Origin of the sequence: Streptomyces sp. NPDC042638 (assembly GCF_040647235.1) — a bacterium.
GTDB classification, from domain to species: Bacteria; Actinomycetota; Actinomycetes; order Streptomycetales; family Streptomycetaceae; genus Streptomyces; species Streptomyces rameus.
The window spans coordinates 56577-102939 of the sequence record NZ_JBEZBT010000026.1 but is presented as its reverse complement, the minus strand read 5'-3'; the positions used below and the strand labels follow the sequence as shown (position 1 = coordinate 102939).

Genomic DNA, 46363 nt, shown 5'->3' with positions numbered 1-46363 from the left:
CGGGTGTTACCAACTTTCGTGACGTGACGGGCGGTGTGTACAAGGCCCGGGAACGGCCGCGTGCGCCGCGGCGGCCACGCGCGCGTGCAACCGTACGGAGGCCTCGCGGCGTTCGGTGACGGGCGGGGGTTCGTCGAGGGCGTAGCCGGCGACCGCGGCGACCGGGGTGCCGATCCGTGCGCCGAGGGGGGTGAGGATGTCGAGCACGCGCGCGTGGAGGTGCCGTCCGCCGGCGGTGGCCGGGAAGCGGGCGACGGCGGCGGGCCAGCCGGGGGGCAGCAGGGCACCGGCCAGGTCGGTGACGACGGTGACCTGGTCGGGCCGCATCTCGGCGGGGCTGAGCAGGACGGTCCCGTGCGGGTCGTGCACGGTGTCCCGCCAGGTCTCGTCGCTGACCAGGTGCAGGCCCTCGGCGGTGGCGGCCTCGACGGTCTCCAGCAGCAGTTCGGGCGGGGCGACGCAGGCCGTGGGGTCGTCGGCGACGGACAGCACCAGCAGCCGTGGGTCGCCGCCCTCGGCGCGGACCCGCCGGACGGTCTCCAGCAGGGCGTACGGGTCGGGGACGCCGCCGCTCTCCAGGGGAGTGGGCACCTGGAAGACGGACCGGCCGAGGAGCCGGGCGTACGGCGCCCACCAGGCGGCGCAGGGCCGCGGGACGAGGACGTCGGCACCGTCCCCGGCGAGCGCCGCGGTCAGGGCGAGCAGCAGGGCGGGGGCGCCGGGGCTCGCGGCCACCTGGTCGGGGCCGCAGGGCAGTCCACGGCGGGTCCAGTAGCCGCAGGCCGCCTCCAGCAGGGCGGGGGCGCCCCCGACGGGCTGGGCGTCGGCACGGCCCGCGGCGGCGGCGACCACGGCGGAGAGTTCGGGAAGCACGGGCAGGCCGTCGCCCGGGAACGCGGGGCCGTAGCGGACGGGGCCGTGGTCCTCCCCCCGTTCGTCCCCGGGGCCCGTCCGCCGCATGTCCGCCTCCGCGCAGTCCGTGGTGCCGTTCGTGCCGCCCGGTCCGGGCCGGTCTCCTCGCCGTGTTCCTTCCGGACCGTGGGCCGTGGTCCGTGGTCCGTGGTCCGCTGTCCGCGGTCCCTGGTGCGTGTCGTGCGGTTGCCTCGTGGCGTGTGCGCGGCGACCGGTGCCGGGGAAGATCCCCGGCGGTGCCCTCGGGAGGGTGTGTACCCGCCGGGCGGCGCTCCATGGCGCCACCCGGGGCCAGGTCACCCCTCGGTGGACCGGTCCGCCGCGGGCCGCACGCGGCCGTACACGCGGTATCCGGCGCCCGCGCAGGCGGCGGCGATCAGGGCGCCGCCGGCGGCGAGTGCCGGAACCGAGTCGTCGAAGGTGCCTCCCTGTCCCGCCGCCACACCGTGCTGGACCGCGGCGTGGCCGTCCGGGCAGGACGCGCCGCCGGACTCCGCGCACCCGTGGTCGTCGTGCCCGCCACCGACCTGGCCGCCACTCTCCTGACCACCGCCGTCGTGACCGTCCCCGTCGCGCCCTGAGCCGTCGTGCCCGGAACCGTCCTGGCCGGAACCCTCCTGGCCGGCACCGTCCCACCCGGAACCGTCGCGCCCGCCACTGTCCTGACCGGTCCCCTCCGGAGCGGCTCCGTCCGGGCCGCCACCCACCTGGCCGTCCTGACCGGCACCGTCGCGCCCGGCACCGTCGCGACCGGCCGCGTCCCTCCCGGCTCTGTCGCCTCCCGGGGCGTCCAGCCCGCTCATCCCGCCCTCCTCACAGGGCTCGCCCTGCCCGCACCGGCCGCTCTGGGCGCACAGGGTGCCGTCCGCGCAGCCCTCCGCCGCGGAGGTCTCGTCGCACTGTGCCCGCGCGGGGCCGGTCGCGGCCTGGTCGACGGCGGCTATGCGGGCGGCCGGGCCCGGCCGGGCGGCCCCGGTCGCACGGCCGGCGCTGACCCGGCTCGGGTGCGCGGGGCCGTCCGCGAGGGCCGGCGGGGTGGCGCCGAGGGGGCCCGGCACCGCTCCGGTGTAGGGCTCGCAGGACGCGGAGACCGTCGCGGTGCCGAGGCCCGGCCGGGCCCCCGCCCCGCCCCGGTCGGCGGCGGAGGCGGCGGGCTCGGGTGGCGCGGCGGCAGCGGCGTACGCGGCGGGCCCGGTGAGGGCGAGCACGGCACCGGCGGCGAAGACGGCGGGCAGGGCGCGGGCGGTGCGGCGCATGGGAGGGGCTCCTCGGCGGGCTGCGGCGGGAACGGCAGGGACGGTCGGGGGCGCCGTACGCCGGCACACCGGTACGACGGCAACGCCGCTCGGCGCCGGGTACGGAAGAGCACGGGTCGTGCCCTCGCTGTCATGACAGCCCGCGCCCGGCCGTACCGCGCGCGGCCGGAGCCCATTCGCGGGACACACGGGGCCGCCCGGGTGACAGCGGGACGAGGGACACCCGCGGGACACCGCCGGTCGGCGCCGCACGCCCGCCCGGGAGGTTTTCCGTCCCACTCGCAGGTCACTCGGTAATCCGCTGACCGGACCGTCCGCTTCGCACTGCACCGGGGAGGTCTCTCCATGAGCACCAAGGTCTCGGACCACATCCTTGAGCGTCTGCGCGCTTGGGGCGTGGAACAGGTTTTCGGCTATCCGGGCGACGGCATCAACGGGCTGCTCGCCGCCTGGGGCCGCGCCGAGGACCAGCCGCGCTTCATCCAGTCACGGCACGAGGAGATGTCCGCCTTCGAAGCGGTCGGGTACGCGAAGTTCAGCGGCCGTCTCGGGGTGTGCGTGGCGACGTCCGGACCCGGTGCCATCCACCTGCTGAACGGCCTGTACGACGCCAAACTGGACCACGTGCCGGTGCTGGCGATCGTCGGTCAGACCGACCGGACCGCGATGGGCGGCTCCTACCAGCAGGAGGTCGACCTCCACACGCTGTACAAGGACGTCGCCTCGGAGTTCGTGGAGACGGTGACGGTGCCGGAGCAGCTGCCGAACGTGCTGGACCGGGCGATCCGCACCGCGTACGCCCGGCGCTGCCCGACCGCGCTGATCATCCCCGGTGATGTGCAGGAGCTGGACTACTCGCCGCCGACGCACGAGTTCAAGATGGTGCCGTCCAGCCTGGGCATGAGCGACTACACGGCGACGCCGACGGACGACGCGCTGCGCCGGGCGGCGGACGTGCTGAACGCGGGCGACAAGGTGGCCGTCCTGGTCGGGCAGGGCGCCGCGGGCGCGGTCGCGGAGGTGCGGGAGATCGCCGAGATGCTCGGCGCGGGAGTGGCGAAGGCGCTGCTCGGCAAGGACGTGCTCAGCGACGAGCTGCCCTATGTGACCGGGCCGATCGGACTGCTGGGCAGCCGGCCGTCGTACGAGCTGATGCGGGACTGCGACACCCTGCTGACGATCGGTTCGTCGTTCCCCTACACGCAGTTCATGCCGGACTTCGGCAAGGCGCGGGGCGTGCAGATCGACATCGACCCGCACATGATCGGCATGCGCTACCCCTACGAGGTGAACCTGGTCGGCGACGCGCAGGCGACGCTGCGGCGGCTGATCCCGCTGCTGAAGGCCGACCGGGGCGGGCGCGAGTGGTACGACACGGTGTGCGCCAACGTGAAGCGCTGGCACGAGACGATGGACCGGCGGGCCGGGCTGGCGGCCGATCCCATCAACCCGGAGTACGTGGCCCGGGCGCTGGACCGGCTGCTGCCGGACGACGCGATCCTCACCTCCGACTCGGGTTCCGTCGCCAACTGGTACGCGCGGCACATCACGATGCGGCCGGGCATGCGCGGCTCGCTGTCCGGGACGCTGGCGACGATGGGTCCCGGCGTGCCGTACGCGATCGGCGCGAAGTTCGCGCACCCGGACCGGCCGGTGTTCGCGCTCGTCGGGGACGGGGCGATGCAGATGAACGGCCTGGCGGAGATGATCACGGCGGCGAAGTACCGCGACCGCTGGTCGGACCCGCGGCTGGTGGTGGCCGTGTGGAACAACCAGGACCTGAACCAGGTGACGTGGGAGATGCGGGCGATGGAGGGCGCTCCGTCGTTCCTGCCGTCGCAGTCGCTCCCGGACGTGCGGTACGCGGAGTTCGCCCGCTCGCTCGGGCTGACCGGCATCCGGGTGGAGAAACCCGAGGACGTGGAAGCGGGCTGGCGGGCCGCCCTGCAGGCGGACGGGCCGTGTGTGATCGAGTTCCTCACCGACCCCGCCGTACCTCCGATCCCGCCGCACGCCTCCTGGGAGCAGATGGAGGCGACGGCCGCGTCGATCCTGAAGGGCGACGCCGACCGTGGCTCGATGATCAAACAGGGGCTGAAGGCGAAGGTGCAGGAGTTCCTGCCGGGCCGGGACAAGCATTAGCCGCAGGCGGAACCGGTGTCGGACTGGCGGCACCGGGTACGCGGCGGACCTTCGACCCTTGGAGGGAGACATGCAGCGAGGCAGCGACCGGCTGAACGTCCATCGGGACGACGAGATGAAGCACGAACTGCAGGGCCTGCTGCGGTCCGGGCACCCGACGCGCGTGGAGGAGTGGCACGACCCGGAGCCGGCGGCGGACGACGACCCGGAGGTCTGGAGCGGACCGGTCGGCGGGCTGGGTGCCCCGGCGTCGCTGGAGCGGACCCGGCTGGAGCTGGCCCGGCACCTGAGCCGGCACACCTTCCCCGCGAAGGCGGACGAACTGGCCCGTGCACTGCGCCGGAGCAACGCGCCCGGCGGGCTGGTCGACGCGGTGGCCGGGCTGCGGCACGGGCACCGCTACGAGAACGTGCAGCAGCTCGCCGAGGCGCTGGTGGGCGGCGCATGAGGCGGGACCAGGCGGCCGAGATCGCGCAGGGCGCCACGGTCGACGTGGGTGACGCCTCCACGCGGTGACGCCTGGCGTCCGGTGCCGCGCCCGGGCCCGGAAGCGGTGCGCCCGGGCGCACCGGGCGGTGCTGAGGAAAGAGAAAGGGAGCTGAAAAACATGCGTATCGCGTTTCTGGTGGCGCCGGAGGGCGTCGAGCAGGTCGAGCTGACCGAGCCGTGGAAGGCGGCCTCGGACGCCGGGCACGAACCGGTGCTGGTGTCGACGGAGCCGGGGAAGATCCAGGCGTTCAACCATCTGGACAAGGCGGACACGTTCCCCGTGGACGAGGTGGTGGGTGAGGCGTCGGCCGAGTCGTTCGGCGGCCTGGTGCTGCCGGGCGGGGTCGCCAACCCGGACGTCCTGCGGATGGACGAGAAGGCCGTCGCCTTCGTGAAGGGCTTCTTCGAGCGGGGCCGTCCGGTGGCCGCGATCTGCCACGCGCCGTGGACGCTGGTGGAGGCGGACGTCGTACGCGGCCGGGTGCTGACGTCCTGGCCGAGCCTGCGCACGGACATCCGCAACGCCGGAGGCACCTGGGTGGACGAGCAGGTCAAGATCTGCGACCACGGTTCCAACCAGCTGGTCACCAGCCGCAAGCCGGACGATCTGAAGGCGTTCTGCGAGGCGTACCTGCACGTGTTCGCCGGTGAGGCCGGCTGACCGGACCGTGATGTGAAGGGCCGGCCCGTCATGGGCCGGCCCTTTTCGGTGTGCTGCCGGGTGCGGTGCCGGTGCTGCCGCCGCCGGTGCCGGCCGGTGCGCCGGCGGTCAGGTGCCGGACGTGTCCGGGGTCGCCGCCTCGCCGCAGCTGCGCTCGCGGGCGCCCTCGCGGGTGCGGGCCGCGCTCACCAGGCGGCGCGGGTTGCGGCGCAGATACTCGCCCTCCAGCTGCGCCATGCGCTCGTTGTGGGCCCGCAGTGCGTCGTTCGAGCCGTACAGGAGTGTGTCGTGGCGCGTGCGGTGGATCGTCTCCAGCTCCTTCATGAGCTGCTGGTCGTCCAGCCGGCTGGGGTCGACTCCGGTCATGGTCATGCCCCGCTCGTCGTGTTCGGTCATGGGCTTCGGGTACCCGCCCGGCCTGCACTGCCCCCGAGCGATTTCCGGGAGGAATCCATGGAACTCGCATTTCTGAATCCACTGTACGAACATCCCGGGTCCTGGGCCTCCGCATACGTGGACCTGTCCCTGCACGACGAGGACATGGCCCACCGGCGTCACCTGACGGCGGAGGCGGTCGCCCGGCAGCTGCGTGAGCAGGGCGCCGACGCGGCCACCTGCCGGGCCGTGTACGACGCGGTGGAGGCGCTGCGGCACGCCACGGAGCCGTACGGGCGGGCACTGTTCGCCCGGGAGGGCGAGGTGGCCCTCCAGGTGCCGCTGACCAAGGCCCCGCCGGACGGCCTGGTGCACTGGGGCCCGCTGCCGCACGTCACTCCGCTGCTGGACCTGGCCGGCGAGGACCCGGTGTCCCTGGTGGCGTACATCGACCGCACCGGAGCCGACTTCGAGCTGCGCAGCGCGGTCCTCCAGGAGGAGGCCGGGCACGTCACGGGCAGCCGGCAGTGGCCGATGCACCGGGCGAAGGCCTCCGACTGGTCCGAGCGGCACTTCCAGGTCAAGGTGGAACGCGCTGGTCCGGGCGGCCGTGGTGACGGACGCGCCGGTGCTCTCGCTGACGCCGGTGCTGGAGGACACCGGCGACGAGGTCGCCGCGGGCGGCATGGGCGCACTGCTGCGCTGGACGTGACCGGCGGGGGCGGGGCCGGGGGCCCGGCCCCGCTGCCGGGTACGGCGCTACCGGGCCCGCTCGACCCGTCGCTCGTCCCAGACCGGCTCCGGGGTCTCGCGGACCCGGCCGTCGCTGCCGAAGACCAGGAAGCGGTCGAAGGAGCGGGCGAACCAGCGGTCGTGGGTGACCGCGAGGACCGTGCCCTCGAACGACTCGAGCCCTTCCTGGAGGGCCTCGGCGGACTCCAGGTCGAGGTTGTCGGTGGGCTCGTCCAGGAGCAGCGCGGTGGCGCCTGCCAGTTCCAGCAGCAGGATCTGGAAGCGGGCCTGCTGCCCGCCGGAGAGCCGGTCGAAGCTCTGCTCGGCCTGCTGGGTGAGTTCGTAGCGGCGCAGCCGGGACATCGCCGCGCCCCGGTCCTGGGCGTGCTCCTTCCACAGGATGTCGAGGAGGGTGCGGCCCTGGAGTTCGGGGTGGGCGTGGGTCTGCGCGAAGTGGCCGGGGACGACCCGGGCGCCCAGCTTCCACTCCCCCGTGTGCCCGACGTCCTCTCCGGCGAGGAGCCGCAGGAAGTGGGACTTGCCGGAGCCGTTGGAGCCGAGGACGGCGACCCGTTCGCCGTAGAAGACCTCCAGGTCGAACGGCTGCATCAGACCGGTCAGTTCCAGACCCCGGCAGGTGACGGCCCGTACGCCGGTACGGCCGCCCTTCAGGCGCATGGTGATGTCCTGCTCGCGGGGCGGCTCCGGCGGCGGGCCGGCCTCCTCGAACTTGCGCAGGCGGGACTGCGCGGCCTGGTAGCGGGAGGACATCTCGTGGCTGACGGCGGCGGCCTGGCGGAGGTTCAGGACGAGCTTGCGCAGCTGGGCGTGCTTCTCGTCCCAGCGGCGGCGCAGCTCCTCGAAGCGGGCGAAGCGTTCCCGGCGGGCCTCGTGGTAGGTGGCGAAGCCGCCGCCGTGCACCCAGGCGTCCGCGCCGGCCGGGCCCGGCTCGACGGAAACGATCTTCTCGGCGGCGCGGGCGAGGAGTTCGCGGTCGTGGGAGACGAACAGGACGGTCTTCCGGGTCTCCCGGAGCTGCTCCTCCAGCCATCGCTTGCCGGGCACGTCGAGATAGTTGTCCGGCTCGTCCAGCAACAGCACCTCGTCGGTGCCGCGCAGCAGCGCCTCCAGCACCAGCCGCTTCTGCTCGCCGCCGGAGAGGGTGCGCACCTGCCGCCACTGGGCCCGCTCGTAGGGCACGCCGAGGGCGGCGGTGGTGCACATGTCCCACAGGGTCTCGGCCTCGTAGCCGCGCGCCTCCGCCCAGTCGGCGAGGGCCTGCGCGTACCGCAGCTGGGCCGCCTCGTCGTCGACGGTCATGAGGGCGTGCTCGGCCTCGTCGACGGCCTCGGCCGCCTGGCGGATGCGGGGCGGGGCGACGGAGACGAGCAGGTCCCGTACGGTCGTCTCGTCCCGCACGGAGCCGACGAACTGGCGCATCACGCCGAGACCGCCGCCGACGGTGACGGTGCCGCCGTGCGGTTTCAGCTCGCCGGAGATCAGCCGCAGCAAGGTGGTCTTGCCGGCGCCGTTCGGGCCGACCAGGGCGACGGTGGCGCCTTCGCCGACCCGGAAGGACACGTCGCCGAGGAGCGTCCTCCCGTCGGGGAGGTGGTACTCGAGGTGCGCGGCTTCCAGATGTCCCATGGTCAGGCATTCTCCGGGGCGCCCGGTGCCGCGGGCAAACCCATATCGGGCCCGTGCCCCGCCCCGCGCGGTGCGTCCGTCCCTCCCACCCCGGCCGGACGAGCGGGGGCACAAGAAACGGGCACTTCAGGGTAACCGCACTCCATGAGCCCAGACCTGGACCTGACCCCTCTCCAGACCGGCCGCAACGCCGTGCGCCGGCTGCTCGACCTCGACAGCAGGGTGTTCGAGACCGCCGCCGCCTGGAACTGGCCCGGAGCCGAGCGGGTGCTGCCCCGCCTGAGCCGCAGCGCGAACCACGGCGTGCTGTGGTTCGCCACGGCCGCCGCGATGTCCGCGAGCCGCACGCCCCGTGGCCGCCGAGCCGCCGTGCGGGGCCTCGCCTCCCTCGGCCTGGCCTCCCTGACGATCAACACCATCGGCAAGCGCTCCGTGCGCCGGGCACGGCCGGCGCTGGACCCGGTGCCCCTGGTGCGGCGGCTGAAGCGGCAGCCGATCACCACCTCCTTCCCGTCCGGGCACGCCGCGTCGGCGGCGGCCTTCGCGACCGGGGTGGCGCTGGAGTCCCCGGCATGGGGCGCGGCGGTGGCGCCGGTGGCGGCCTCGGTGGCGGCCTCCCGGGTGTACACCGGAGTGCACTTCCCGAGCGACGTGCTGGCCGGGGCGGCGCTCGGCGCGGGCGCCGCCTTCCTGGTACGGCGCCTGGTGCCCACCCGGGCGCAGCTGCGGGGGGCCGTGCGGCCACGCGCGGAGGTGCCGGCGCTGCCCGAGGGCGAGGGCCTGGTGATGGTCGCCAACCGGGCCTCGGGCACCGCGGACCGGGTGCGCGCCCTGCAGGCGGCGCTGCCGCAGGCGGAGATCGTCGAGTGCGCGCCGGAGGAGGTCGCGGAAGCGCTGGACAAGGCGGCGGCCCGGGCACGGGTGCTCGGGGTGTGCGGCGGTGACGGCACGGTGAACACGGCGGCCGGTGTCGCCCTGCGCCACGGTCTGCCGCTCGCGGTGCTGCCCGGCGGCACCCTCAACCACTTCGCCTACGACCTGGGCGTGGAGGACGAACGCGATCTGGCGCGGGCGGTACGGCACGGTGAGGCGGTCCGGGTGGACGCGGGCCGCTTCGTCACCGAGGACGGCGAGGGGCTGTTCCTGAACACGCTGAGCCTGGGTGTCTACCCGGAGCTGGTGCGGGAGCGGGAGCGCTGGTCGCACCGGATCGGCGGCTGGCCGGCCGGAGTGCTCGGCGCGCTGCGCGTGCTGCGCGCCGACCGGCATCCGCTGGAGGTGCAGGTCGGCGGCGAACGCCGACCGCTGTGGCTGCTGTTCGTCGGCAGCGGCGTCTACCACCGCATGGGGCTGTCCCCCGGCCGCCGCACCGATCTGGCGGACGGGCTGCTGGACGTACGGGTGGTGCACGGCAGCCGCCGGCCGGCGCTCAGGCTGCTGGCGGCGGCGGTGGCCGGCCCGCTGACCCGCTCCCCCGCGCACGCGGCGGTCCAGGTGAACCGGCTGCGGCTGACGGGCCTCGCGCCCGGCACCCCGCTGGCCTACGACGGCGAGGTCAGGTCGGTGTCGGGCGAGGTGGCCCTGGAGAAGCTGCCCGAGGCCCTGACGGTCTACCGCCCGCAGAACACCAGCGGATGACACTCCGTCAGTCCGGATGCCGAAACGCGTATCTCATCATTCGGCACGCGCGCGTACCGTGACGCGTACCGCCGGGGCGCCACCGGGCACCCGGCCGGTACGACGAGAAGGGGGCACAGCCATGCCGAAGGCGCAGGAGACCGCCGTCTACACACACGGACACCACGAGTCGGTGCTGCGGTCGCACACCTGGCGCACCGCCGCCAACTCCGCCGCCTACCTGCTCGGTTCGCTGCGGCCCCACATGAGGATCCTGGACATCGGCTGCGGTCCGGGGACCATCACCGCCGATCTGGCCGAGCTGGTCCCGGACGGCCATGTCACCGGCGTCGACCGGGCACCGGGGGTCCTGGAGCAGGCCCGGGCCGCCGCCGCCGGCCGGGGCCTGGCCAACGTCGACTTCGCGGTCGCCGACGTCCACGCCCTGGACTACCCGGACGACACCTTCTGCGTGGTCCACGCCCACCAGGTGCTCCAGCACGTGGGCGACCCGGTGCGGGCACTGCGCGAGATGCGCCGGGTCACGAAGCCGGGCGGGTTCATCGCCGTACGCGACGCGGACTACGCGGCGATGACCTGGTATCCGGCCGTGCCGGGGCTGGAGGAATGGCTGGAGCTGTACGAGCGGGTGGCCCGTGCCAACGGCGGCGAGCCCGACGCCGGGCGTCGGCTGACGGCGTGGGCGCGGGCCGCCGGTCTGCGGGACATCACGGCCACCTCCAGCACCTGGACGTTCGCCACACCCGCGGAACGGGCCTGGTGGAGCGGCCTGTGGGCGGACCGCACGGTCGCCTCCGACTACGCGGACCGCGCCACTCGGGGCGGTGAGGCGACGCCGGAGCGGCTGCGGGCGATCGCGGAGGCCTGGCGGGAGTGGGGACGGCGGGAGGACGGCTGGTTCGCGGTCCTGCACGGCGAGATCCTGTGCCGCGAGGACGCCTGACCCGGCAGGCGCCGGCGAGGTCACTCGCGGGGAAGCAGCGGCCCGAGCGGCCCGAGGTCCAGATTCAGGTCCTCGGGCCGCAGGCCGTACCGGTCGCGCAGCTCGGCCATGCGGTCCTCCAGCAGCATCAGGGTGAGCCCGATGCGCTCCTCCTGCTCCTCGGTGAGTTCACCGGTGTCGAACCGGCGCACCGCCTGCCGCTCCATGAGCTGACGCAGCAGTTCGACCACCGTGAGCACCAGCTTCACCAGGTCCCGCTCGACGGTGTCGGGTTCGAGGTCGAGCCGCTTGCGCGGACCGGACGAGCTCATCACAGCTCCTCGAAGGGTGAGGGGACCTGCTCGTTCACGGAGCTGATCAGGGCGTTCAGGTCGATGCGCACGAGATCGACGTCCGCGATCCGCAGCGTGAGGTCGCCGGTGATGACGACGCCGCCCGCCAGCAGCCGGTCGAGCAGATCGACGAGCGCGATCTCACGGCGTTCCACGACGGTCACCGCTGCGTCCCCCTCATGATTCCTCTCCTGATTCCTCTCCGGTGAAGGAGTAGGCGGCCCACGGTCCGGTGAGTTCCACGCGGATCCCCGGCTCCTCGTCCTTCGTGCGGTCCACCAGCTCCACGAACTCCTCGGAGCGCCGCCGGGGCACCAGGTAGGCCGCGTTGAGAACGTTCTGGCCGGGTGCGGCGGAGAGCGCGGAATTCTGCGGGGCGTGGATCCGGGCGTCCTCGGCCTGCCCGACGAGTTGTTCGTGCAGGGACTGCGCGAAGCGCTCCGCCCGCTGCCACTTGTCCTCCTGCGCGTGGCTGCGCTCGCGCCGCCGGCGCAGGTAGTCCCGCCCGCTGGCCGGCTTCGCCGTGGCGGGGGCGTCCTCGGCCGGCTCCGCCTCCGGCTCCAGGTAGACCTTCACGCCCCACTCCACCCGGCCCGCGAGCCGGTCCAGGATGCGCCGGAAGTCGGCCTCACGGGCCTCGATCATCGACCGTACGGCGCTGTCGTCGTGGAAGACGGTCGCGAGCCGCAGCGGCAGCGGGGTGGTGACCGTGCTGAGCGCGTCGACCACGCCCTGGTGGGCGCGGGCGGTCGCGGCCAGCCAGTCCAGGTCCTCCAGGTGCGCCTTCAGCGCCTCCTCGGAGAAGTCCGCCTCCGGGACCGAGCTGACCACCGCCACGAGCCCGTGGTGGTGCAGCATCCCCGGCGGGGCGCCCCCGATGCCGGTGAGCTGGGACTGCAGTGGCAGCTCGAAGGGGCGGCAGACGGCGTAGACGTACCGCAGTCCGGTCATGATGCCTCCTTCGGGACGCGGCGGCCCGGCTCCAGCTCCTCCAGTCGGGCGAGCCGTTCTCTCAGCTCGGCGTTCTCCCGGGCCAGTTCGTCCCGGCGGGCCCGGGAGGAGAGGGCCGGGTCGGTCTCCCACCAGTCGATGCCCATCTCCTTGGCCTTGTCGACCGAGGCGACGATGAGGCGCAGTTTGACGGTGAGCAGTTCGATGTCGAGCAGATTGATCCTGATGTCACCCGCGATGACGACACCCTTGTCCAGCACGCGTTCGAGGATGTCGGCGAGGTTCGCCCCCGATCCCTGTCCGTAGGGTTCGGGAAAGCGGCTGGGTGTCGTCATCGACGACTCCCGCGCTCAGCGTACTCGGGCTCCTCTTCCTCGTACTCGTAGGCGCCCTCCTCGTCCTCGGCGGGCTCCTCCTCTTCGGCGGGCTCCTCCTCTTCGGCGGGCTCCTCCTCGTCCTCGGCGTCCTCCTCGTACGGGGCCTCCTCCTCGTCCTCGTACGTGTCCGCCTCGTCCTCGTAGGGCTCCTCTTCGGCCTCTTCGGACTCCTCGTCGCCCTCTTCGGGCTCCTCGGTCTCCTCGGTTTCCTCGGCCTCGTCCTCGGGTGCCTGTCCCTCGGACTCCCGCTCCTCTTCCTCCACCGCGTCCTCGTGGCTGCGGACCACCTCGCCGTCGCGGATCTCGCCGCGCCAGCCGTCCTCGGCCTCGCCCTTCAGCGTGATGAAGCGGGCGAAGTTCTTCAGGTCCAGCCTGGTACGGCGGCCCTGGGCGCGCCAGATGTTGCCGGTCTTCTCGAACAGGCCCGTCGGGTAGTACTCGATGACCAGAAGGACCCGGGTGAGGTTCTCCTCCAGCTCGTGGAAGGAGACCACGCCCTTGGTGGTGCCCTTGGCGCCCTCCGACGTCCACTGGATGCGGTAGTCGGGGATCTGCTCGGTCGTCTGCGCCTTCCAGCTGCGGCTGGACCACCAGATCTTCGCCTGCCAGTCGGAGTGGGTGTCGTCGGCGCGGCTCGCGCTCTTGACGCCCTTGGCGAAGCTGCTGAAGCTCTGGTACTGGGTCCACTGGTCGTAGGCGGTGCGCAGCGGCACGCCCACGTCGATGGACTCCATGATGACGGTGGGCTTCTTGCCCGCGCCGCCCTTCTTGCCCTTGCCGCCCCCCAGGTTTCTGACCGCGTCCATCACGTTCTCCTTGGCGCGGGAGGCGCCCAGCTCCAGGGCGGAGCGCAGCGGGCCCTTGCCCTCGGCGATCTTGCGGCCACCGTCGAGCGCGAGCTTGGCGAAGCCGGGGCTGTTGCCCTCGGCTATGTCGTTGAGCTTGTTGGTGGTCTCGCCGAGTTTGCGGCCGAGACCGGTGAGCATCTTGGTGGCCTGCGCGCTCAGGAACTCCTGCGCCTCCGCCTTCAGCCGGTCGGCGGCCTCGCTGTGGGCGAGGTCGGCCAGCGGGCTGCCCTTGGCCGCGTCCGTCGCCTTGCCCGCCGCCGAGGTGGCGGATCCGGGGGACTCGCTCATCGGTCATCACCGCCCTTCGACTGCCGGCCGGTGGCGCGCCTGGCGGCGCCGTCGGCCCCGGCCGTCTTCTTCGCGGCCGACTTGCGGGCCGCGGTGGTCTTCTTGGCCGCCGTCTTCTTCGCGGGAGCCGTCTTCTTGGCCGCCGCCTTCTTGGCCGGGGGCTGCTGCGCCGCCTTCTTGGCCGGCTCCTTGCCGCGCGGCTCCTGTCCGTCCTCGCGGTCCTCGTCCTCGCGGTCGTCGCCGCGGTCCTCGTCCTCGCGGCCGGCGGACTCCTCGTAGTCGTCCTCGTCGCCCTGCTCCTCGTCGGAGCCGTCCGGAACCGCGCCGGACAGCTGATCGCGCACCTGTGCGGTGCGGCCGTGCAGCCGGTCGGCGAGGGTGTTCATCTGCCGCTCGACCATCGCGCCGCCGGCGGCCTTGCCGACGCCTCGCAGGTCCTGGCGCAGCTGGTCCCCGATCTCCTTGAACTGGGGGTTGTTCTTGAGCTGCTGGTTCACCACGTCCGCGATCATCTTCGGACTGAGGTTGAGCTTCTTGCCGGCCACCAGCGAGCCGACCGCGAGCGCCATCTTCAGTTTCTTCGTACGTCCGAGCAGATATCCGGCCCCTATGGCGAGGCCCATTGCCGTTCGGTTCATCGTCCCGTCCCGTTGCCTGTGGTGTCGCCGGAGCGCAGGGCGATCTCCAGCCGGTCGAGCAGTTCGTCCTCGCGCCGGTCGAACTCCTCCTCGGTGATCTCGCCCGCTTCCAGCTGTTCTTCGAGGCGGGCGAGATCGGCCCGTACGGTGGCGGGGTCGTAGTAGATCCGTTCCGCCTCGCGGAGCACCTGCCTGACGGCCCACGCGCTGCCGCGCACCGGCGCGAACGGCAGCATCAGCACTTCGCCGATCAGTCCCACGGTGGTCTCCTTCCGTTCGGGCCCGGCTGCGCTACTGCGCGCCGGCGTCCGCGCCGGCCGTACGGCCCGCGGGCTGCGCCGGGCCGGGCTCGACGAAGCTGTACGGCGGCAGCGGGCCGTTGACCCGCAGTTCGAGGTGGGGGTGGCTCTTGCGCACCTGCTCGACGACGGCCAGGAAGCTGTCGGCCGAGTCCCGCGGGACCAGGAGCGACACGTTCACCAGCCAGCCGGTGGACTCGGGGCCCACGCTGACCGCCGCGGCGGCCGGTGCCAGCAGGTTCTCCACCTCGCCGGCGTCCTCGGTCTCCTTGGCCTTGACGGCGGCGGCGACCATCTCGCCGAGGCGGATCTTGTCGTCGTAGCTGCCTCCGCCCGAGCGGCGGTTGGCCTCGGCGAGGGCCCGCACGTCCGCGTTCTCGGCCATCACCAGGTGCAGGACGGCCTCTTCGACGTGGGTGGCCTTGACGTTGTACTCCACCTTGCCGTCCAGCTCGCGCAGCCGCTCCGCGTAGTGCTCCGCCCGCTCGGTGAGCACCTGGGTGACGGCGTCGTCGTCGTGGGCGACGCTGCCGAAGCTCATGGGCAGCACACAGCCGCCGGCGCCGGCCTCGGCGAGCACGTTCTGGTGGGCGAGCAGGTCCCTGCGCTTGGGCCGCAGGTCCTCCGGGGCGTCACTGACCACGGCGGTCAGCTCACCGGCCGTGAGGAGGCGCACCTCGCGGGCGGGCTCGCCCACGCCGGTCATGCCCTCGGGCAGCGCGGGATGTGACCGGGCCGTGATCCCGTAGACGTACGTGCTCACTCCTGCTCCTCCTTCCGGCGCGCCGGAGCCTTGCGGGCGCGCGGCCGGGACTCGGTCTCCCCGTCCTCACGGGCCTGGTTGAAGGCGTCGGATATGGTCTGCGCGGCGCCGGACAGCGCGCCCTTGGACTTGCCGCGGGCGCCGGACTCGGTGACCTCGCCGACGATCTCGGGCAGGCCGGGGTCCTTGTGCGGGCCGGACTCCAGGTCGAGGCGGTTGCACGCCTCGGCGAAGCGCAGGTAGGTGTCGACGCTGGCCACGACGACACGGACGTCGATCTTCAGGATCTCGATGCCGACCAGGGAGACGCGGACGAACGCGTCGATCACGAGCCCTCGGTCCAGGACCAGCTCAAGTACGTCGTAGAGGCCGCTGCTGCCGCCTCCGCCTCCGGTCTGCTGTGCCGGAACAACAGTCATGCCGGTGATTCCTCCTCGTGCGTAGTCGGTGCGCTGTCTGCGGTCGGGGTCGCGGACGGTGACTCAGCGGCCACCGCGCGGATCCGCCCTGCCGCGTTCGTAGCGGCGGACACGGCGGTAACCGCTCAGCTGGCCCTGCTGGTCCAGTTCGACCTGGTAGCTCGCCATCAGGCTCATGGTGTCGGGCACCCTCGCCATTTCGAGGACCTCCACCTCCAGCGCCCATCCGTCCTCCGTCTGCTCGAACGAGGACACCGACTCCGGTGAGAGGCCGGTGAGTTCGGCGAGCTGGGCGCGCGCCTGGCGCAGCACCTCCATGGGGGCCGGACGGTGGTCCTCCGCCGCGTGCCTTTCCCTCTTGCTGTGTGTCTCTTGGTTGCTGTGCTTCTCTTGTGGCTCCTGGGAATCCTGTGATTCACGTGATTCCCGTGAACCCTGTGACTGCGATGTGTTGTTTGTGTTCGACATGGCCACCTCTCCCCTGCGTGTGGCCGCCACATCCTTGGCCAAACCTCGGGAGCGGACCGCGTGTGCCGGAAGCGCCGTCGTACCTGGTCGGAGGGGTAGGTGCGTCAACCACGCAGCGCCGCGAGGCGGCTTTGCGGGCGCCTGAGGGAGCGGCCACGGCCCAGCGCACCGGCCCAGGGGTCGGTGCGCGCCTGGTCCACGGCGTCGGCGAGGGTCCAGCGACGGGCGTCGACGCCCGGATCGTCCACCTGCTCCCAGGTTAGGGGCACCGCCACGGGCGCGCCCGGGCGGGCACGGACGCTGTAAGGGGCGACGGCGGTCTGGGCGTAGGCGTTGCGCTGCACATCGAGGTACAGGCGGTCGCCGCGGTCCCGTTTGCGGGCGGCCGTGGTGAGCCGGTCCGGGTGGCGTGCCGCGGCGAACTCGGCCACGTCGTGGGCGAACGCGCGCACCTCGTCGAAGTCGTGGCGGCCGTCGAGCGCGACGACGAGGTGCAGTCCGCGTGAGCCCGTGGTCATCGGGACGGCGGGCAGCCCGAGTTCGTCGAGCAGCTCGCGCAGCCGGCCGGCGGCCTCCCGGGCGGCCGTGAAGTCGTCGCCCGGGGCCCCTCCGGGCCGTTCGGGCCCGGAGGGAGGGTCGAGGTCGAGGACCAGCCGGTCGGGGTGGTGCAGGCCGCCGGCCCGGTCGGTGCGCGAGAGCCAGCGGTGCAGGGTGAGACAGGCCTGGTCGGCGAGGTGGAGCAGGGTGGCGGTGTCGTCGCAGACGACGTGCGTGACGGTGCCGCCCTCCTTGGCGACCTCGGTCCGGGCGATCCACTCCGGGTAGTGGCCGGGGATGTTCTTCTGCATGAACCGCCGGCCGTCCAGGCCGTCCGGGTACCGCTCCAGCATCAGCGGACGGCCCCGCAGGTGCGGCAGCAGGTACGGCGCGACGGACCGGTAGTAGTCGGCGAGGTCGCCCTTGGTGTACTCCTTCGCACCCCCGCGGCCGGGGAAGAGCACCTTCTCCGGCCGCTGGATCTCCACCGTGCGACGGCCCGCCCGTACGGCCCGGACGCCGCCGTGGCTCATCGCACGACCGCCTCCTCGACGAGCAGGCGGGCCGCCGCCGCGATGCCCGCGGCGTCGATGCCGGCCGCGTGCAGCTGCTCGTCGGGAGCGGCCGAACCCGGCATGGTGCGCACCGCGAGCCGGACCAGGCGCGGCACCGGCCGGCCGTCGCCGAACGCCTCCGCCACGGCGTCCCCGAGGCCGCCCTCCGGGTGGTGGTCCTCCACCGTGAGCAGGCAGCCGGTCTCCTCGGCGGCCTGGCGCAGCGTCTCGGCGTCGACGGGCTTGACCGAGTACAGGTCGATCACCCGCACCTGGATGCCGTCCTCGGCGAGCCGGTCGGCGGCGGCGAGCGCCTCCGGCACGGTCACCCCGGCCGCCACGACGGTCAGCCGGTCGTTTTCCCCGGCGCGCAGCGTCTTGCTGCCGCCGACCGGGAACTCCTCGTCGGGGCCGTAGATCACCGGTGTCTTGCCGCGGGAGGTGCGCAGATAGCGGATGCCGTCCAGGCCGGCCATGGCCGCCACCAGCCGGGCGGTCTGGTTGGCGTCGCACGGGTACAGCACCGTCGAGCCGTACACGGAACGGAACATCGCCAGGTCCTCCAGGCCCATCTGCGAGGGGCCGTCCTGCCCGATCGCGACGCCGGCGTGCGAGCCGACCAGGTTGATCCCGGAACCGCTGACGGAGGCCATGCGCACGAAGTCGTGGGCGCGGGTGAAGAACGCGGCGAAGGTGGAGGCGTACGGCATCCAGCCGCGCGCTGCCATGCCGACGGAGGTGGCGACGAGCTGCTGCTCGGCGATGTAGCACTCGAAGAACCGGTCGGGGTGGGCCTTGGCGAACTCCTCGGTGCGGGTGGAGTCGCCGACCTCGCCGTCCAGGGCGACGACGTCGCCGCGGGCGGTACCGAGTGCGGCGAGCGCCTTGCCGAAGGCGTCCCTGGTCGCGGCCTCCTCGCCCTGGTCGTAGCGCGGGAGCTGGACGGGCTCGGTGGTGAGCGAACGCAGCGCGGCGGCGGCCTGCGGCTCGGCGACGCGCACCCGCAGGTCGCGCTGTCCGCCGAGTTCGGCGATGGCCTCCTCGGCCTCGGGCAGCGGCTTGCCGTGCAGCCCCTCGCGGTCCTCGACGGAGGCGACGCCCTTGCCCTTCAGGGTGCGGGCGAGGATCACGGTGGGCTGCCCGGTGGTGGACAGCGCCTCCCCGTAGGCGCGGTCGATCTTGTCGACGTCGTGGCCGTCGATCTCGATGGTGTGCCAGCCGAAGGCCTGGAAGCGGCGGGCGTAGGCGTCCAGGTCGTGGCCGTGCCGCGTGGGGCCGCGCTGGCCGAGCCGGTTGACGTCCACGATGGCGGTCAGGTTGTCGAGGTTCTCGTATCCGGCGTGTTCGGCGGCCTCCCACACCGAGCCCTCGGCCAGCTCGCTGTCGCCGCACAGCACCCACACCCGGTAGCCGGTGCGGTCCAGCCGCTTGCCCGCGAGGGCGATGCCGACACCGACCGGCAGGCCCTGGCCGAGCGAGCCGGTGGCCGTCTCCACCCAGGGCAGCCGCCGGGGCGTCGGATGGCCCTCCAGCCGGCTGCCGAGCTTGCGGAAGGTGACCAGCTCGCCGTCCTCGATCGCGCCGGCCGCCTTGTAGGCGGCGTACAGCAGGGGGGAGGCGTGTCCCTTGGACAGCACGAAACGGTCGTTGGCGGGGTGGTCGGGGCGCTCGAAGTCGTACCGCAGATGGTTCGCGAGCAGGACGGCCAGCAGATCGGCGGCGGACATCGAGGACGTCGGGTGCCCGGATCCCGCGGCGGCGGACGCCCGGACGCTGTCCACGCGCAACTGCTGTCCCAGTTCGGCGAGTTCTTCGGTGTTCATGAGTCTCCTAGATCTCCTGGCGCTCGTTCGCGCTCATTCGGGTGCGTCCGCGGGGTCGGGGGAATCGGTGCGCTTGACGGGGCCGGGGGCCGGATGGTCCGGTCCGCGCTTCGCGGATTCACCGCCGGGCTGCCTCTTGCCGGGTTCACCGCCCGGCTGGTTCCTCGCGGGCTCACCGCCCGGCTGGTTCCTCGCGGGCTCACCGCCCGGCTGGTTCTTCGCGGGTTCACCGCCCGGCTGGTTCCTCGCGGGCTCACCGCCCGGCTGGTTCTCGGGGTGCGTCTCGTGCGTCATGGGTTCTTCTCCTGCGTGTGCGTACGGCTGCTCGGGGCCGCCCGGTACCCGCGCCAGTTCCGGTGACGCCGTGTCCAGCGGGACCGACCAGGCCCGGACGAGGCCGAGCTGGACGCCCTGGCGCGGGAGCACGGCGTCCAGCAGCCAGTCGGCGGTGACCCGCACCCGGTTGCCGGGCAGCGCGGCCAGGTGGTAGCCGCGGGTGACCGCGCCCGCCGCCGGGCCGGACAGCGGCACGCCGAACGGGTTGGCGGCGGCCCGGACACCGCCCAGGTCGACGGCGAAGCCGAGGTCGCGGTGGCGGTACGGACGCCGGCGCCGGCCGAGGCCGAGCGAGGCGGCCACGTTCTCCGCGGCCACCTTGCCCTGCCTCCAGGCGTGCTGGGCCGTCATGGGCGTGAACTGCCCCGGGCGCCCGAGGTCGGGTACGGCGGCCGCGTCCCCGCAGGCGAACACCTCCGGCCGGCCCGGCAGTCGCAGGTAGGGGTCGACGACCAGCCGCCCGCGTGCCAACGGCTGCCCGACGTACTCCACCAGCGGATCGGGCCGTACGCCCACACACCACACCAGGGTCCGGGACGCGACGAACTCCCCGTCGGTGAGCAGTACCCCGTCCCCGGTGGCCTCCTTCACGGACGTGCCCGTCCGCACCTCCACGCCACGGGCGCGCAGCACCCGGTCGGCCGTGCGGGACAGCCGCTCGTCCAGCTCCGGCAGGACCCGCTCGGCCACGTCCAGCAGGAGCCAGCGGGGGCGCGGAACGGCGGGCGGCGGAGTCCTCCGGGCCAGCCGGTCGGTGAGGATCTGCAGTTGTGCGGCCACCTCGGTGCCGGTGTAACCGGCGCCCACCACCACGAAGGTGCACCGGGCGGCGCGGCTTGCCGGGCCCTCGTCGGCGGCGGCGAGTTCCACCTGCCGGGTCACGTGGTCACGCAGGTACAGCGCCTCGGGCAGCCCGCGGAAGCCGTGCGCGTGCTCGGCGACGCCGGGGATCGGCAGCAGCTTGTTGACACTGCCGACGGCGAGCACCAGCCGCTCGTAGCCGAGGCTGCCGACGCCGCCCTCGGGGTCGCTGTAGTGGACGGTCCGTCCGTCCAGGTCGACCCGGTCCGCCTGGCCGAGCACCAGCCGGACCCCGCGCACCGTGCCGGGCACCGACACGGTGACCCGGCGGGGCTCCAGGACCCCGGCGGCGACCTGGGGCAGCAGCGGAAGGTACAGGAAGTAGTCGGTCGGGTTGAGCAGCGTGACGTCGGCGCGGTCGCGGGTGAGCCGGGCCAGGGTGCGGGCAGCCCGGTACCCGGCGAAACCGGCGCCGACGATCACGACGCGGGGTCGGCTCACGGTGCGCCTCCGGCTGTGTGGCTCGTCCGAGGTCTTCCGCGTAACCGGGGCAGGGGCACCCAAACGCCGGGGCGGTCACCCGTACGCCGTTCCGGGCGCCCGGCGCGGCGGCCCCGCCCGGCGTCCTCGGCCGGCGCCCCCCGGGCGGCGTTTCGCCCGGTCGCGGCCGGTTACCCGGCCCGGGTCCGGAGCACGACCACGACCGGTTTCGCCCGCGCGGAGGTTCACCCATGCCCGAGTACGGCTATTTCCTGGCAGCCGAGGAGCACGATCCCGCGGCCCTCGTCGAACAGGCCCGGATGGCCGAGCAGGCCGGCTTCCAGGCGCTGTGGATCTCCGACCACTACCACCCGTGGAACGACGCGCAGGGCCAGAGCGCGTTCGTGTGGTCGGTGATCGGCGCGCTGTCGCAGGCCGTCTCGCTGCCCATCGAGACGGCCGTGACCTGCCCGACCGTGCGGATGCACCCGGCGGTCGTGGCGCAGGCCGCGGCGACCAGCGCGGTGATGACGGAGGGCCGCTTCCGGCTCGGCGTCGGCACCGGCGAGGCGCTGAACGAGCACATCCTCGGCGACCGCTGGCCGCCGGCGCACGTGCGTCTGGAGATGCTGGAGGAGGCGATCCAGGTGATGCGCCGGCTGTTCACCGGCGAGGAGGTCAACCATCAGGGCACCCACTACACCGTGGAGAACGCCCGCCTCTACACCGTCCCCGAGGAGCCCGTCCCGATCGACATCTCCGGCTTCGGCCCGAAGGCGACCTCGCTGGCCGCCCGGGTGGGCGACGGCTACATCACGATGATGCCGGAGGAGGAGATGGTCACCCGGTTCCGCAAGGGCGGCGGCGGGGCCAAGCTGGTCAGCGGCGGTACGAAGGTCTGTTACGGGACGGACCGCGAGGAGTGCGTCCGTACGGTGCACAGGCTCTGGTACAACGAGCTGCTGCCCGGCGAGATGGGCCAGGTGCTGCCCTCGCCACGCCACTTCGAGCAGCTGCACGAGCTGGTCACCGAGGACATGGTGCGGGACGAGATCGTGTGCGGGGACGACGCCGACCAGCATGTCCGTGCGCTGCGTGCCTTCGCCGACGCCGGGTTCGACCGGGTGTACGTGAACCAGATCGGTCCGGACCAGCGGGGATTCTTCGACTTCTACCGGACGAAGGTGCTGCCGCAGCTCGGCGGCTGAGCGCTGAGCGAGGACGGCCCGGGTGTCCTCTCCGCGCGCGGGGCGCGGCGAGGACACCCGGGCCGTCGCTGTCCGCCGTCGGGTGCGGTCAGGCCCTGTGGTGCGGGCTGTCCGGGTCGACGGGGGGCGGGGGCGGTGTCACGGGCATCGGCGGGTAGGGCGCGCCGAGGCCGCTCGGCGGGGCGGTCGGGGCGGTGCCGCCGATCACCCGGTGCGGCCCGTGCCGGCGGTGCCCGGAGTGGGCCGCGCCGCGCAGCAGGTAGGCCACCACCCCGAGGGCGGCCGCGGTGATCAGCGCCGCGGCCCAGCCCGGCAGGCCGATCGCCAGGGCCAGACCGACGGCGAGGGCCACCGCGCCGCCGGCGTACAGGGCGACGGCGCCGGACGCGGCGTAGAGCATGGCGGTGCGGCGCTGCTTGCGGGACTGCTCGCGCAGTTCGTCGCGTACCGTCTCACGTGCCACCTGTGCCAGCTCTTCGACCAGGTGCTTGTCCAGGTGCTCCAGGTGATCAAAACGGTCCATACCGTGCGGGTACCCGCCCGCCACAGCGGGTAACGCGGGGGCCTGCGCGCTCCGGGCGGCCCCAACTAGGCTCGCGGGCATGGAGATTCTGGGCGCCTCGCTGCGCATCTGCGTCGACGACCTCGACACCGCGATCCCCTTCTACGAGCGCCTGACGGGCGGCCGGGCGCTGCGCTTCGCACGTGGTGACGTGGAGGTCGCCGCGGTCGGCTCCTTCCTCCTGATGAGCGGCCCGGAGTCGGAGCTGGAGATCCTGCGCAAGGTGGCGGCGACGATCGCCGTCAAGGACGTGGACGAGGCCCACCGGCTGCTGACCGAGCTGGGCGCCCGGGTCGTCGCGGGCCCGGTGCCGTCGCCGGCGGGCCGCAACCTGCTGGCGGTCCACCCGGACGGCTCGGTGTTCGAGTACGTGGACCAGCGCGGCGCCTGAGCCGGTCAGCCGGTGTCCGGCCGCATCCGGAAGTCGTAGCGGCCGGGCAGCGGCTCGTCGGTGAGGCGGGCCCAGGCCCGGCCGATGTCGTCGGAGCCCTCCCGCAGGTCGGCGACCTCGAACCCGGCGTCGAAGACCGCCCGCGCCTCGGTGCGCCGGCCCTCCGCGAGCAGCAGTTCGGCGAGCAGCAGCCGGAACCGGCCCCGGCGGCGGACGGCGGCGGGCAGCCGTTGCCACACCGAGCGCGCGTCCGCGGCCCGCCGCACCCGGAGCAGCGCTTCGAGGGCCTCCCGGCCGAGCGCGGCCAGGGCCGGCGTCCAGGCCCCGCCGTCGTCGTGCCCCTCCCGGCACAGGGCGCCGAAGGCGTCCGCGTACCGGTCGGCGGCCCGCTCGTGGTGGCCGGCCTCCTGGTCGGCGACGGCCAGACAGCGCAGCGCCGGCCAGGGCACGGGAGCACGGCGCAGTGCGCGTTCCCAGCTGCGGACGGCCTGGGCGCGGTCGCCGGCGTGCCACTGGGCGATACCCAGGTGGTACTCGGTGTGCGCGGTGGCGGGGGCGGTTTCCAGCAGGTCCCGCCAGGGTGGCGCGACCAGCGTCGGTCCGGGCGGCCGGCCCGGGTCCGGCTCGGGCAGCGCTCCGGTGCGCAGCAGCTGCCGCCACGGCTCCTGGGCGTCACCGAGGGTGGACTCGGGGAACGGCGTACCGGGCAGGTCGAGGCCGGCGCGGAGCACTTCGAGCGCGCCCCAGCCGGAGCCGGTGGCGAGCGTCGTCCCGGGTTCGGTGTCGGCGTACGGCCGCCAGGCCGCGTACGCCTCGTCGACGCGGGCGCGTGGCAGGACGGCCGCGAGCCGCCGCTCCGCCGCCCCGACGACGTCCGCCCACTCCCCCACGGACGGGGTGTCGAGCGGCCCGTACGCCTCCAGCCAGGACACGTCGCCCTGTGCCGCCAGCGGGACGTGTTCGAGCTGGGTGCGGGCGAGCCCGGCCTGGATCTCGCAGTAGCCGCCGGTGCCGGGGGCGGTCAGCCACTCCTGCCAGCGCCGGCCGCCGGGGCCGCTGCCCCAGACGAAGAGCTTGCGGCCGCGCAGTCCGTCGGTGGAGGTCTGCACCAGCCCGTGCCCGTCGGCGTCGACAGCGGCGATCCAGCGGCGGCGGCCGTCGGGGACCTCGTAGAACCAGTCGGCGGCGTATGGGCTGTTGCGGGGGTGAGTGCGGTCGATGCCGTCGTACGAGGGGACGGGTACCCGGCGCAGCCTGCTGTCGTAGCCGAAGTACCAGGCTTCCTCGGCGGGCGCCAGGACGCGGCGGTCCTCGGGCACGGCGGTGTTGGACCACCAGTAGGCGGGCACGGGCCGGTCGTGCGGATTGCGGATCCGTACGCCGGCGTAGAGGAAGTCGGAGCCCTGCGGCAGCCACAGGTCGACCTGGAAGGGCAGGTCGCGCAGTCTCTCCCACTCCCACAGCCGCAGCATCTCGCCACCGTCCGGGGCGGGGACGCGCGCTGCGTGCAGGGGGGCGCAGGAGAGGGTGGTGTGGCCGGTGGCGCCGATGTTCCATTCGATGCCCCCGGAGAACCAGGCGCCGTTGAGGGCGAAGTCGGCGGGCTGGAACACCGGGTTGCGGTAGAGGAGTTCGCGCCCCGTGGGCAGGTGGACCAGGGAGGCGATCCGGCCGCCGAGTCCGGGCAGGACGGTGACGCGCAGCCGGTCGTTCTCGATCACCAGCGCGTCGAGGCCGCGAGGTCGCCGGCTTCTGCCGTACCCGTCCCGGACCGGCACCGGCAGCAGGCTGTGCAGCGGCGCGTGGCCGAGCTGCCGGGCCATGTCGTCGGGCATGCCCGCCCGGTCCCGGTCGTCGACGCGGTGGACGTCGTCGCGCGGGCGCAGTGCGGGCAGCGGGTTGTCGGGCCCCAACTCCGCGGCGGGCAGGGACAGCACCTCACGTCGGATCCTCGTCACGATGACCATGGAACCCGGCGACGCGGCACTCGGCCAGGGGAGCTGCCGGTCAGGATTGCGCAAAGGCGCGTGACGGGATCAGCGGCCGGACCGCATCTCCACGGTGAGCGCCCAGCGTTCGTGGTCGCGCCAGGCGCCGTCCACGTAGATCATCTTCGGGGAGAGGCCCTCCAGCCGGAACCCGGCGCTGCGGGCGAGGGCGATGGAAGCGGTGTTCCCCGGCTGTGCGTTGATCTCCAGCCGGTGCAGGCCGAGCGGCCCGAACGCGTAGGCGATGACCAGTTCCATGCCCTCGCGCATCAGGCCCCGCTGGGCCGCGTGCGCGAAGACGCCGTAGCCGAGGGCGCCGCTCTGGAAGCCGCCCCGCACGATGTTGTTGATGTTGATGAAGCCGGCGATGTCCCCGCTGTCCTTCTCGCACACCAGGAAACCGGCGCGGGCCGGGTCCTCGAGCAGCCGGCCGGCGTAGTCGGCGTAGGCCTTGTCGGTGTCCGGCGGGAACAGCCACGGCCGGTGCAGGTCCTTGCTCTGCCCGGCCCGCGCGGTGAACTCGGGGCCGTCCTCGAGCCGGAAGGGCCGGATGGCCACGCGGGGGCCGGCGGCGAGGTACCGGGACGGAGGGTGCGGCATCTGTCCAGCCTACGCCGTCACGGCGACCGGCGCCGCACGCCTCACGTTCCCCCCGAGGGCCGCGGGTCAGCTCAGGGCCGGCTCGTCCAGCGTCACGGTGCCCGCGTCCGCGTCGAGTTCGGCCGCCACCCCGAACGGGATCGTCAACGCCCCCTCGCAGTGCCCGAATCCGACCTCCTCCGCGACCGGCACGCCGAGTCCGCCGAGCCGGTCGGCCAGCATGGGCCGCAGCTCGCCGTAGTCCGCGCAGCCCTCCCACGAGCCGAGGAGCAGCCCGCGCACCCCGTCCAGCCAGCCGGACCGCCGCAGTTGGGTGAGGTACCGGTCCAGCCGGTAGGTGTCCTCGCCCACGTCCTCCAGACAGAGCAGTCCGCCGCGTGCCGAGGACCGGGCGTGCGGGGTGCCGCGTTCCGCGGCGAGCAGGCACAGACAGCCGCCGAGGGTGACGCCCCGGGCCCGGCCGGGCACCAGGGCCCGGCCGCCGGTGGCGATGGTGCGGACCGTCTCCGGGGCGAAGAGCGTGGCCCGCAGGTGCTCCTGGGCCCGCGCGTTCTTGACGAAGTCGATGCCGGCCGCCATCGGCCCGTACAGCGTGGCCAGCCCCAGGCGGGTGGCGATGGCCTCGTGCAGGACGGTGAGGTCGCTGAACCCGACGAAGAGCCTGGGTCCGGCCGCCCTCAGGGCGTCCCAGTCGAGCAGGTCGATCATGCGCTGCACGCCGTACCCGCCGCGTGCGCACAGCACCGCGTCCACGGCCGGGTCGCACCAGGCGCGCTGGAAGTCGGCGGCGCGGTCCGCGTCCGTGCCGGCCAGGTAGCCGAACTCGGTGTGGCGGTCCAGGACATGGGCTCCGGCCACCGGGTCGAGGTCCCAGCCGCGCAGTACGTCGAGGCCCGCCTGCAGCCGTTCCTCGGGCACCGGCCCGCTGGTGGCGACGACGGCCACCCGGGCGCCGGGGGCCAGCCGGCGTGGCCGTACGAGTTCCTTCACGGGGTCAGTTCCACCTTCGGTGTGCGGGGCGCCGGGTCCAGCCCGAACACCTGGGCGTACAGGGAGAGTTCGGCCTCCAGGGCGCGCACCAGGGTCTCGGCCCGCCGGAAGCCGTGCCCCTCGCCCTCGAAGGTGAGGTAGGCGTGCGGCACGCCCCGCCCCGCGATCCGGGCGAGGAAGCGCTCGCACTGCGCGGGCGGGCAGATGACGTCGTCCAGGCCCTGGAGCAGCAGGAAGGGCACGGTGAGCCGGTCGGCATGCGCGGTCGGGGAGCGTTCGGCGTACCGGGCCGGCACCTCGGCGAGCGGGCCGATCAGCGACTCCAGGTACCGGGACTCGAAGTCGTGGGTGTCCCCGGGGCCCCACGAGGCCAGGTCGAGCACCGGGTAGACGATGGTGCCGCAGGCGTAGACGTCGGTCGTGGTCAGGGAGGCGGCGGCGGTCCAGCCGCCCGCGCTGCCGCCCCGGACGGCCAGCCGGGCGGGGTCGGCGGTGCCCTCGTCGGCGAGAGCGCGGGCGACGGCCGCGCAGTCCTCGACGTCGACCACGCCCCACTGCTCGCGCAGCCGGTCGCGGTAGGCCCGGCCGTATCCGGTGGAGCCGCCGTAGTTCACCTCGGCGACGCCGATGCCCCGCGAGGTGAAGTAGGCGATCGCCAGGTCCAGCACGAGCGGCACCCGGCTGGTGGGCCCGCCGTGCGCCCAGATCACGTAGGGCGGCAGCTCGCCGTCGGGCGCGGTGCGGGCGGGGTGGTGCGGCGGATAGACATGGGCGTGCACCTCACGGCCGTCCGGGCCGGCGAAGGTGCGGATCTGCGGCTCCGGGTAGTGGGCCGGGTCCACGGCGTCCCGGTGCCGGGCGCCGACCACGCGGGCGCGGCCGGTGACGGTGTCCAGCTCGACCACCTCGTGCCCGGTGCGCGGGCTGGCGCCGACCGCGACGACGCGCGCGCCGTGGGCGGCGAGGGAGGCGGTGAACTCGGTCCACGGTCCGGCGGCGTCGACGATCTCGCCGGACTCCGGGTCGAGTATCCCGAGCAGGGCCGGGCCGCGGCCGTGGACGACCGCCAGCAGACCGCTGTCCAGGGGCGCGAACCAGCGCAGCCCGAGCTGCCAGAGGGGGCCGGCGAACTCCTCGTCCCGCGGGCACAGCGGGGTGCCGTCGCGGTAGAGGTTCCACCAGCCGCTGCGGTCGCTCGCGTACAGCAGGCTGCCGTCCGCAGCCCACTCGACCTGGGCGACGGACTCCTCGGGTCCCCCGGCGACCGTACGCGCCCGCGCCGGCCGGCCGTCGTCGCCGATCTCGGCGACCAGCAGCTCCGTCCCGTCCCACGGCATCCGCGGATGGTCCCAGGCCAGCCAGGCGGCCCGCCGGCCGTCGGGCGACAGTCGGGCGCCGGTGACGAACCGGTGCCGGGGCTCGGTGAGTTCACGGACGGCATCCCGCTCCTCGGCGGCCGAACCGTCCAGCGGCACCGCGGCCAGGACCCGCCGTACGTCGTCGGGGCCGTCCCCGGTGAACTCCTCCAGTACGCACCACACCTCACCGCGGGCGAGGTCCAGCCGGGGCTCCGCCCAGCGCAGGCCGCCGCCCACCGGGGACACCGGGGTGAGCGGCCGGGGCTCGCCGCCGGGCTCGTACCGGTAGAGCCGCTGGTCGGCGAAGTTCACGAAGACGACGAGGGGCCGGCCGTCGTGGCTCACCCCGGTCCAGGGGCGGCCGCCGTACTCGATGACCCGGCTGCGCACGTTCCAGGGCGCGGGCAGCACCGACTCCTCGCCGCCGTCGGTCCGCCGCCGCACCAGGGCCCGCCGGCCGCCCTCGGCGGGCCGGGGCTCGGTCCACCAGATCTCGTCGCCGACGAAGCCCACCCATTCCGGCCGTCCGTCGTGCGCGGCGGCGAGCGCCGCGTCGATGGGCGACGGCCACGTTCCGTACGGTGCTCGGCGCATCCCGTCCCCCACTGTCTAGGCCGTCCGCAGGAAGCGGTCCAGGACACGGACCCCGAAGTGCAGCCCCGCCACGGGCACGCGCTCGTCCACGCCGTGGAACAGTGCCTGGTAGTCGAGGTCGGCGGGCAGCTTCAGCGGTGAGAACCCGTAGCCGGTGATACCGAGGCGGGAGAACTGCTTGGCGTCCGTGCCGCCCGGCATGCAGTACGGCACCACGTGCCCGTCGGGTGCGAACGCCTCCACCGCCGCCCGCATCCGGGCGAACAGCGGCGCGTCCACCGGTGCCTGGAGGGCCACCTCGCGGTGCGCGAACTCCCAGCGCACGTCCGGCCCCGTCAGCTGGTCCAGGGTGGCGGTGAACTCCTCCTCGGTGCCGGCCAGGAAGCGCCCGTCCACGTGGGCGACCGCCTCACCGGGGATGACGTTGACCTTGTAACCGGCTTCCAGCATGGTCGGGTTGGCGCTGTTGCGGACGGTGGCCTCGACCAGCCGGGCGGCCGGGCCGAGCTTCTCCAGCAGCGTGTCCACGTCGGCGGAGCCGGGCTCGATGCCGTACAGGGCGGCGAGGGCGTCGAGGGCGGCCCGGACGGTCGGGGTCGCACGGAGCGGCCACCGGTGCTCGCCGATGCGGGTGACGGCGGAGGCGAGCCGGGTCACCGCGTTCTCCCGGTTCACCCTGGAGCCGTGCCCGGCCCGGCCGCGCGCGCTGAGCTTCAGCCAGGCGGTGCCCCGCTCCCCCGCCGCGATCGGGTAGATCTCGCGGCCGGAGCCGTCGTGGAAGGTGAAGGCGCCGGACTCGCTGATGCCCTCCGTGCAGCCCTCGAAGAGTTCGGGGTGCCGGTCGACGAGGAAGCCGGAACCGTCCTCGGCGCTGGCCTCCTCGTCCGCGGTGAACGCCACGACGAGGTCGCGGCGGGGCCGTACGCCCTGCCGGGCCCAGGACCGGACCACCGCGAGGATCATCGCGTCCATGTTCTTCATGTCGACTGCGCCGCGGCCCCACACGACGCCGTCCCGGACCTCTCCGGAGAACGGGTGCACGCGCCAGTCGGCGGCCTCGGCCGGCACCACGTCGAGGTGACCGTGGACCAGCAGCGCGTCGGCGGACGGGTCGGTGCCCGCGACCCGGGCCACCACGTTGGTGCGGCCCCGGGTGCGCTCCAGCAGCAGGGGTTCCAGACCCGCCCCGGCCAGCTGCTCGGCCGCGTACTCGGCGGCGGGCCGCTCCCGGCAGTCGCCGCCGCCCCGGTTGGTGGTGTCGATGCGGATCAGGCCGGAGGTGAACTCCACCACCTCGTCCAGGGCCAGCTGGTCAGCCATACTGCTCCTCCACGGCGGCAGAGACGATCGTGGTGACCGCCTTGAACGTCCTGATCCCCTCGTACATGGCGGCGCTCGTGTACGCCACCTTCCGCTCGCCGGTCCGGACCACGCCGGGGACGACGGTGGCGGCCTGCGCCAGATGCTCGGCGTCGAACTCGACGGCGACGGTGAACGGTCCGGCGTGCGACGGTTCGTGACGGACCGCCAGCTGCGCCGCCTCCTTGGCCGCCGCGCGGATGTCGGCGGCGGTCCGGGCCGGCGTCCGGCACACCGCCGCGTACCGCGACACATGGTCCTTGACGGCGACCTTCAGCGCCTCGGGGGCGTAGCCGAGGGCGTCCTCGCAGGCCACGTCGTCACCGGTGACGAGGACGACGGGGACGCCGTACTCGGCGACGACATGCGCGTTGAGCAGCCCCTCGCTGGCGCGGACGTCGTTCAGCCACACCCCGGTGATCTGGTTGGCGAGGTAGGTGTGGGCGAGGACGCCCTCCATGCCGGCGCCCGCGTGGTAGCCGACGAACGCGATGCCGTCGACGTCACCGTGCTGGACGCCCTCCACCATGGACAGCGTCTTGTGCCGGCCGGTGAGCATCTCCACCCGCTCGTCGAGCCGCTCCAGGAGCAGGTTGCGCATGGTCCAGTGGGCCTCGTTGACGAGCACCTGATCGGCGCCGCCGTCGAAGAAGCCCTCGACGGCGGCGTTCACGTCCGAGGTGAACATCGACCGGCACCGCTCCCACTGCGGCGTCCCCGGCAGCACGTCGGCGGGCCAGGTGACGCCCGTGGCACCCTCCATGTCGGCACTGATGAGGATCTTCATGCGGGCCCGTTCCCCCGCAGGTCAGAGGCTTGTCGTCCGGCTGGTGACAGCACGTCGCGACAGCATGCGGTGAGCCCTGCGGCGGTGACGGAGATCCTCATGGTGCCTCACGTTACGCGCCGACGGGGGAACTTCCTACGAGGCGGAAAGGTCGCCCGGGGCGGCCTCTGGTGTCACCACGCCTTGAGGGGGCGTCCGCCGACGCCGGTGGATGCCCCCTCTAGATCCCTGCAGCGGCCTGCGTCCCCGCGGACGCCCGCGGGCGACGGGGTCAGCGGGTGGGCGGGGCGAACTCGGGCTGGTCGAGCAGGCGCAGCCAGCTTCCGTCGGCCTGGCGCCTGACGACCTGGGCCCGTGCGCCCGCCCCGTCCTTCGGCGGGGTCGAGGTGAGGGCGATGTCGCCGCTGACCAGCGTCGGCAGCGGCTGTTCCAGCTCGAAGCGGGGACCGCCCGCCAGCACCTTCTCCCACAGCACGCGGATCGCCTCCCGCCCCACCGTTCGCTCGCCGGGCGGGTAGGCCAGCACGGCGTCCTCCTCGTAGAGCGCGGCGACCCCGGCCGCGTCACCGGCGTTGGACCGCTCGACGAACAAGCGGGTGATGTCCTCGGGCCGCATGGCCTTCTCGTACTCCGGCATGGGTTCCTCCTCGCGTCGGGCTCCGGCGCTTCTCAGCGTGCTGGCCCCTGGGCCAGAAGTCCAACAGATGGATCTTCTGCGAACTAGAATCCATGGTTATGGAACTGAGGCAGCTGGAATACTTCGTGGCAGTCGCCGAGGAGCAGAGCTTCACCCGTGCGGCCGAGCGGGTGCACATCAGCCAGTCCGGCGTCAGCGCACAGATCCGCCAGCTGGAACGGGAACTCGGTGCCGAGCTGTTCGACCGGTCGGCCCGCACCGTCACCCTCACCGTGGCGGGGAAGGCCGCGCTCGAACACGCCCGCGCCGCACTCGCCGCAGCGGGAGCGGTCGGCCAGGCGGTGGGCGAGGTGACCGACCTGATCCGGGGGCGCCTCACCGTGGGGATGGTCATCGGCTGCACCCTCACCCCGCTGTTCGACGCCCTCGCCGCGTTCCACCAGGCCCATCCCCGTGTGGAGATCACACTGCTGGAGGACAACTCCGACCGGCTGGTCGAGGGGGTGCGTACCGGCGCCGTCGACCTGGCGCTCATCGGGGCCGCGACCGCCACCCCCGACGGGCTGGACGCGCTGACCATCATCAGCGAGCGGCTCACCGCGGCGGTCCCGGCCGGACACCCCTTGGCGGAACGGAGGCGGGTCACCCTGCGCGATCTGATCGCCTACCCGATCGTGTGCATGCCGCCCGGCACGGGCATCCGCACGGTATTCGACCGGGCTTGCGCCGCACAGGGCCTCCAACCCGCGATCGCCCTGCAGGCCAGCGCCGCGGACGCCATCGCCGACCTCGCCGCCCGCGGACTCGGCGTCGCCGTCCTCAGCGAGTCGATGGCCCGGAGCCACCGCGACCGGCTCACCGTCCGCACCATCGATGACGTCGCGACACCGGCGGTGCTCGCCCTGATCTGGAAGAACACGCACAACCCCTCGGTGCGGGAGTTGCTCGTGCACAGCCGACGGGCATTCACCGGCTCCGGCCCTGATCAGCGCTAGGGCCTGTCCGCGTGCGGCGGCGGGAAGCGGGTCGTGAGTTTGTGCGGCCGAGCCCGGGATCCCACACTGGTGGTGCTCGGGGTGAGCGCGGAAGGTGTGCCATGCCCCGAACGATCTGGTCAGGTGCCATCTCATTCGGCCTGGTCACGGTACCGATCAATGTGGTCGGAGCGACCGAGGACCATTCGATCCACTTCCACCAGTACCACCTGGAGGACGGCGGCCGGGTCCGCTACCGCAAGGTGTGCGAGCTGGAGGACCGTGAGGTCGCGCAGGAGGAGATCGGCAAGGGCTATGAGCTGACCGCCACGCAGGTCATCCCGATCACGGACGAGGACCTCAGCAATCTGCCGCTGCCGACGGCGAAGGCGATCGAGATCGACGCGTTCGTGCCGCTGGAGTCCATCGACCCGATCCGGATCGCCGAGGGCTACTACCTCCAGCCCGCCGGCCAGGTCGCCGCGAAACCGTACCGGCTGCTCGTCGAGGCACTCGGCCGCTCGGCGAAGGTGGCTGTCGCGAAGTACGCCTGGTCCGGCCGCGAACGCCTCGGCCTGCTGCGCGTCCGCGATGACGTCCTGGTCCTGCACGCCATGCGCTGGCCCGACGAGATCCGCGACCCCACCGAGCTGCTCCCGGCCCCGACCGAGGTGTCGGACGAGGAGATCGAGGGGGCGCTGGCCCTGATGGACACGATGACCACCGACCGGCTCGAAGGAGAGGAGTTCCGCGACCGGTACACCGAGGCCATCGCGCAGATCATCGAGGCGAAGCGGGAGCGGAAGCCGCTTCCGGAGGCACCCGAGCCCGAGAAGCCGGCCCCGGTGCTCGACCTGATGGCCGCACTGAACGAGTCGGTGCAGAAGGCCAGGGCGTCCCGCACCGAGGACGCGGGCCCGGCCGAGGTGCACGAACTGCCCCGGCCGAAGAAGACGACCGCGAAGAAGCAGCCGGCGAAGAAGGCCGCGGCCAAGAAGACGACCGCGAAGAAGACATCGGGCCGCCGACCGCGCAGCGCGTAGAGCGAGCCGACCGGAGAGAAGGTTCCCTTGCCGCCTCATGGGCTCCATGAACTGGCGCGGCGCTCCGCCTGTCGAAACGGCCCCGCCCATCCGACCATGCCCCGGACACCCTCCGGCCGAACCGGGGGGTGTCCGAGGCGTGCGGAGAGGGAGTCCGATGTGGGCGACGGCGGCTCCGGCAGCCGACCGGCAGCCGACTTCAGTGGCCTTGAGTAACCTTCAGTGGCCTTCAGCGGCCCGTCGAACTGCCGCGTGCGAGGACGAACCAGCGGGCCGGCAGCTCGATGCGGGTGCCGTCCGCGAGGTACTCGGTCTGCGGCAGGGCCGTCTCACCGTCGGCCAGGACGGTGAGGCCGGCCCCGGAGAGCAGGCGCGGGATCTCGTCGTCGCCGGCGTCGGCGGGCGTGAGCCCGTGGTGGAAGACGCGCTGGAGCTTGGGTCCCGGGCCGCCCGGTGCGGACGCGGCGCGCTGCAGGACGTCCCGGGAGCCGGAGGTGAGTTCCACCACGAAGGCCCGGCCCTTGTCGCCTATGATCTCGGCTACGGCGGCGGCCACCGCGGGGCGCGCGTGGGGTTCGCTCTGGTGGATGACGGCCCGCATGTAGACATGGGCGTCGCCGAGCCGCTCGTGCAGGGCGCGTACGGCGTCGGTGTCGGTGAGGTCGAGTTGCTGGAACTCGACGGAATCGCCGTTCGCGGCCCGGCGGGCGTGCTCGACGGCCGCGTGCGAGAGGTCGACGCCGACGGCGCGGGCGAACCGGGTGGCCAGGTAACGGGTCTGGGTGCCGTTGCCGCAGCCGAGGTCGACGATGGTGCGGTCCCGGTCGGCGTAGGGCAGGAGCAGTTCGCTGTGCGGTCCGGCGCTGAGGGAGGGCTCGGCGTCCCAGATCGCCTCGCCGTGGCCGTCGGGAGTCTCCCCCCAGTAACTCTCCCAGTTGCTGCGGTACTTGTCCGAGACGTTCATGTGATCTCCCCACGAGTCGCTTCCGTGATCGGAATATCGCGGGGACCTACGGCGGGGCAAGAGTCGCGCGGCCACCTTCACCGGATATGGATGATCTGTTCGAACCAGACGGTCTTGCGGTGTCCGGTGGCGCTGGCACCCCACTCCCGCGCCAGTCGGCTGACCACGCGCAGGCCGCGGCCCGACTCGTCGTCGGGGCCGGCGGCGATCATGGCGGGCAGGGCGGGTTCGTCGTCGGTGACCTCGAACAGCAGCGCGTCGGTCCGGACGACCCGCAGGCCGATCCGATCGCCCCGGGTGTGCCGGACGGCATTGGTGACGACCTCGCTGACCAGCAGTTCGGCTGTCTCCACCGTCTGCGGCAGGCCCCAGTCCAGGAGCCGTTCGCGGACCAGGCGGCGGGCGCGGCCCACCTCGCGCGGGTCGGCGTCCAGCTGCCACTCCGCGACGTGTTCGTCGGGGATGCCGTTGAGGCGGGCCATGAGCAGGGCGACGTCGTCCTTGCGTCCGCCGTGGGTGTTCAGCGCGCGGATGATGGTGTCGCAGGCGTCGTCCATCGAGGCCGCGGGATGTGCGGCGGACTCGCAGAGTGCGGCCAGGCCCTCTCCGATGTCGGAGCCGCGCACCTCCACCAGGCCGTCGGTGCACAGCACCAGCCGGTCGCCGGGGGCGACCTTGACCCGGATGGCCTCGAAGGGGACACCGCCGACCCCTATCGGGGCGCCGGTGGGCAGGTCGAGGAGTTCGCTGCGGCCGTCCTCGGCGCGGACCAGCACGGGCGGGATGTGGCCGGCGTTGGCGAGGGTCAGTTCGCCGCGGATCGGGTCGTAGACCGCGTACAGGCAGGTGGCGAGGTAGTTGTCGCCGAGCCGGCGGGCCAGGTCGTCCAGGCTGCGCAGCAGTTGGGCGGGCGGGGTCTCCATGGTCGCCATGGTCTGTACGGCGGTGCGCAACTGGCCCATCATCGCGGCCGAGTTCAGGCCGTGGCCCATGACGTCACCGACCACCAGGGCGGTGCGGGAGCCGGGGAGTTTGATGGTGTCGAACCAGTCGCCGCCGATCCGGCCCAGCCGGGTGCCGGGCAGGTACCGGGTGGCGATGTCGCAGCCGGCCATCCGCGGGCTGACCTGCGGCAGCATGCTGTCCTGGAGGGTGTCGGCGACGTTCTCCTGGTAGGTGTACATGCGGGCGTTGTCGAGCACGAGGCCCGCGCGGGCGGCGAGTTCGGCGCCGGTGGTGCGGTCCATGTCGTCGAACTGCGCGCGGTCGGGGCGGCGCATCAGCACCATGAAGCCGCAGGACGACGTTGCGTGCCTTGAGCGGGACGATCAGCAGGGAGCGGCCGCGGATGAGCGGGCGGAGGTCGCGCTTCTCGAACTCGCCGGAGATGCGCTCGGACAGCTCCTCGGTGACCCGCGGGACGAGGACCGGCTCACCGGTGACCATGCACTGGTAGAACGGGGTGTGCTCGGGAAAGGCGAAGGACTCGCCGACCGGCGTGGTGTCGTCCCAGCGGCCGGGTTCGTCGTTGTGCTCGACCCACACGCGGAACATCACGGTGTGGGCGTCCGGCGGGCCGTCCGGGAAGCCCTCGCCCGCCAGCACCGCGGCGCGCAGATGGGTGCCGGCGAAGTCCGCGAACCGGGGCACGGCGGCGCTGGTGACCTCACGGATGGTCTCGCCGAGATCCAGGGAGGAGCCGATGCGGGAGCTGACCTCGTTGAGGAACTCCAGCCGTTCACGGACGGCGGCGTACTCCAGGTCCAGTTCGCCGCCGGCCGGGAGCAGCACGGCGGCCGCCGGCTCCCGTGCGACGACGGTCTCGGCGCGGACGCGGCCGGGGCGGCGCGGCACGCCCCAGTACGGCGTGACGGGGACCCGCTCGAACTGACTGAACTCCAGGACGGGATAGCCGAGTTCGAGGACCTGCGCGACGATGCGGGCGCTGAGGCCCGGCCCCATGTTGGGCAGGATGTCGGGCAGCCGCCGTTCGAGATCCTCGGAGGCGGGGAGTTCGGTGTGGCGGGCGAAGCCGGGCGAGATGCGCTCGGCGGTCTCGTCGTCGTAGCCGCGTTCGTCGCGCAGCCGGGTGGCGTCGGCGGCGAGCACGAGCAGCCGGGAGGGGTCCGGGCCGACCAGCGGGTAGGCCCACCACAGGACGTCGATCCGCTCGGCGTCGGACGCCTGCCGGGGCGGGCGGAGGCGGGCGCGGCCGGCCGTCGGGTAGCCGGAGTGTCCGCCGAGCGAGGACTCCAGGTCGGGGCCCGGTCCGTCGTACCCGAAGTGGGCGTCGGCTGCGGTCCGGTCCCGCGGCTCGTGCGGGTCCTCGGGAAGCGCACCGGAGACCGGCAGCAGGTCCGCCGCGGGATGACCGACGGCGTCCTCCCTGTCCACGCCGAACAGCCGGCGCGCGCCGCTGCTCCAGTGGGACACCAGACCGGCGCGGTCGACGACGACCACGGCCAGCGGAATCCGGCCCGCGGCGGTTTCGCCGATGCCGCGCCCGGGAGGTGTGTCCCGCTCGCTGCCACGGTCCATGGCCCAGGCCCTCTCTCCCCACGGCTGTCCGCAAACGATCTGTGCCGCCCGCCACTACGGTACGGCGGCGCCCGGTCGCGATGTGCGGCAATCCTGGAATTGGTGTCACCGGATGCCACCGGCGCACTGCCCGGCGCGCCGCGTGCGCCCCGTCAGTCCTCGTGCCCCAGCTGGAGGTCCCGCTCGGTGCGGCCACCGCCCGCGACCTGCAGCACCGTGGCGACCGGCGGGTAACCGGCGGCGATGACGGTGTACTCCCCGGAGGAGAGATCGACGAACCGGAACGTTCCGTCGGCTCCGGTGGTGAGGGTGTCGACGACGTTGCCGGCGGCGTCGAGCAGGGTCACCCGGGCGTCCTCCACGGCGCGTCCCCCGCTGGCCCGGACAGTCCCCCTGAGCACCGCGCCGCCCGCGAGTTCGACGTCCTGCCGGGTCTCCCGGGAGGCCTGCACGCTGACCGGGAGCGCGGCGGGCCGGAAGGCGGGGGCGCTGGCGGCGAGGGTGTACTCACCGGCGACCAGCTCCGTGATGACGTAGCCGCCCTCACGTCCGCTGCGGGTGGCGGAGACGACCTCGCCGTGCACGTTGGTGAGGGTGACGATGGCGTCCCGGACGGGGCTGCCGTCGGCGGTGAGCACACTGCCGGCGAGGCGCCCGGCGCCGCCGAGGACGACGTCGAGCTCGACGGGGCGTTCGCCGACGGTGACGGAGACGGCCTGCGGCTGGTGTCCGCCGGCGGCGGCGATCAGCACGTACGCCCCGGAGCCGGGCGTGCTGAGCGCGTACCGCCCGTCCTCGCCGCTGGCGCCCCGGCCGATCTGCTGCCCGGCGACGTCGATGAGGGTGAGCGCCGCGCGGGGCACCACGGTGCCGTCGGGGTGCTGCACCGTGCCGCAGACGGGGATGCCGGCGGCGTACGACGAGCGGGGCGGGACGGCGCCGCCCCCGGCCGAGGGCTGGATGCGGGCCTGCGGGATGGGGGCGTTCACCGGTGCGGTCTCCTGGTCGGTGGCGGGGGCGTTGTGGGACACCAGTGGTTTCTCCTTGAGGAAGAAGGCGACGAGCATGCCGAGGGCGAGCACCGGGACGAGGTACAGGAAGATCCGCGGCATCGCGTCCGCGTAGGCGCGGATGTAGGCGTCGCGCAGGGCCGGGGGCAGCGCGTGCACGAGCTGCGGGGTGAGGGAGTCGGCGTCGGGCAGCCCGGTGCCGGCGCGCGCGGGCAGTTCCTCGCGCAGGGCGCCGGCGAGCCGGTCGGCGAAGAGGGTGCCGAAGACGGCGGCGCCGACGCTGCCGCCGATCTGCCGGAAGTAGTTGTTGGCGCTGGTGGCGCTGCCGAGGTCGGCGGGGCGCACGGAGTTCTGCACGGCGAGGACGAGGACGGGCATCACCAGGCCGATGCCGGCGCCGAGGACGGCCATCCAGATGCTGTACTGCCACCGGGGCGTGTCGGTCTGGAGCCGGGACAGCAGCCACATGCCGACGGTGGAGACGGCGCCGCCGAGCACGGGGTAGATCCGGTAGCGGCCGGTGTGGCTGATGAGCTGCCCGCCGATGATCGAGGCGCCGACGATCCCGGCCATCATGGGCAGCATCAGCAGCCCGGACTCGGTGGCGCTGGCCCCGTCGACCATCTGCAGGAAGGTGGGCAGATAGCTGGCGGCGCCGAACAGGGCGACGCCGATCACCAGGCCGACCAGTCCGCTGACGTTGAACACGGAGTCGCGGAACAGCCGCAGGGGGATGAGGGGTTCGGCGGCGAAGCGCTCGGCGGCCAGGAAGAGGACGGTGGCGAGCAGGGCTCCGGCGCCGAGGCCGAGGATCTCCCGGGAGTCCCAGGCGTATTCGGTGCCGCCCCAGCTGGTGAGCAGGACCAGGCAGGTGGAGGCGGCGGCGAGCAGCAGCGCGCCGAGGACGTCGAGCCGGGCGCGCGCACGCGGCCGGGGGAGCTTCAGCACGACGCTGATGACGGCGAGGGTGACCAGGCCGAAGGGGACGTTGATGTAGAAGCACCAGCGCCAGGAGAGGTGGTCGGTGAAGTAGCCGCCGAGCAGCGGGCCGGCGACGGAGGCGAGGCCGAACGCGGCGCCGATGAGGCCCATGTACCGGCCGCGCTCCCGGGGCGGCACGATGTCGGCGATGATCGCCTGCACGCCGATCATGAGCCCGCCCGCGCCGACGCCCTGGACGGCGCGGTAGACGATCAGCTGGTCCATGGTCCCGGCCCGGCCGGCGAGCGCGGAGCCGACGACGAAGACGGCGATGGCGAACTGGAAGACGCCCTTGCGGCCGACCAGGTCGCCGAGTTTGCCGTACAGGGGCAGGCCGATGGTGGAGGTGAGCAGATAGGCGGTGATCGCCCAGGACATCTTGTCCAGGCCGTGCAGTTCGCCGACCACCTTCGGCAGGGCGGTGGCGACGATCATCTGGTCCAGCGCGGCCAGCAGCAGCGCCAGCATCAGTCCGAGGAAGACCAGCCGGACCCGGCGGGGCCCGAGTCCGGCGGCCGGTCCGGGGGGCGGCGGCGCTGCGGCGGCCGTCTCCTCCTCCTCGCCCGCCGCCGGTGCCACGGCCGGCTCGTGCTTCACCAGAGTCGTCCCGCCCACGAACCGCTCCCCTCGTCACAGCTGTCACATTTCCCGCGTAAGGCGACAACTGCGATCAACTGCGGTGAGTTACGGCCCGATCCGTTCCGGGGCGGACATCCACCCGAACCGGTGAAGGGGTCAACCGGGCGTCAACACCCTTCCACCGGCGGGCTCTTGGGCTACTTCTCGACTTCTGCGGCGAGGTTGGCGAGCAGCGCGTCGTAGATCCGGCCGAGGCCCTTGGGCGCGAAGGTCTTCTCGAAGAAGCCGCCGATGCCGCCGGCGCCCTGCCAGGTGGTGGTGACGACCACGCGGGAGCTTCCCTCGCCCGCGGGGGTGACGCGCCAGGTGGTGACCATGGAGGAGTTGCGGTCCTTCTCCACCAGCTCGCCCTCGGTGGGCTCGCTGACCTCCAGCAGGCAGTCACGCACCCGCTTGCTGGTGGCCTGGAGCTTCCAGTGGACGAGGGTGCCCTCGCCGTCGCCGCCCTCGCGCACCTCGTACTCGCTGAAGTGCTCGGGCAGCAGCTTCTGCCGGGTGCCGCGGTAGTCGGCGAGGGCGTCGAACACCTTCTCCGCGTCCGCCGCGACGACCCGCTCCGTAGTGGCCTCGACCTGCGCCATTGCGTTCCTCCAGGACCTGGTTGCTCGGGGTTGGGGCAAGCCAACCACCCCGGCGCCCGGCCGCCCAAATCGGGGTTCGCACGATCATGGGAACAGATGTTCTATTGTGTGGGCAGCACGAGCGAGGAGGCGTCATGCGCTGGGAGAACCTCACGGACGAGAGCGAACACGGCCGGCCCGCCGACGCCGGGCTGTTCGGCGCGGACGCCGTGACCACCCGCACGTTCGACACACCCGAGTTCCGCGGGATCACCTTCCACGAGGTGCGGGCGCGCTCGGTGCTGAACCGGGTGCCGGGCGCCTCGCGCATGCCGTTCGAATGGACGGTCAACCCCTACCGCGGCTGCACGCACGCGTGCGTGTACTGCTTCGCCCGCAAGACCCACGGCTACCTGGACCTCGACACCGGCATCGGATTCGACACCCAGATCGTGGTCAAGGTGAACGCCCCCGAGGTGCTGCGCCGCCAGCTCGGCTCGCGCCGCTGGCAGGGAGAGCACGTGGCGATGGGCACGAACGTCGACTGCTACCAGCGCGCCGAGGGCCGGTACCAGCTGATGCCGGGCATCATCTCCGCGCTCACCGACCACGCCAACCCGTTCTCCATCCTCACCAAGGGCACCCTGATCCTGCGCGACCTGGAGCTGCTGGTCCGGGCCTCGGAGGTGACGGACGTGGGCATCTCGGTCTCCGTCGGCTTCCTGGACACCGAGCTGTGGCGCACGGTGGAACCGGGCACGCCCGCGCCCGAACGCCGGCTGGACGTCGTACGCGCCCTCGGGGAACACGGCATCGGCTGCGGGGTGCTCATGGCGCCCGTGATCCCGTTCCTGAGCGACCACCCGGACCGGTTGCGGGAGACGGTACGGGCCATCGCGGCCGCCGGGGCCACCTCCGTCACCCCTCTCGTGCTGCACCTGCGCCCGGGCGCCCGGGAGTGGTTCACGGCCTGGCTCGGGCAGCACCATCCGCACCTGGTACGCCGGTACGAGCGCCTCTACGCGGAGGGCGCCTACGCGCCCAAGTGGTACCAGCGCCGGATCACCCGTCAGGTGCACGACCTGGCGCGGGAGTACGGCATCGGGCCCACGCGCGCGGGCCAGGCCCGCCGGATCCGTCCGGCCGGGCCGGCGCCCGCCCCCGCCGGAGCGGAACCGGTCCAGCTGAGCCTCATGTGAGTGCTGCCGAGTGCTCTCCAGGCGTTAGGGCGCATCCCACGGCCCAATAGGGTCAAGTATCTCCGCAACGGGTTCTTCGGGGTCCCGAGACCGGGACGATCCGGCGAGAGCCGTGAGCCTCGCGGTTCGCCGAAACCCTCCGTCCCGGGAGGACCCGTATGAGAACACGCGCAGCCGCGCTGTGCGCAGCCGCCGCCGTGGTGGCGGGTGCGCTCACCGCCGTTCCCGCCCAGGCCGGCACCGGCCCCGCCGCCGTGCCGAAGGCCGCCTGGAAGAAGTGCGGCACCCGCGACCACCCCACGCTCCAGTGCGCCGCCGTGCGGGTGCCGCTGGACCACGCGAACCCGTCGGGCCGGCGGATCACGCTCGCCCTGACCCGCGTCCCGCACACCGCGCGGGCCTTTCAGGGCCCGCTGCTGGTCAACCCCGGCGGCCCCGGCGGCAGCGGTCTGGCCCTCGCCGGGTTCGTCGCCTCGGCGCTGCCGAGGAGCGTGGCGGCCCGGTACGACGTCGTCGGCTTCGACCCGCGCGGGGTCGGCCGCAGCAGGCCGGCCCTGAACTGCGTGCCCGGCCACTTCAGGCCCGGCCGCCCCGACTCCGTGCCGGCCACCCCCGCGCTGGAGCGGGCGAACACCGACCGCGCCAGGTCCTTCGCCGCGGCGTGCGGCCGGAAGTACGCCGACGTACTGCCCTACATGGACACGGTCAGCGCGGCCCGGGACCTGGACACCGTCCGGCAGGCCCTGGGCGCACCGAGGATCAGCTACTTCGGCTACTCCTACGGCACCTACCTGGGCGCGGTGTACGCGAAGCTGTACCCCCGGCGGGTCCACCGGCTGGTACTGGACTCGATCGTCGACCCGACCGGCGTCTGGTACCAGGACAACCTCGGCCAGGAGTACGCCTTCAACGACCGCCACCGCGCGCTGATGGCCTGGATCGCGGCACACGACGCCGACTACCGGCTCGGCAGGGACCCGGAGAGGATCGAGGCCCGCTGGTACGCGATGCGGGCGGCGCTGGCGAGGAAGCCGGCCGGCGGCAAGGTCGGCGCCGCGGAGCTGGAGGACACCTTCACACCCGGCGGCTACTACAACGGCTACTGGCCCTACCTCGCCGACGCGTTCGCGGCCTACGCGCGCCGGGGGGTCACCGGACCGCTGGTGGAGGCGTACGAGAACTTCGCCGCCATGGACGCCTCGGGCGACAACGGCTACAGCGTCTACACGGCGGTGCAGTGCCGTGACGCGGGCTGGCCGCGCGGCTGGAACCGGTGGCGGGCGGACGCCTGGGAGGTCTACGCCAAGGCTCCCCTGATGGCCTGGAACAACACCTGGTACAACGCGCCGTGCGCGTTCTGGCCGACGGCCCCGCTGCGGCGGGTGAACATCGCCAACGGCAAGCTGCCGCCGGCGCTGCTGCTCCAGGCGACCGACGACGCCGCGACCCCCTACGCCGGTGCCGTCACGGTGCACGGGCTGCTGGCCCGCTCCAGCCTGGTGGTCGAGCAGGGCGGCGGCAACCACGGCGTCACGCTGAGCGGCAACAGGTGCCTGGACGGGTATCTGGCCGCCTATCTGACCGACGGCCGGCTGCCGCACGGCACCGGGACGGTCGACGCGGTCTGCGCCAAGTCACCGGACCCGAAACCGCTGACGTCGAAGGCGGCGTCGGCGAGGTCCCGCGGCTCGGCCCTGCACGGACTGCTGGGCCTGCGCCGCTGAGTGTGCCGCCGGACGTGCCGCGCCCGGCGGCCGGAAAATGCCGGGCGGTGCCGGAGGGCGGTTCCCTAGGGTTCCGTCATGGACGAGCCCCGCACGCACATCCGCCCCATGACACGTGCCGACTGCGACCGCGTCTCCGAGATCCGGATCCGCGGCTGGCAGCACGCCTACCGGGGGCTCATGCCGCAGCCGTACCTGGACGGCCTCAGCGTCACGGCGGACGCCGAACGGCGCCGGGCCCGGTTCGGGCGGGGCGGCGGCCCGGTGGTGAACCTGGTCGCCGAGCAAGGCGGCCGGGTGCTCGGGTGGGCGGCGCACGGGCCGTACCGGGACGGTGGGGCGGACACCGGCGACGCCGAGCTGTACGCGCTCTACGTCGACCCGGCGCACCTCGGCCGCGGGATCGGGCGGGAGCTGCTCACCGCGTCGGTCGAGCGGTGCCCGGCGTATCCGCGCATGCTTCTGTGGGTCCTCAAGGACAACGTGTCCGCCCGCCGCTTCTACGAGCGTGCCGGGTTCCGGGCCGACGGCGCCGAGGAGCCCTTCGAGGCGGACGGCGTACCGGTGCCCGAGGTGCGGTACGCCCGCGTCCTAGGGCCTGTCTGACGAGGCGTCACCTCGGTTGGCCCTGCGGGAGGCGGGCCAGTGCGTGCACCGCCGCCTCCGCGAGCACCGGGTGCGCCAGGGCCTCGGTCAGCACCCGCCGGGCGCGGGCGTCGCCGAGCGCGCCCAGTCCCTCCACGCAGGCGAGGGCGACCCGCCGGTACGGGTCGTGCGGGCGCAGCCGCCGCTCCAGGGTGGTGATCAGCGCGGGAACGGACTCCGGGGCGCGCAGGGCGGCCAGGAGCCGTACCGGGTGCAGGGCGTAGGCGACGCGGAGTTCGTTGGTGGCGAGGGCGGCGGCGGCCCGGGCCGTGCGCGGATCGCCGAGGCGGGCGAGGGCGTGCGCGGCGGAGGCGCAGCGCGGCGGGTCGCGGTGGTTGAGCAGCAGCACCAACGCCTCGAAGGCGCGCCGGTCGCCCGCGCGGCCGAGGCGGAACGCGGCCAGTTCCCGGGCCCACAGCGGCTGTCCGGGCGCGGTGAGGACCTCGGCCAGCTCGTCGTGGTCCCCGGTGGCCAGCAGGCGCTCGAACGCCGCCGACCCGCCCGACTCCTGCCGTAAGCGTTCCGTGAGCGATCGCAACTCTTCGTCCACGAGGTCCAGCGTAGAGGGGTTGCGCGGGCCGGGGGAGCTACATCACAAAGTCCGGGGACTAGCGCGCTCGTTACTCGCCGGTTAAGCTCAGACGAGCGAGAAAACCTCTCGCCTTGCCGCTGGCGCCGGTTTGGTGACGCAGCCGTCGCGAGCGAGTTCTGTCGGTTCGGTACGCCATACGTACCGCAGTACGACCCGGCTTCGGGACAGAGCCGGTCGGAAGTCCCGCCGTTCCCGGGCGTGTGCACGCCCGCGGCACCGGCAGCACCGGGCGTGTGCGCTCGCAGCCCGGCAACACCCGCACTCCGCACGCACCGTGGTGCGTCCTCCCGGGCGCACCCGGCGCGTTCCTCGTCGTCACCCTCATTCCTGGAGTCCCGCGATGGCCACTCCCCTGTCCGACACCCCTCTGTCCCCGCTCTCCCCGCTCAGGACGATCGCCGTCGTCGGCCTCGGCACCATGGGCACCGGTATCGCCGAGGTCCTCGCGCGGGCCGGCCGTGAGGTGATCGGCATCGACCTCAGCGAGGCCCGCACCGGCGAGGCGCTCGCCGTCCTCCGGGCCGCCACCGCCCGTGCCGTGGCACGCGGCCGGCTCACCGAGGAGCAGCGTGCCGCGGCACTGGCCCGGGTGCGCACCGCCACCGACCTCACCGCGGCGGCCGACGCCGACCTCGTCATCGAGGTGGCCCCGGAGTCGTACGAGATCAAGCACCAGATCTTCCGGGAGCTGGACGGCATCGTGCGCCCGGAGACGATCCTCGCGACGGGCACCAACGCGCTGTCGGTGACCCGGCTCGCCGCCGACTCGGCCCGCCCCGAACGCGTGCTCGGCCTGCACTTCTTCAACCCGGCGCCGGCCATGAAGCTGGTCGAGGTGGTCTCCTCGGTGCTGACCGCGCCGCAGGCCGTGGCCGCCGTCACCGACCTCGCGGTCGAGCTGGGCAAGGAGCCGGTCGCGGTCGGCGACCGGCCGGGCTTCGTCGCGGACGGGCTGCTCTTCGGCTACCTGAACCAGGCCGCCGCGATGTACGAGGCCAGGTACGCCTCGCGCGAGGACATCGACGCCGCCATGCGGCTCGGCTGCGGTCTGCCCATGGGCCCGCTCGCCCTGCTGGACCTGATCGGCGTCGACACCGCCCGTACGGTCCTGGAGGCGATGTACGCCGAGTCCCGGGACCGGCTGCACGCCCCCGCCCCGATCCTCAAGCAGCTCAGCGAGGCGGGGCTGACGGGCCGCAAGGCCGGGCGCGGCTTCTACACCTACGAGGCGCCGGGGAGCGGCACGGTCGTGCCGGACGCGCTGACCCCGGCGGAGGGCGGCACCGCCGCCGCGGGCCGCGTGGTCCGCTCGGTCGGTGTCGCGGGTTCCGGGACCATGGCCTCCGGTATCGCCGAGGTGTTCGCCAAGGCCGGCTACCAGGTGGTCCTGGCCGCCCGCAGCGAGGAGAAGGCCCAGGCGGCCAAGGCCCGCATCGGCAAGTCCCTGGCCCGCTCCGTCGACAAGGGCCGGCTGACCGCGGAGGCCGCCGCGCAGATCCTGGACCTGATCGCTCCGGCCGGCTCCTACGACGCCTTCGCGGACGTCGACCTGGCCGTCGAGGCGGTCGCGGAGGACCTGGAGGTCAAGCGGCAGCTGTTCGGGACGCTGGACAAGGTGTGCAAGCCGGGCGCGGTCCTGGCCACCACCACCTCGTCGCTGCCCGTCGTCGCCTGCGCCCGGGCCACCTCGCGCCCGCAGGACGTGATCGGCATGCACTTCTTCAACCCGGCGCCGGCCATGAAGCTGGTCGAGGTCGTGCGCACGGTGCTGACCGCGGACGACGTGCACGCGACGGTCCGCGAGGTCTGCGGCCGGATCAGGAAGCACGCGGTCGACTGCGGGGACCGTGCGGGCTTCATCGTGAACGCGCTGCTCTTCCCGTACCTCAACAACGCGATCAAGATGGTCCAGGAGCACTACGCGACCCTGGACGACATCGACGCGGCGATGAGGCTGGGCGGCGGTTACCCGATGGGCCCGTTCGAGCTGCTGGACGTGGTCGGCCTGGACGTCTCGCTGGCCATCGAGAAGGTGCTGCACCGCGAGTTCCGCGACCCCGGCCTGGCGCCGGCGCCGCTGCTGGAGCACCTGGTGGCCGCGGGCTGCCTCGGCCGCAAGACCGGCCGCGGTTTCCGCGAGTATGCCCGCCGCTGACGGCGTCGGCGACTGGTTCCGGACGGAGCAGGACTGGGGCGGGCTGCTCGACCCGGGGGGCTCTCCCCCGCCCGGCCGGCCCGGCGGTCCCCCGCCCTCCACGGGCGGGGGGCACCCCGGACCTGCGCACCGAGCTGCGCGCATGCAGTACGTTCG

General features: G+C 73.4%; 41 protein-coding genes and 3 pseudogenes. 14 read left to right on the top strand and 30 right to left on the bottom strand.

What is annotated here, in order from left to right:
* Positions 1 to 51: 51 nt before the first annotated feature.
* Positions 52 to 960 (bottom strand): annotated as a pseudogene (locus tag AB0B40_RS21705) (aminotransferase class I/II-fold pyridoxal phosphate-dependent enzyme); the annotation flags it as partial.
* Positions 961 to 1208: 248 nt separating this feature from the next.
* Positions 1209 to 2168 (bottom strand): hypothetical protein, encoded by a 960-nt coding sequence (locus AB0B40_RS21700; RefSeq protein ID WP_362265025.1) that lies wholly within the window; start codon positions 2166 to 2168, stop codon positions 1209 to 1211.
* Between the two features lie 345 nt (positions 2169 to 2513).
* Between AB0B40_RS21700 and AB0B40_RS21695 the strand changes: the two genes are divergently transcribed.
* The 3 genes from AB0B40_RS21695 to AB0B40_RS21685 all read left to right on the top strand — a co-directional run bounded on the left by AB0B40_RS21695 (position 2514) and on the right by AB0B40_RS21685 (position 5460).
* Positions 2514 to 4310 (top strand): thiamine pyrophosphate-requiring protein, encoded by a 1797-nt coding sequence (locus AB0B40_RS21695; protein WP_345056867.1) that lies wholly within the window; start codon positions 2514 to 2516, stop codon positions 4308 to 4310.
* Between the two features lie 70 nt (positions 4311 to 4380).
* Complete coding sequence (locus AB0B40_RS21690) at positions 4381 to 4758, top strand: DUF2795 domain-containing protein (RefSeq protein ID WP_345056865.1); 378 nt, start codon at positions 4381 to 4383, stop codon at positions 4756 to 4758.
* 159 nt (positions 4759 to 4917) lie between these two features.
* Positions 4918 to 5460, top strand: coding sequence for a type 1 glutamine amidotransferase domain-containing protein (locus tag AB0B40_RS21685; protein WP_345056863.1), 543 nt, complete (start codon positions 4918 to 4920; stop codon positions 5458 to 5460).
* A 108-nt stretch (positions 5461 to 5568) separates the two neighbouring features.
* Here AB0B40_RS21685 and AB0B40_RS21680 read toward each other — a convergent pair whose 3' ends face one another.
* Positions 5569 to 5856: a DUF6158 family protein gene (locus AB0B40_RS21680; protein WP_345056861.1), complete on the bottom strand. Its 288-nt coding sequence runs from the start codon at positions 5854 to 5856 to the stop codon at positions 5569 to 5571.
* Positions 5857 to 5913: 57 nt separating this feature from the next.
* Between AB0B40_RS21680 and AB0B40_RS21675 the strand changes: the two are divergent.
* A pseudogene (locus tag AB0B40_RS21675) lies at positions 5914 to 6426 on the top strand (hypothetical protein); the annotation flags it as partial.
* 168 nt (positions 6427 to 6594) lie between these two features.
* On the opposite strand, the gene AB0B40_RS21670 reads toward AB0B40_RS21675, so the two are convergent.
* On the bottom strand, positions 6595 to 8214 hold the full coding sequence (locus tag AB0B40_RS21670) for an ATP-binding cassette domain-containing protein (RefSeq protein WP_362265022.1): 1620 nt from the start codon (positions 8212 to 8214) through the stop codon (positions 6595 to 6597).
* A 144-nt stretch (positions 8215 to 8358) separates the two neighbouring features.
* Here AB0B40_RS21670 and AB0B40_RS21665 point away from each other — a divergent pair, with 144 nt between their 5' ends.
* A complete protein-coding gene (locus AB0B40_RS21665; protein WP_345056855.1) occupies positions 8359 to 9852 on the top strand; it encodes a phosphatase PAP2 family protein in 1494 nt (497 codons plus the stop codon).
* A 121-nt stretch (positions 9853 to 9973) separates the two neighbouring features.
* The gene (locus AB0B40_RS21660) at positions 9974 to 10795 is read left to right on the top strand and encodes a class I SAM-dependent methyltransferase (RefSeq protein ID WP_345056853.1); all 822 of its coding nucleotides are present in this window, start codon (positions 9974 to 9976) and stop codon (positions 10793 to 10795) included.
* Between the two features lie 20 nt (positions 10796 to 10815).
* Here the strand turns inward: AB0B40_RS21660 and AB0B40_RS21655 are convergent, their stop codons facing one another.
* The 13 genes from AB0B40_RS21655 to AB0B40_RS21595 all read right to left on the bottom strand — a co-directional run bounded on the left by AB0B40_RS21655 (position 10816) and on the right by AB0B40_RS21595 (position 20730).
* Positions 10816 to 11106 carry a gas vesicle protein K gene (locus tag AB0B40_RS21655; protein WP_345056851.1) on the bottom strand — a complete coding sequence of 97 codons (291 nt, stop codon included), beginning with the start codon at positions 11104 to 11106 and terminating at the stop codon, positions 10816 to 10818.
* The gene (locus tag AB0B40_RS21650) at positions 11106 to 11291 is read right to left on the bottom strand and encodes a gas vesicle protein (RefSeq protein ID WP_161298225.1); all 186 of its coding nucleotides are present in this window, start codon (positions 11289 to 11291) and stop codon (positions 11106 to 11108) included. Before AB0B40_RS21650 ends, AB0B40_RS21655 begins: the two co-directional genes overlap by 1 nt.
* 13 nt (positions 11292 to 11304) lie before the next feature.
* Positions 11305 to 12078: a GvpL/GvpF family gas vesicle protein gene (locus tag AB0B40_RS21645; protein WP_345056850.1), complete on the bottom strand. Its 774-nt coding sequence runs from the start codon at positions 12076 to 12078 to the stop codon at positions 11305 to 11307.
* Positions 12075 to 12413, bottom strand: a complete 339-nt coding sequence (locus AB0B40_RS21640; RefSeq protein ID WP_345056849.1) for a gas vesicle protein — start codon at positions 12411 to 12413, stop codon at positions 12075 to 12077. Before AB0B40_RS21640 ends, AB0B40_RS21645 begins: the two co-directional genes overlap by 4 nt.
* Complete coding sequence (locus AB0B40_RS21635; protein ID WP_362265019.1) at positions 12410 to 13591, bottom strand: SRPBCC family protein; 1182 nt, start codon at positions 13589 to 13591, stop codon at positions 12410 to 12412. Before AB0B40_RS21635 ends, AB0B40_RS21640 begins: the two co-directional genes overlap by 4 nt.
* On the bottom strand, positions 13588 to 14229 hold the full coding sequence (locus AB0B40_RS21630) for a DNA primase (RefSeq protein ID WP_345056846.1): 642 nt from the start codon (positions 14227 to 14229) through the stop codon (positions 13588 to 13590). Before AB0B40_RS21630 ends, AB0B40_RS21635 begins: the two co-directional genes overlap by 4 nt.
* Complete coding sequence (locus AB0B40_RS21625; protein ID WP_345056844.1) at positions 14226 to 14489, bottom strand: gas vesicle protein GvpG; 264 nt, start codon at positions 14487 to 14489, stop codon at positions 14226 to 14228. The genes AB0B40_RS21630 and AB0B40_RS21625 overlap by 4 nt, the downstream gene beginning before the upstream one ends.
* Positions 14490 to 14520: 31 nt before the next feature.
* Positions 14521 to 15291, bottom strand: a complete 771-nt coding sequence (locus AB0B40_RS21620) for a GvpL/GvpF family gas vesicle protein (RefSeq protein ID WP_345056842.1) — start codon at positions 15289 to 15291, stop codon at positions 14521 to 14523.
* On the bottom strand, positions 15288 to 15710 hold the full coding sequence (locus AB0B40_RS21615) for a gas vesicle structural protein GvpA (protein WP_345056840.1): 423 nt from the start codon (positions 15708 to 15710) through the stop codon (positions 15288 to 15290). Before AB0B40_RS21615 ends, AB0B40_RS21620 begins: the two co-directional genes overlap by 4 nt.
* Positions 15711 to 15773: 63 nt before the next feature.
* Entirely contained in the window at positions 15774 to 16178 is a 405-nt protein-coding gene (locus AB0B40_RS21610) for a gas vesicle protein (protein WP_345056838.1), read from the bottom strand.
* A 104-nt stretch (positions 16179 to 16282) separates the two neighbouring features.
* Complete coding sequence (gene ligD / locus AB0B40_RS21605) at positions 16283 to 17248, bottom strand: non-homologous end-joining DNA ligase (RefSeq protein WP_345056836.1); 966 nt, start codon at positions 17246 to 17248, stop codon at positions 16283 to 16285.
* The gene (locus tag AB0B40_RS21600) at positions 17245 to 19092 is read right to left on the bottom strand and encodes a transketolase (RefSeq protein ID WP_345056834.1); all 1848 of its coding nucleotides are present in this window, start codon (positions 19090 to 19092) and stop codon (positions 17245 to 17247) included. The genes ligD and AB0B40_RS21600 overlap by 4 nt, the downstream gene beginning before the upstream one ends.
* Before the next feature lie 33 nt (positions 19093 to 19125).
* Complete coding sequence (locus AB0B40_RS21595) at positions 19126 to 20730, bottom strand: FAD-dependent oxidoreductase (protein ID WP_362265015.1); 1605 nt, start codon at positions 20728 to 20730, stop codon at positions 19126 to 19128.
* Positions 20731 to 20960: 230 nt separating this feature from the next.
* Between AB0B40_RS21595 and AB0B40_RS21590 the strand changes: the two genes are divergently transcribed.
* Positions 20961 to 21917 (top strand): LLM class F420-dependent oxidoreductase, encoded by a 957-nt coding sequence (locus AB0B40_RS21590; protein ID WP_345056830.1) that lies wholly within the window; start codon positions 20961 to 20963, stop codon positions 21915 to 21917.
* 88 nt (positions 21918 to 22005) lie between these two features.
* Here the strand turns inward: AB0B40_RS21590 and AB0B40_RS21585 are convergent, their stop codons facing one another.
* Positions 22006 to 22440 (bottom strand): phage holin family protein, encoded by a 435-nt coding sequence (locus AB0B40_RS21585; RefSeq protein ID WP_345056828.1) that lies wholly within the window; start codon positions 22438 to 22440, stop codon positions 22006 to 22008.
* 79 nt (positions 22441 to 22519) lie between these two features.
* Between AB0B40_RS21585 and AB0B40_RS21580 the strand changes: the two genes are divergently transcribed.
* A complete protein-coding gene (locus tag AB0B40_RS21580; protein ID WP_345056826.1) occupies positions 22520 to 22870 on the top strand; it encodes a VOC family protein in 351 nt (116 codons plus the stop codon).
* A gap of 5 nt (positions 22871 to 22875) precedes the next feature.
* Here AB0B40_RS21580 and AB0B40_RS21575 read toward each other — a convergent pair whose 3' ends face one another.
* The 7 genes from AB0B40_RS21575 to AB0B40_RS21545 all read right to left on the bottom strand — a co-directional run bounded on the left by AB0B40_RS21575 (position 22876) and on the right by AB0B40_RS21545 (position 31183).
* Positions 22876 to 24837 carry a DUF5107 domain-containing protein gene (locus AB0B40_RS21575; protein WP_362265011.1) on the bottom strand — a complete coding sequence of 654 codons (1962 nt, stop codon included), beginning with the start codon at positions 24835 to 24837 and terminating at the stop codon, positions 22876 to 22878.
* Positions 24838 to 24906: 69 nt separating this feature from the next.
* Entirely contained in the window at positions 24907 to 25458 is a 552-nt protein-coding gene (locus AB0B40_RS21570) for a GNAT family protein (protein ID WP_345056822.1), read from the bottom strand.
* Positions 25459 to 25524: 66 nt separating this feature from the next.
* Entirely contained in the window at positions 25525 to 26448 is a 924-nt protein-coding gene (locus tag AB0B40_RS21565) for an LD-carboxypeptidase (RefSeq protein ID WP_345056820.1), read from the bottom strand.
* Complete coding sequence (locus tag AB0B40_RS21560; protein WP_362265009.1) at positions 26445 to 28400, bottom strand: prolyl oligopeptidase family serine peptidase; 1956 nt, start codon at positions 28398 to 28400, stop codon at positions 26445 to 26447. Before AB0B40_RS21560 ends, AB0B40_RS21565 begins: the two co-directional genes overlap by 4 nt.
* 15 nt (positions 28401 to 28415) lie before the next feature.
* Complete coding sequence (locus tag AB0B40_RS21555; protein ID WP_362265007.1) at positions 28416 to 29720, bottom strand: M20/M25/M40 family metallo-hydrolase; 1305 nt, start codon at positions 29718 to 29720, stop codon at positions 28416 to 28418.
* Positions 29713 to 30546 carry a M55 family metallopeptidase gene (locus AB0B40_RS21550; protein WP_345056814.1) on the bottom strand — a complete coding sequence of 278 codons (834 nt, stop codon included), beginning with the start codon at positions 30544 to 30546 and terminating at the stop codon, positions 29713 to 29715. Before AB0B40_RS21550 ends, AB0B40_RS21555 begins: the two co-directional genes overlap by 8 nt.
* 271 nt (positions 30547 to 30817) lie before the next feature.
* Positions 30818 to 31183, bottom strand: a complete 366-nt coding sequence (locus AB0B40_RS21545; protein WP_345056812.1) for a nuclear transport factor 2 family protein — start codon at positions 31181 to 31183, stop codon at positions 30818 to 30820.
* A gap of 98 nt (positions 31184 to 31281) precedes the next feature.
* On the opposite strand from AB0B40_RS21545, the gene AB0B40_RS21540 reads away from it, so the two are divergent.
* Both AB0B40_RS21540 and AB0B40_RS21535 read left to right on the top strand, forming a co-directional pair.
* Positions 31282 to 32178, top strand: a complete 897-nt coding sequence (locus AB0B40_RS21540; protein ID WP_362265004.1) for a LysR substrate-binding domain-containing protein — start codon at positions 31282 to 31284, stop codon at positions 32176 to 32178.
* Between the two features lie 101 nt (positions 32179 to 32279).
* A complete protein-coding gene (locus AB0B40_RS21535) occupies positions 32280 to 33200 on the top strand; it encodes a Ku protein (protein WP_362265002.1) in 921 nt (306 codons plus the stop codon).
* Positions 33201 to 33429: 229 nt separating this feature from the next.
* Here AB0B40_RS21535 and AB0B40_RS21530 read toward each other — a convergent pair whose 3' ends face one another.
* The 4 genes and pseudogenes from AB0B40_RS21530 to AB0B40_RS21515 all read right to left on the bottom strand — a co-directional run bounded on the left by AB0B40_RS21530 (position 33430) and on the right by AB0B40_RS21515 (position 39913).
* Positions 33430 to 34164, bottom strand: coding sequence for a class I SAM-dependent methyltransferase (locus tag AB0B40_RS21530; RefSeq protein ID WP_362265000.1), 735 nt, complete (start codon positions 34162 to 34164; stop codon positions 33430 to 33432).
* Positions 34165 to 34241: 77 nt separating this feature from the next.
* Positions 34242 to 36702 (bottom strand): annotated as a pseudogene (locus AB0B40_RS21525) (SpoIIE family protein phosphatase).
* A 152-nt stretch (positions 36703 to 36854) separates the two neighbouring features.
* The gene (locus AB0B40_RS21520) at positions 36855 to 39308 is read right to left on the bottom strand and encodes an MFS transporter (RefSeq protein ID WP_362264998.1); all 2454 of its coding nucleotides are present in this window, start codon (positions 39306 to 39308) and stop codon (positions 36855 to 36857) included.
* A gap of 161 nt (positions 39309 to 39469) precedes the next feature.
* Positions 39470 to 39913 carry an SRPBCC family protein gene (locus tag AB0B40_RS21515; protein ID WP_345056801.1) on the bottom strand — a complete coding sequence of 148 codons (444 nt, stop codon included), beginning with the start codon at positions 39911 to 39913 and terminating at the stop codon, positions 39470 to 39472.
* Between the two features lie 134 nt (positions 39914 to 40047).
* On the opposite strand from AB0B40_RS21515, the gene AB0B40_RS21510 reads away from it, so the two are divergent.
* The 3 genes from AB0B40_RS21510 (at position 40048) to AB0B40_RS21500 (ending at position 43421) form a co-directional block, all read left to right on the top strand.
* A complete protein-coding gene (locus tag AB0B40_RS21510) occupies positions 40048 to 41091 on the top strand; it encodes an Rv2578c family radical SAM protein (protein ID WP_345056799.1) in 1044 nt (347 codons plus the stop codon).
* Between the two features lie 158 nt (positions 41092 to 41249).
* The gene (locus AB0B40_RS21505) at positions 41250 to 42815 is read left to right on the top strand and encodes an alpha/beta hydrolase (protein WP_362264996.1); all 1566 of its coding nucleotides are present in this window, start codon (positions 41250 to 41252) and stop codon (positions 42813 to 42815) included.
* Between the two features lie 78 nt (positions 42816 to 42893).
* Positions 42894 to 43421, top strand: coding sequence for a GNAT family N-acetyltransferase (locus tag AB0B40_RS21500; RefSeq protein WP_362264993.1), 528 nt, complete (start codon positions 42894 to 42896; stop codon positions 43419 to 43421).
* 7 nt (positions 43422 to 43428) lie between these two features.
* Here the strand turns inward: AB0B40_RS21500 and AB0B40_RS21495 are convergent, their stop codons facing one another.
* Entirely contained in the window at positions 43429 to 44010 is a 582-nt protein-coding gene (locus AB0B40_RS21495; RefSeq protein ID WP_362264991.1) for an adenylosuccinate lyase, read from the bottom strand.
* Between the two features lie 382 nt (positions 44011 to 44392).
* On the opposite strand from AB0B40_RS21495, the gene AB0B40_RS21490 reads away from it, so the two are divergent.
* Positions 44393 to 46207, top strand: coding sequence for a 3-hydroxyacyl-CoA dehydrogenase family protein (locus AB0B40_RS21490; protein WP_362264989.1), 1815 nt, complete (start codon positions 44393 to 44395; stop codon positions 46205 to 46207).
* The last annotated feature ends 156 nt before the right edge of the window (positions 46208 to 46363 follow it).

Coding starts and splice junctions, on each gene's coding strand:
- AB0B40_RS21700 (WP_362265025.1), bottom strand. CDS start 2,168: ATGCGCCGCACCGCCCGCGCCCTGCCCGCCGTCTTCGCCGCCGGTGCC.
- AB0B40_RS21695 (WP_345056867.1), top strand. CDS start 2,514: ATGAGCACCAAGGTCTCGGACCACATCCTTGAGCGTCTGCGCGCTTGG.
- AB0B40_RS21690 (WP_345056865.1), top strand. CDS start 4,381: ATGCAGCGAGGCAGCGACCGGCTGAACGTCCATCGGGACGACGAGATG.
- AB0B40_RS21685 (WP_345056863.1), top strand. CDS start 4,918: ATGCGTATCGCGTTTCTGGTGGCGCCGGAGGGCGTCGAGCAGGTCGAG.
- AB0B40_RS21680 (WP_345056861.1), bottom strand. CDS start 5,856: ATGACCGAACACGACGAGCGGGGCATGACCATGACCGGAGTCGACCCC.
- AB0B40_RS21670 (WP_362265022.1), bottom strand. CDS start 8,214: ATGGGACATCTGGAAGCCGCGCACCTCGAGTACCACCTCCCCGACGGG.
- AB0B40_RS21665 (WP_345056855.1), top strand. CDS start 8,359: ATGAGCCCAGACCTGGACCTGACCCCTCTCCAGACCGGCCGCAACGCC.
- AB0B40_RS21660 (WP_345056853.1), top strand. CDS start 9,974: ATGCCGAAGGCGCAGGAGACCGCCGTCTACACACACGGACACCACGAG.
- AB0B40_RS21655 (WP_345056851.1), bottom strand. CDS start 11,106: ATGAGCTCGTCCGGTCCGCGCAAGCGGCTCGACCTCGAACCCGACACC.
- AB0B40_RS21645 (WP_345056850.1), bottom strand. CDS start 12,078: ATGACCGGACTGCGGTACGTCTACGCCGTCTGCCGCCCCTTCGAGCTG.
- AB0B40_RS21640 (WP_345056849.1), bottom strand. CDS start 12,413: ATGACGACACCCAGCCGCTTTCCCGAACCCTACGGACAGGGATCGGGG.
- AB0B40_RS21635 (WP_362265019.1), bottom strand. CDS start 13,591: ATGAGCGAGTCCCCCGGATCCGCCACCTCGGCGGCGGGCAAGGCGACG.
- AB0B40_RS21630 (WP_345056846.1), bottom strand. CDS start 14,229: ATGAACCGAACGGCAATGGGCCTCGCCATAGGGGCCGGATATCTGCTC.
- AB0B40_RS21615 (WP_345056840.1), bottom strand. CDS start 15,710: ATGACTGTTGTTCCGGCACAGCAGACCGGAGGCGGAGGCGGCAGCAGC.
- AB0B40_RS21610 (WP_345056838.1), bottom strand. CDS start 16,178: ATGTCGAACACAAACAACACATCGCAGTCACAGGGTTCACGGGAATCA.
- ligD (WP_345056836.1), bottom strand. CDS start 17,248: ATGAGCCACGGCGGCGTCCGGGCCGTACGGGCGGGCCGTCGCACGGTG.
- AB0B40_RS21600 (WP_345056834.1), bottom strand. CDS start 19,092: ATGAACACCGAAGAACTCGCCGAACTGGGACAGCAGTTGCGCGTGGAC.
- AB0B40_RS21590 (WP_345056830.1), top strand. CDS start 20,961: ATGCCCGAGTACGGCTATTTCCTGGCAGCCGAGGAGCACGATCCCGCG.
- AB0B40_RS21585 (WP_345056828.1), bottom strand. CDS start 22,440: ATGGACCGTTTTGATCACCTGGAGCACCTGGACAAGCACCTGGTCGAA.
- AB0B40_RS21580 (WP_345056826.1), top strand. CDS start 22,520: ATGGAGATTCTGGGCGCCTCGCTGCGCATCTGCGTCGACGACCTCGAC.
- AB0B40_RS21575 (WP_362265011.1), bottom strand. CDS start 24,837: ATGGTCATCGTGACGAGGATCCGACGTGAGGTGCTGTCCCTGCCCGCC.
- AB0B40_RS21570 (WP_345056822.1), bottom strand. CDS start 25,458: ATGCCGCACCCTCCGTCCCGGTACCTCGCCGCCGGCCCCCGCGTGGCC.
- AB0B40_RS21560 (WP_362265009.1), bottom strand. CDS start 28,400: ATGCGCCGAGCACCGTACGGAACGTGGCCGTCGCCCATCGACGCGGCG.
- AB0B40_RS21555 (WP_362265007.1), bottom strand. CDS start 29,720: ATGGCTGACCAGCTGGCCCTGGACGAGGTGGTGGAGTTCACCTCCGGC.
- AB0B40_RS21550 (WP_345056814.1), bottom strand. CDS start 30,546: ATGAAGATCCTCATCAGTGCCGACATGGAGGGTGCCACGGGCGTCACC.
- AB0B40_RS21545 (WP_345056812.1), bottom strand. CDS start 31,183: ATGCCGGAGTACGAGAAGGCCATGCGGCCCGAGGACATCACCCGCTTG.
- AB0B40_RS21540 (WP_362265004.1), top strand. CDS start 31,282: ATGGAACTGAGGCAGCTGGAATACTTCGTGGCAGTCGCCGAGGAGCAG.
- AB0B40_RS21535 (WP_362265002.1), top strand. CDS start 32,280: ATGCCCCGAACGATCTGGTCAGGTGCCATCTCATTCGGCCTGGTCACG.
- AB0B40_RS21530 (WP_362265000.1), bottom strand. CDS start 34,164: ATGAACGTCTCGGACAAGTACCGCAGCAACTGGGAGAGTTACTGGGGG.
- AB0B40_RS21515 (WP_345056801.1), bottom strand. CDS start 39,913: ATGGCGCAGGTCGAGGCCACTACGGAGCGGGTCGTCGCGGCGGACGCG.
- AB0B40_RS21510 (WP_345056799.1), top strand. CDS start 40,048: ATGCGCTGGGAGAACCTCACGGACGAGAGCGAACACGGCCGGCCCGCC.
- AB0B40_RS21505 (WP_362264996.1), top strand. CDS start 41,250: ATGAGAACACGCGCAGCCGCGCTGTGCGCAGCCGCCGCCGTGGTGGCG.
- AB0B40_RS21500 (WP_362264993.1), top strand. CDS start 42,894: ATGGACGAGCCCCGCACGCACATCCGCCCCATGACACGTGCCGACTGC.
- AB0B40_RS21490 (WP_362264989.1), top strand. CDS start 44,393: ATGGCCACTCCCCTGTCCGACACCCCTCTGTCCCCGCTCTCCCCGCTC.